The sequence below is a fragment of the Sphingomonas sp. genome, from assembly GCF_019746665.1.
Classification (GTDB): Bacteria; Pseudomonadota; Alphaproteobacteria; order Sphingomonadales; family Sphingomonadaceae; genus Sphingomonas.
Map to the genome: position 1 here is coordinate 1 of NZ_JAIERS010000001.1, position 57671 is coordinate 57671.

General features: G+C 67.8%; 48 protein-coding genes (1 of these 48 running past the window's edge). 20 read left to right on the top strand and 28 right to left on the bottom strand.

What is annotated here, in order from left to right; all coding sequences use genetic code 11:
- Positions 1–73: 73 nt before the first annotated feature.
- The 15 genes from K2X73_RS00005 to K2X73_RS00075 form a co-directional block, all read right to left on the bottom strand.
- Positions 74–1012 (bottom strand): bifunctional DNA primase/polymerase, encoded by a 939-nt coding sequence (locus tag K2X73_RS00005; protein WP_294107340.1) that lies wholly within the window; start codon positions 1010–1012, stop codon positions 74–76.
- A gap of 50 nt (positions 1013–1062) precedes the next feature.
- Positions 1063–1239 carry a hypothetical protein gene (locus tag K2X73_RS00010; protein ID WP_294107342.1) on the bottom strand — a complete coding sequence of 59 codons (177 nt, stop codon included), beginning with the start codon at positions 1237–1239 and terminating at the stop codon, positions 1063–1065.
- Complete coding sequence (locus K2X73_RS00015; RefSeq protein ID WP_294107343.1) at positions 1236–1445, bottom strand: AlpA family phage regulatory protein; 210 nt, start codon at positions 1443–1445, stop codon at positions 1236–1238. Before K2X73_RS00015 ends, K2X73_RS00010 begins: the two co-directional genes overlap by 4 nt.
- A 109-nt stretch (positions 1446–1554) precedes the next feature.
- On the bottom strand, positions 1555–2202 hold the full coding sequence (locus K2X73_RS00020) for a hypothetical protein (protein ID WP_294107345.1): 648 nt from the start codon (positions 2200–2202) through the stop codon (positions 1555–1557).
- A gap of 43 nt (positions 2203–2245) precedes the next feature.
- Complete coding sequence (locus K2X73_RS00025; protein WP_294107347.1) at positions 2246–3400, bottom strand: site-specific integrase; 1155 nt, start codon at positions 3398–3400, stop codon at positions 2246–2248.
- Positions 3401–3625: 225 nt separating this feature from the next.
- The gene (locus K2X73_RS00030; protein WP_294107349.1) at positions 3626–4900 is read right to left on the bottom strand and encodes a type II toxin-antitoxin system HipA family toxin; all 1275 of its coding nucleotides are present in this window, start codon (positions 4898–4900) and stop codon (positions 3626–3628) included.
- Positions 4897–5103: a helix-turn-helix transcriptional regulator gene (locus K2X73_RS00035; RefSeq protein WP_294107666.1), complete on the bottom strand. Its 207-nt coding sequence runs from the start codon at positions 5101–5103 to the stop codon at positions 4897–4899. Before K2X73_RS00035 ends, K2X73_RS00030 begins: the two co-directional genes overlap by 4 nt.
- Before the next feature lie 582 nt (positions 5104–5685).
- Complete coding sequence (locus K2X73_RS00040) at positions 5686–6555, bottom strand: BadF/BadG/BcrA/BcrD ATPase family protein (protein ID WP_294107351.1); 870 nt, start codon at positions 6553–6555, stop codon at positions 5686–5688.
- A gap of 57 nt (positions 6556–6612) precedes the next feature.
- Positions 6613–7671, bottom strand: a complete 1059-nt coding sequence (locus K2X73_RS00045) for a heparan-alpha-glucosaminide N-acetyltransferase domain-containing protein (RefSeq protein WP_294107353.1) — start codon at positions 7669–7671, stop codon at positions 6613–6615.
- Entirely contained in the window at positions 7668–8402 is a 735-nt protein-coding gene (locus K2X73_RS00050) for a GntR family transcriptional regulator (RefSeq protein WP_294107356.1), read from the bottom strand. The genes K2X73_RS00045 and K2X73_RS00050 overlap by 4 nt, the downstream gene beginning before the upstream one ends.
- The gene (locus K2X73_RS00055; RefSeq protein ID WP_294107358.1) at positions 8395–9297 is read right to left on the bottom strand and encodes an N-acetylmuramic acid 6-phosphate etherase; all 903 of its coding nucleotides are present in this window, start codon (positions 9295–9297) and stop codon (positions 8395–8397) included. The genes K2X73_RS00050 and K2X73_RS00055 overlap by 8 nt, the downstream gene beginning before the upstream one ends.
- 16 nt (positions 9298–9313) lie before the next feature.
- Positions 9314–10876 carry a sodium:solute symporter gene (locus K2X73_RS00060; RefSeq protein WP_294107360.1) on the bottom strand — a complete coding sequence of 521 codons (1563 nt, stop codon included), beginning with the start codon at positions 10874–10876 and terminating at the stop codon, positions 9314–9316.
- Entirely contained in the window at positions 10876–13629 is a 2754-nt protein-coding gene (locus K2X73_RS00065; RefSeq protein ID WP_294107361.1) for a TonB-dependent receptor, read from the bottom strand. Before K2X73_RS00065 ends, K2X73_RS00060 begins: the two co-directional genes overlap by 1 nt.
- 120 nt (positions 13630–13749) lie before the next feature.
- Positions 13750–15123 (bottom strand): FAD-linked oxidase C-terminal domain-containing protein, encoded by a 1374-nt coding sequence (locus K2X73_RS00070; protein ID WP_294107363.1) that lies wholly within the window; start codon positions 15121–15123, stop codon positions 13750–13752.
- Positions 15120–16253, bottom strand: a complete 1134-nt coding sequence (locus tag K2X73_RS00075; RefSeq protein ID WP_294107365.1) for an anhydro-N-acetylmuramic acid kinase — start codon at positions 16251–16253, stop codon at positions 15120–15122. Before K2X73_RS00075 ends, K2X73_RS00070 begins: the two co-directional genes overlap by 4 nt.
- Before the next feature lie 223 nt (positions 16254–16476).
- Here K2X73_RS00075 and K2X73_RS00080 point away from each other — a divergent pair, with 223 nt between their 5' ends.
- From K2X73_RS00080 to K2X73_RS00090, 3 genes are read left to right on the top strand one after another with little or no spacing between them, the layout of a single operon-like run.
- Complete coding sequence (locus tag K2X73_RS00080; protein ID WP_294107367.1) at positions 16477–17412, top strand: SIS domain-containing protein; 936 nt, start codon at positions 16477–16479, stop codon at positions 17410–17412.
- On the top strand, positions 17409–18566 hold the full coding sequence (gene nagA, locus K2X73_RS00085; protein WP_294107369.1) for an N-acetylglucosamine-6-phosphate deacetylase: 1158 nt from the start codon (positions 17409–17411) through the stop codon (positions 18564–18566). Before K2X73_RS00080 ends, nagA begins: the two co-directional genes overlap by 4 nt.
- The gene (locus K2X73_RS00090) at positions 18563–19558 is read left to right on the top strand and encodes a beta-N-acetylglucosaminidase domain-containing protein (protein ID WP_294107371.1); all 996 of its coding nucleotides are present in this window, start codon (positions 18563–18565) and stop codon (positions 19556–19558) included. Before nagA ends, K2X73_RS00090 begins: the two co-directional genes overlap by 4 nt.
- Positions 19559–19611: 53 nt before the next feature.
- Here the strand turns inward: K2X73_RS00090 and K2X73_RS00095 are convergent, their stop codons facing one another.
- From K2X73_RS00095 to K2X73_RS00115, 5 genes are all read right to left on the bottom strand, one after another.
- Positions 19612–20457, bottom strand: a complete 846-nt coding sequence (locus K2X73_RS00095) for a DMT family transporter (protein WP_294107373.1) — start codon at positions 20455–20457, stop codon at positions 19612–19614.
- Between the two features lie 32 nt (positions 20458–20489).
- On the bottom strand, positions 20490–22820 hold the full coding sequence (locus K2X73_RS00100; RefSeq protein ID WP_294107374.1) for a transketolase: 2331 nt from the start codon (positions 22818–22820) through the stop codon (positions 20490–20492).
- 300 nt (positions 22821–23120) lie between these two features.
- Complete coding sequence (locus K2X73_RS00105) at positions 23121–23876, bottom strand: GntR family transcriptional regulator (protein WP_294107376.1); 756 nt, start codon at positions 23874–23876, stop codon at positions 23121–23123.
- A 9-nt stretch (positions 23877–23885) separates the two neighbouring features.
- Positions 23886–24884 (bottom strand): 4-hydroxyproline epimerase, encoded by a 999-nt coding sequence (locus tag K2X73_RS00110; RefSeq protein ID WP_294107378.1) that lies wholly within the window; start codon positions 24882–24884, stop codon positions 23886–23888.
- Positions 24885–24895: 11 nt separating this feature from the next.
- Positions 24896–26185 (bottom strand): FAD-binding oxidoreductase, encoded by a 1290-nt coding sequence (locus tag K2X73_RS00115; RefSeq protein ID WP_294107382.1) that lies wholly within the window; start codon positions 26183–26185, stop codon positions 24896–24898.
- A 110-nt stretch (positions 26186–26295) separates the two neighbouring features.
- On the opposite strand from K2X73_RS00115, the gene K2X73_RS00120 reads away from it, so the two are divergent.
- The 6 genes from K2X73_RS00120 to K2X73_RS00145 all read left to right on the top strand — a co-directional run bounded on the left by K2X73_RS00120 (position 26296) and on the right by K2X73_RS00145 (position 32245).
- Positions 26296–27354, top strand: a complete 1059-nt coding sequence (locus K2X73_RS00120; protein ID WP_294107383.1) for a serine hydrolase domain-containing protein — start codon at positions 26296–26298, stop codon at positions 27352–27354.
- Positions 27351–28148: a TetR/AcrR family transcriptional regulator gene (locus K2X73_RS00125; RefSeq protein ID WP_294107385.1), complete on the top strand. Its 798-nt coding sequence runs from the start codon at positions 27351–27353 to the stop codon at positions 28146–28148. Before K2X73_RS00120 ends, K2X73_RS00125 begins: the two co-directional genes overlap by 4 nt.
- A complete protein-coding gene (locus K2X73_RS00130; protein ID WP_294107387.1) occupies positions 28133–29014 on the top strand; it encodes an NAD(P)-dependent oxidoreductase in 882 nt (293 codons plus the stop codon). The genes K2X73_RS00125 and K2X73_RS00130 overlap by 16 nt, the downstream gene beginning before the upstream one ends.
- Before the next feature lie 116 nt (positions 29015–29130).
- Positions 29131–30090, top strand: coding sequence for a 3-keto-5-aminohexanoate cleavage protein (locus K2X73_RS00135; protein WP_294107389.1), 960 nt, complete (start codon positions 29131–29133; stop codon positions 30088–30090).
- Positions 30090–31439 (top strand): aminotransferase class III-fold pyridoxal phosphate-dependent enzyme, encoded by a 1350-nt coding sequence (locus K2X73_RS00140; RefSeq protein ID WP_294107391.1) that lies wholly within the window; start codon positions 30090–30092, stop codon positions 31437–31439. The genes K2X73_RS00135 and K2X73_RS00140 overlap by 1 nt, the downstream gene beginning before the upstream one ends.
- Entirely contained in the window at positions 31436–32245 is an 810-nt protein-coding gene (locus K2X73_RS00145; RefSeq protein WP_294107393.1) for a TIM barrel protein, read from the top strand. The genes K2X73_RS00140 and K2X73_RS00145 overlap by 4 nt, the downstream gene beginning before the upstream one ends.
- Here K2X73_RS00145 and K2X73_RS00150 read toward each other — a convergent pair.
- From K2X73_RS00150 to K2X73_RS00165, 4 genes are read right to left on the bottom strand one after another with little or no spacing between them, the layout of a single operon-like run.
- A complete protein-coding gene (locus K2X73_RS00150; protein ID WP_294107395.1) occupies positions 32199–33113 on the bottom strand; it encodes an alpha/beta hydrolase-fold protein in 915 nt (304 codons plus the stop codon). The two genes, K2X73_RS00145 and K2X73_RS00150, sit on opposite strands and share 47 nt — an antisense overlap.
- Positions 33106–35034 (bottom strand): serine hydrolase domain-containing protein, encoded by a 1929-nt coding sequence (locus tag K2X73_RS00155; protein WP_294107397.1) that lies wholly within the window; start codon positions 35032–35034, stop codon positions 33106–33108. The genes K2X73_RS00150 and K2X73_RS00155 overlap by 8 nt, the downstream gene beginning before the upstream one ends.
- Entirely contained in the window at positions 35031–37349 is a 2319-nt protein-coding gene (locus K2X73_RS00160) for a prolyl oligopeptidase family serine peptidase (RefSeq protein ID WP_294107399.1), read from the bottom strand. Before K2X73_RS00160 ends, K2X73_RS00155 begins: the two co-directional genes overlap by 4 nt.
- Entirely contained in the window at positions 37346–38902 is a 1557-nt protein-coding gene (locus K2X73_RS00165) for a serine hydrolase domain-containing protein (protein WP_294107400.1), read from the bottom strand. Before K2X73_RS00165 ends, K2X73_RS00160 begins: the two co-directional genes overlap by 4 nt.
- 131 nt (positions 38903–39033) lie before the next feature.
- On the opposite strand from K2X73_RS00165, the gene K2X73_RS00170 reads away from it, so the two are divergent.
- The 3 genes from K2X73_RS00170 to K2X73_RS00180 are packed head-to-tail and all read left to right on the top strand — an operon-like array spanning position 39034 to position 43194.
- Positions 39034–39921, top strand: coding sequence for a dihydrodipicolinate synthase family protein (locus K2X73_RS00170; RefSeq protein WP_294107402.1), 888 nt, complete (start codon positions 39034–39036; stop codon positions 39919–39921).
- Positions 39918–41405: an aldehyde dehydrogenase gene (locus K2X73_RS00175; RefSeq protein ID WP_294107404.1), complete on the top strand. Its 1488-nt coding sequence runs from the start codon at positions 39918–39920 to the stop codon at positions 41403–41405. The genes K2X73_RS00170 and K2X73_RS00175 overlap by 4 nt, the downstream gene beginning before the upstream one ends.
- Before the next feature lie 4 nt (positions 41406–41409).
- Positions 41410–43194 (top strand): aminopeptidase P family protein, encoded by a 1785-nt coding sequence (locus K2X73_RS00180; RefSeq protein WP_294107406.1) that lies wholly within the window; start codon positions 41410–41412, stop codon positions 43192–43194.
- A 19-nt stretch (positions 43195–43213) separates the two neighbouring features.
- On the opposite strand, the gene K2X73_RS00185 is transcribed toward K2X73_RS00180, so the two are convergent.
- Positions 43214–44602 (bottom strand): aminopeptidase P family protein, encoded by a 1389-nt coding sequence (locus tag K2X73_RS00185; protein WP_294107408.1) that lies wholly within the window; start codon positions 44600–44602, stop codon positions 43214–43216.
- Positions 44603–44675: 73 nt separating this feature from the next.
- Between K2X73_RS00185 and K2X73_RS00190 the strand changes: the two genes are divergently transcribed.
- Complete coding sequence (locus K2X73_RS00190; protein WP_294107410.1) at positions 44676–46199, top strand: M81 family metallopeptidase; 1524 nt, start codon at positions 44676–44678, stop codon at positions 46197–46199.
- Here K2X73_RS00190 and K2X73_RS00195 read toward each other — a convergent pair.
- Complete coding sequence (locus tag K2X73_RS00195; RefSeq protein ID WP_294107412.1) at positions 46100–47539, bottom strand: MFS transporter; 1440 nt, start codon at positions 47537–47539, stop codon at positions 46100–46102. The two genes, K2X73_RS00190 and K2X73_RS00195, sit on opposite strands and share 100 nt — an antisense overlap.
- 106 nt (positions 47540–47645) lie before the next feature.
- On the opposite strand from K2X73_RS00195, the gene K2X73_RS00200 reads away from it, so the two are divergent.
- The 7 genes from K2X73_RS00200 to K2X73_RS00230 all read left to right on the top strand — a co-directional run bounded on the left by K2X73_RS00200 (position 47646) and on the right by K2X73_RS00230 (position 56449).
- The gene (locus tag K2X73_RS00200; RefSeq protein ID WP_294107414.1) at positions 47646–49433 is read left to right on the top strand and encodes a CocE/NonD family hydrolase; all 1788 of its coding nucleotides are present in this window, start codon (positions 47646–47648) and stop codon (positions 49431–49433) included.
- Positions 49430–50428, top strand: a complete 999-nt coding sequence (locus K2X73_RS00205; RefSeq protein ID WP_294107416.1) for a DUF1611 domain-containing protein — start codon at positions 49430–49432, stop codon at positions 50426–50428. Before K2X73_RS00200 ends, K2X73_RS00205 begins: the two co-directional genes overlap by 4 nt.
- Complete coding sequence (locus K2X73_RS00210; RefSeq protein WP_294107418.1) at positions 50425–51417, top strand: dipeptide epimerase; 993 nt, start codon at positions 50425–50427, stop codon at positions 51415–51417. The genes K2X73_RS00205 and K2X73_RS00210 overlap by 4 nt, the downstream gene beginning before the upstream one ends.
- Entirely contained in the window at positions 51408–52397 is a 990-nt protein-coding gene (locus tag K2X73_RS00215) for a pyridoxal-phosphate dependent enzyme (RefSeq protein ID WP_294107420.1), read from the top strand. Before K2X73_RS00210 ends, K2X73_RS00215 begins: the two co-directional genes overlap by 10 nt.
- 83 nt (positions 52398–52480) lie before the next feature.
- Positions 52481–54847 carry a TonB-dependent receptor plug domain-containing protein gene (locus K2X73_RS00220; RefSeq protein ID WP_294107422.1) on the top strand — a complete coding sequence of 789 codons (2367 nt, stop codon included), beginning with the start codon at positions 52481–52483 and terminating at the stop codon, positions 54845–54847.
- Between the two features lie 85 nt (positions 54848–54932).
- Entirely contained in the window at positions 54933–56207 is a 1275-nt protein-coding gene (locus tag K2X73_RS00225; RefSeq protein WP_294107424.1) for a hypothetical protein, read from the top strand.
- Complete coding sequence (locus K2X73_RS00230) at positions 56204–56449, top strand: hypothetical protein (RefSeq protein ID WP_294107426.1); 246 nt, start codon at positions 56204–56206, stop codon at positions 56447–56449. Before K2X73_RS00225 ends, K2X73_RS00230 begins: the two co-directional genes overlap by 4 nt.
- Positions 56450–56507: 58 nt before the next feature.
- Here K2X73_RS00230 and K2X73_RS00235 read toward each other — a convergent pair whose 3' ends face one another.
- Both K2X73_RS00235 and K2X73_RS00240 read right to left on the bottom strand, forming a co-directional pair.
- Positions 56508–57161, bottom strand: a complete 654-nt coding sequence (locus tag K2X73_RS00235; protein ID WP_294107427.1) for a cytochrome P460 family protein — start codon at positions 57159–57161, stop codon at positions 56508–56510.
- Positions 57161–57671, bottom strand: partial view of a cytochrome P460 family protein gene (locus tag K2X73_RS00240; RefSeq protein WP_294107429.1) — the 3' portion only. Its footprint extends 107 nt past the window's final position; the window shows 511 of its 618 coding nt (coding positions 108–618); its start codon lies off the right edge, out of view; its stop codon occupies positions 57161–57163. The genes K2X73_RS00235 and K2X73_RS00240 overlap by 1 nt, the downstream gene beginning before the upstream one ends.

The following is a 57671-nucleotide window of genomic DNA, read 5'->3' on the forward strand; positions in this document are numbered from 1 at the left end:
TAGTCGTATGCTCAGTCATATGGCTCACTCTTATCTAAGAGCGAGACCCTGTCAGGTCATTTCGGGGGCCAACTCAATTCGCGGGCTCCATGCGATCGCCGTTCGGCAGTAGATCGCCGCGACTGACGCGCGCGCATAGCCAGGTTGTGAACTGACTTTTGCCCTCTCCCGGGTTGCCATCGAGCAGCGCCAGCGTCCGAAAGCTCAGAAACGGGAACCACAGCCATTCAAGCTTCTCATCGGGGATATCCGCGAAGCTCAACATCTCGGGGATCGGCTTTGCAGGATAGCGCGACATGCTCCGCGCGATTTGGCGCACTTCGCGATCAGGCAGGGGCTTTTCGGACATGGTCCGGTTAAGCACCTTCAGCGTTTCAAGGAGCGCTTGGTGAGGCACGCCCTTGGCGTGGAGATACCCCGCGAACCGGGTCAGGGTATCGTTGCGCAGCCCTACGGGAATTGGCCCGTCTGCCGCCTCTTGGGGTAGCTGGTCACGCCGCTCGGTAATGTCGGCGATGCTCTCAGGCAGATCGGCGATCGGGACATCCTCCCAAACCGCATAGATCGCGCCTGAGGCGTGGCGTGAACCCGGCCCGACCACATACGCGTTGGCTCCACTTTTGATGTCCAGCTTGGCGCGCACGCCGTTCCGGGCGGGCATTTCGCCCCGATAATAGAAGTGGAAGCCACGCGCCGTTTTCACGGTGAACGTTGGCGGCGGGTTGAACCCACGGCGAAAAGCGCGAATGGCATCCTTACTGTCGCAATCGATCACCGCCAGTCCCTCGGTCGCAACTGCATAGTTCATGTCCGGCTGCTTTCGGTGCCATCGCCTGATCGTTTTGATCTGGGTGGTTGCACCCTTCACACCGTGGACAACCAGCTCGCTTATCGGGTGCTTACCGGGACTGCTGCATGGATTGTCCCCGCAAGTGCATCGGCCATCAACGACGCCGTGAATTGGCAGGACAGGAAAACCCTGCCCTGCGAACCACTCCATCATCGCCAGCATGGTAGCGCCCCGATCGAGGCGGACGCGAATAGGGCCAGTTGCTGCCCGCCTCATTGCTCGTCTCCTTCCCAATGCGGGCGCACCCGATCGGGCAGCGGCGCGGCCTCGATTTCCTGCTTGGTGGCCGCCCCGATGCGTTTGCCGCTCCCTGCGTCGAACAGAAAGACCCGAACCCAGCTCTCACCGGTAAACAGGTCGGTATATTCGCATCTGACGAGGCGCTTCATGAAGCATCTCGCTCAGCTGCGAGCTTCGCGATGTGCTCATGGATTTCTGAAGCTAGCCAAGCGACCGAATGCGCGCCGATACGGACCCGCTTGGGAAACTGGCCAGCCGCTTCGAGGCGAAGCAACGTCGATGGGGATAGATTGAGGCCGAGGCGCGGAAGGTCCTGGCGCGTCAGCAATATCTTGTTGGGTGGTGGTGCCGTCATCTCGAATGTCCTTTCGTTGTCGTGATCGACGGCAACGAAATATTCCCAGACGACGAAGAGACTCCACGACTGCCGTGAAGCACAACAACGGGAAATCCGGTGGAATGTTTTAGAGGTGCCAGTCCGGGTCCTTGACGCACATCTGGATCAGTCGGACCAACTGCTCGTCTATGCCGGTGATTTCCGCGTAGATGTGGCGAATAGCTTCGGGGAACGGATCGACCCGGCGCTTGGTGTTCTCGTCGTCGAGCTTGGCATAAACCCCTTGTTTGGGCGTCAGCCTGGGAAGGTGCTTTCGGACCGCGCCATAAATCTCCATGAAAATGTAGAAGCGGAGTTCCTGGTTGGTTGCAGCATCCCCCTTCTGCTCACCCTTAAGATTGCGAACGAGGCGCGATGAAAAGGCGATCACCGCGTCCAGATCGGCACGCATCCGCTCGCGATCGGGGAACATGTCGAATTCATGCTCATACGGCCATGTCGAGAACCATGCCTTTTGATCATCCGCCAGCGCCGCCAGTAGCTTCTGGGCCGGATTGACCACATTAACCTGCATCCACTCGGCGCGCTGCGTCAGCGTCTTGTTGAACGGGCTGCCCACCAAATCGGTCGGCGTCGTTTCGATGATGCGGCGATAGCGGGCGCCTATCTCCAGCAAGTCGGCGCGAAGCGCGGTTAGCGCCGCCTCGTCGGACACGCCCGATTTGTCGCGGAACGCCGCCATCCATGCGTCATCGAATTGCGCCAGCTTCTTCAAGGCCGCCTCCCGAGGCTAGTTGAAACCTGCGATGTTCTGGACGTCAGCCTTGTTCGGCAAGCTGTTTCAAGCGCTCGCCCCATTGCTCTAGCGCCTCAATTTTCTCATCATCATAGCCATAGCGATTATAGACCGCCGCGACCCCTGAGATGGTGCCGGAAATGTGATTGAGCACACGCTCGACCACGTGAGGCGGCACCCGAAGCCGCGCCATGCCCGATGCCGCCGTTCGCCTCAGGTCGTGCAATCGCCAGCCGGACGTCTGCGAGCCTTCCGACAAGCGCCGCAACATCTTCGAAAAGCCGCTGACGGGCGAATTGCGGGTGGTGGTGAAAACATAATCGCAGTCGAGGAAGCGCGGCACCTCGTCCAATACCTGAAGCGCAAAGTCGCTAAGCGGCACGACGTGCGGCTTGCCGTTCTTTGATCGCTCGGCGGGGATGACCCACTGTTTGGCCTCTAGATCGACCTCGCTCCAGCGCATTTCAGCCAATTCGCCCCTGCGTTGGGCAGTCGCGAGAAGGATCGGCACGAATTGGCGAAAGGGATAGACATCGTTGCGACAGGCACGCAGCAGCCGGACGATCTCGTCATCCGTCAATACGCGGTCGCGCGACTCTTCCTTGGTAGGTGCCTTCAGGCCAGTAATCGGACTAGAGTCGACGATGCCGCGCTCGACACACCAGTTGAACAGCTTGCGGATGTTCGCAAGGATGCGATTGGCCTGATAGGCTGATCCGCGCGCGACAGCGGCGTCCATGATTTCGAGCACGTCGAACCGCTTGATCTCACGGATATCGCGCTGCCCAAAGGTGCCGACGAACTCGCGTTCCAAGATACGTTCGGCTTCGCGCCAGCTCTTGTTGCGTGCCTGCGCATGAAGGCGGATGAATTCCCGGCACACGGGTTCAACCTTCATGTTGGGCGTGCGTCGGCGTTTGGTCGGGTCGATTCCTTCCTCAACCTGGCGCAGCCATTCATTGGTCTTCTCGCGCGCCGTAGCGAGTGACATGCGCGGATAGACACCAAGCTTCGGGTGCTTCTGCTTCAGGCCGTAGCGAAACTTTGCATAAAACGTCTTGCGACCGGAAGGCGATACGCGAAGCTGCAAGCCCGGGCAGCGAAGATCATTTACATCGTACCGCTTCGGGCCGGGCTTCAATGCCTCGATGGTCTTGTCGGTAAGGGCTTTTTGCATGGGTCATCCTTTCGAATGACACGTCAATAATCACGGAAATCGCCGAACCTCAAAGAAATTCCCATGATGTGAAGGACCTGCATCGGAAAGGTGCAGCACAATGCAATCTGGCATGATGCCGATGACCGGGGGGTGCTTTAGACCGACGTCCTACGTCGATCCCCGCACCAGATCGCGCGGTACTGAGTCTGGATTTTTCGGTCTCACGCGAAGGCGTGTCGGGTATTAGCCGCGAACGCTTGCCTTTAACGCAACCCGCCCGGCGCGGTCTTGGACGACGTTGATCAATGCCGCGACACGTTCGTAGTCATCCAATCCCGGAACGATTAGATCGCGCTCAACTGCATCGCGCACGGCTCCGGCCAATTGCGCCGCCCGCCTTTTGACGAACGGCGCTGCCACGCCGGCATCCGCCGCGAAACGTTCGAAATGCCTCGCCTCCAGTTCCTCTAATGTCCTCGCGCCGCCGAAGGTCATCGCAAAGCGGGGGGACAATTCAGGCCACATCACCGTGCCGACCAGATCATAGAGCGGCGCGAGGACGATGGGATTGCCGCGCCCTTCCTGCCGCAACAGGCTGAAATTCTTCGCATGGGCGTCGGCATTGCCGATGATGACGTTGAAGATCGCCGCGTCGACGAGCTTCAGAACGTCGAGAGCGGGGCGCGTTGCCGCTTCGCGCAGCAGGGCGAAGCAGTCGCGAAACACCGGCCCACCTTCTGCCGCATATTTCCGGTTCGATGGAACGCCCAGCGCTTGCGCGAAATCCTCCTGGTGCAAGCGCTCAACCCGATCACCTCCAGATGTGCGATCGTAGCGGGTGACAAGCAGATAGGGCCGCCCATCGATTTGCCGCCAGGCCGCCTCCACCGCATCAAGGCCAACCGCTCGCGCCAGCGCCAGGCAATAGGCTTCGTTCGCGGCCAGGCCCGCAAAGCGATCCGGCTCAGGCTTGATCAGATGGGTGGAAGGTTGGCCGGGCAAGGGAACAGCGATCTTGCCACCGACCAGCACGACAGGCAGCTTGGATTGCGCACCGGCAAGGCTGAGACGTGCGCCCCCTTCCCCAGCGAGCATAGGGACGCGCGGCAACCGGTCGAGGAGTTCGGCTAGCGCCGCGTCGCCCAGCGCCTCCGGGTCGCTTGTTGCGCGCTGTGGCGGATGCTCACCTTCAGGCAGGAATGCCAGGGCACCAGCAACATCGCCGCCGAGCGCCGCCAGCAAACGGAACGGGTTATCTGGCGAAACGCCCAAGGCGCGAGCGATCGCTGTCCGCTGCCCTTCCTCAGGAAGCAGACCGCCAAAGACCGCTTTGCAGATCGCATCATCATAGTCGGCTTCGCGCTTGGGCATTGCTCGGGACAATGCCGGCGCGTCCGAGTCGGCCAGCCACGCTACCGCATAGGCGAAATGCATTGCGCCGCCGCGATCGATCGAAAGTATGCCCGCGAGCCGCTCTCCCCACCAGACGCCTAGGCTATCGAGGACCGGCTCGCTCATTGCGGTCGGCTGATGTCGATTGAGCATCCGAGCGCCGACAGCACCGCGAGAACCCGGCCAATTTGAACCGTTGGCTTGCCACGCTCCAGTTCAACGATGAAGCGAACGCCGACCCCGCTTGCAGCGGCAAGCTCGGCCTGCCGCAGGCCCAGCGCCTTGCGCTCCTCGCGGACGATATTTCCGATGGCAGTCGCATCAAGCATCATGATATTCCCGAACGGGATATTACGCACAATTTTGCGGCGATACAACGATTATATTCCCGATCGGTAAATCCAACGCCATTGCCTATCAAAAAAGCAGAAGACGTTACCGATCGGGAATTTTCCTGACAGCTTCCGATCCGATCGTTATGCAGCTCGTGCTCGACCAGCGGGCACACCACGCCACTGCCGCCTCCCGGCTCTGATACCCAAAAAATCGACAATCTTCCCAGCGGGTATCGAGGGGGTCGCGGGCGCCTGAGATTGCACGACGGAGCGTGAGGCAGCCTGCGGGGCGCTGCACAATCAAAGAAACAATTATTCAAACGTCTATTGACAGTATGAAGCGACTTGGTTAGAAATAAAAAGACCTAATATCAAACTCTTAATCAGCGGGTCCTAGGTTCGAGCCCTAGTGCGTCCACCATTTTTTAAAGGTTAAACGCGGTTTGGCGCCGTCGGTTCTCGGCGGGGACGCGATAGGGATCCAGAGATCAGCCGCGTTAGGGACAAAAGCCCATGCGACGGTGGCAGGCATCTTGTCCCGTCAGGCCATCGCATCTCGGGGAGAACGACCGGTCGTCAACCGGGTGCCTCCCGGTAACCTGCCAGGTAGAGGGCGCCGTCCAGGGGATCGCCGAGGGGCGGGCAGAGCCGGTCGACCGTTCGCGCACGTAGCCAGGGCCGCATCCGCGGCGCGAGACCGCCCGCCAGCGCGCAGCGGGAGGCGCCGCGATCGAAAATCGTCTCGATGAAGCGCTCGATATGCTGCGCCGCGTCTTCGACGATCGAGCGCGCGATCTCATCATTGGCTTCGGCATAATCCATCACCAAGGGCGCGAAGCTCGCATAATCGCGTGGCGTCGCCTGATCCATCCAAGCGACGGCACGCGCGGTTTCATGCCCGAAGCGCGCGGTTACCGCGCTGCTGAGCGGCGTCGGCTTGGTTCGTCCGTCGAGCGCACGCAGCGCGTGGCGCATCGCGCTCAGCCCCAGCGCGGCGCCACTGCCCTCGTCGGAAATCGGAAAGCCATAGCCGCCGATCGCGAAATTGCGCCCTTCATGCTGAATCTGGGCGATGGACCCGGTGCCGATGATCAGGATCGCGCCATCCGCGCCGCGATGTGCGCCCAGATTGGCGATCACCGCATCGGTTTCGTAGCGGACACTGGCGAAGCCGAAATCGAGTTCGGCGAGTTGATCGATGATGCCGGGGCGGGATATACCCGCGATGCCCATTCCCGCGCGTATCCCGGCGAGGGCTGTCGCGTCGAGCCCTGCCGCGCGCACAGCTTGGTCGATCGCCTCGCCAAGCGTGGCGCGCAGGCTCGCCATGCCAACCCGCGCGTTGGCGGGGCCGGTAGTACCTGTTCCCACGATCTTGCCTTGCGCGTCGATCAGGCGGCTGCGGCAATGGCTGCCCCCGGCATCGATCCCCAGGAAATATGCCATGCGCGCCTCCCAATGGCTGGACTATAACTGGTAAGCTTGTGGTATGTCGAGCATCGGCTAGGCGCGGATCAGCCAGCCGCGACGCTGGAGCAGACGGGTGAGCATGGTGGCGATGCCGCCCAACGCCAGCGCCGCCAGCAAGGCGGCGAGCGCCGGCGGCACCGGCAAGCGCAGCGCGGCGGCGAGCGCGTGATGCCACAGCGTGTCCCCGCCAATCGTGCGCAGCAACAGCGCGATCAGCAGCATATGAACGACAAACAGCGTCAACGCGACGCGGCCGAGCCAGGCGAATGGCGCCAGCGCCCGAGGTGGCATCAGCTGCCCCGCGGCGAGCACCAGCAGGGTGATCCCTCCGGTCAGCAGCGCGAAACCGGGCGTCCAGAGCGGCTTGCCGAGCGGCGCGAGCGCGGCGGCGGGGATGTGCAGCGCGATCAACGCGAGGCCGGCCAGTGCCAGGCGCAAGGCACGGCTGCCCTGGCGGCTCCACCGATAGGCGGACAGGCCGATCAAGGCGCTGCCGGTCGCCGAAAGCGTCGAGAGCACCCCTTCCGGATCCCAGCCCGGGCGATGCAGCCGCCCGGGCAGCTGGCGGTCGAGCCAGCCGGCAAGGCCCTCCCCCGGCCCGATTCCGGTCACGCCCAGCGGATCCGGCGCGAACAGCAAGAACTGGTGACCGACGAGCAACACCGCCGCCGCCACCGCCGGCGCAAGCGCGCCCGAGCTTTGCCGGCAGATCAGGAAGGCGAGCAGATAGACGATCCCGATGCGTTGCAGCACGCCCGGCAAGCGCAGCGCGTGCGGATCAAGGCTTGGCCGCAACAGCCAGCCAAGCACCACCCCGATGGCAATCAACACTAATGCTCGCCGCAGCGCCGGTCCGATCGACGCGTTCCGCCGGCCCGTGATCGCTAGCGTGCAGCCGACGATTACCAGGAACATCGGAAACACCAGATCGGCGAAATGTACGCCCGTCCACCCGGCATGGACGAGCTGGCGATAGGCGATCTCCTCCTGTGGCTGGAGATTGACCAGGATCATGCCGGCCACCGCGAACCCGCGCACCGCATCGAGCGCGACGTCGCGCCCGCTACCCGCCGCCCGGTGCCGCGCGATCAATGCCCGTCCGGCCCGTTGAGCTCGGAGACGAAATCATAGCGGTCGCCACGATAGGCCGAGCGCGTGAATTCCACCGCGCGGCCATTGGCAAGGCGGGTAAGGCGTTCGATCCGCAGGATTTCGGCCTTTTCCTCGATGCACAATATCGCCGCCTCGGTTGGCGTCGCGAGCGAAGCGCGAATCTTCTGCCGGCCCGAAACCGGCCGCGCGCCATTTTCCTGGAGCGCGGCGTAAAGGGAGTCCCCCAGTCGATCGAGATCGGGCAGGAACTCCGCGGGCACGACGGCATGTTCGATCGCCAGCGGCTCCCCGCCCGACAGGCGGACGCGGCCCAGCCGCACGACCTGCGCGGAGGGCACGATGCCGAGCGCCCCCGCCTCCTCTTCGGTCGGGTTGGCATAGGCCTTGATCATCCAGATCACGCCCGGCTGCTCGCCGCGCCGGCGGGCATCGTCGCTGAACCCGCTCAGCGCCGAATTGGGCGCCTCGATCCGGCGCACGAAGGTGCCCGAGCCTTGCTTGCGGAACAGCAGGCCTTCCTCGATCAGCTGTTCGATGCCCTTGCGCACGGTGACGCGCGACATGCCGGTCATCTCGCTCAGATCCCGCTCCGATGGGAGCGCGCTGCCGGGATGAATTTCGCCCCGCGCGATGTGATCGCGCAGGTTTCGGGCGAATTGCAGGTAGAGCGGGGTCGCATCGTCCTTGCTGACGCTCAGCTTGTCACGCATCGCTCGCCTCCGATCGCCCCAGCATCGCGAGCGCGCGACCCAGATCGTCATCAGCCGCGCGCAGCAGCGCGGTGGCACGCTCGGGCGGGGCGCCAGCGGCGATGAGGATCGCGGGCGCGATCTGGCGCCCCGCCGCCTCCAGCGCTTGGGCGGCGCACGCCGCGTCCACGCCGGTCACGTCGCGCACGATCCGCCGCCCGCGATCGAGCAGCTTGTCGTTGGCGACGCGCATCCGCACCATCAGCCCGCGATAAACGAGCCCCGAGCGCAGCATGATCGCGGTCGACAGCAGGTTGAGCATCGCCTTTTGTGCGGTGCCCGCTTTCATCCGGGTCGATCCGGCGACGATTTCGCTACCGGTCGCCGCCAGCAGCGCGTGATCGGCGGCGGCGAGCAGCGGGGTGTCGGGGTTGTTGGCGATGGCGATGGTGAGCGCCCCGGCCGCGCGGGCCGCCTGAACCGCCGCCAGCGTATAGGGCGTGCGCCCGCTCGCCGCGACCGCCACCAGCACGTCGCGCGCGCCAAGCCCGGCCGCTGCCACCGCGCTTTCAGCCGCCGCCGCGTCGTCCTCCGCCCCTTCCGCGCTGTGCAACAGCGCGTCGTTGCCGCCCGCGAGCATCAGCACCAGCCGCTCGGCGGGCCAGCCATAGGTCGGTCCAAGCTCGATCCCGTCCTGCACCGCGAGCCGTCCCGAGGTGCCGGCGCCGGCATAGACCAGTCGGCCATCGGGCCGCAGCCGAAGCGCCGCGACATCGGCGGCGGCGGCGATCGCGGGCACCGCGGGCTGCACGGCGGCGATCGCGGCGAGCTGGCCTTCCAGCATCGCCTCGATCGCGGTTTCGGTCGGCCAGGCGTCGATCTCGACGAACCTTGGGTCAACGGCTTCGGTACGCATCACCAACCTTTCAGGGCTATGCCCGGGCCATCGCCGGCTGCGCGCGCGCCGCCTTGCCAGAGGGCACGGCGCACACGATCATCGCGACAAGGGTGCCGAGACAGAGCTGATAGGGAAAGGAAAGGGCCGCCAGCACGGGCGGCAAGCCGATCGCGCGCGCGATCACCGGCTGCAACAGCAGCACCGCGACAAACCCGGCGAGCAGCGCCGCGACCACCGATCCGCTCGTGCCACGATCGGTGAACAGCGCCGTAAAATAGACGCCCAACAGCCCAGCATAAGCGAACACCATCACCTGCAGCGCGAATTCGAGCAGCGGCATATCACTCGTCTGCTGCCAATAATAAGACAGCACGGCCATCGCGAACATGGCGACACCCACCCCGCCCATGCCGAGCCGCCCGGCGATCACATAATGGTGCTCGCCCGCCCCGTCCCGCGCCTCGCGCCAGGGGCGGTAAAAGTCCTGGACCAGTACCGACGACATGGCGTTCAGTGCCGAATTGGTCGTCGCGACCGCCGCCGCCGTCACCCCCACCGTCACCAGCCCGCGCAGGCCTGGTGGCACTTCGGTGAGGATGAAGTGCATGAAGATGTTGATCTTCTGCCCCGCGAATTGCTGCGCCACCTGCGGCACCTGCCCCCCCATCAGATCGGGCCGCTGGTAGAAGACATAGAGCAGCACCCCGATCGTCACGAAGATCGTCACCACCGGCACCGTCGCCAGCACCGACAGATACAGCCCCCGCGCCCCGGTCTTGGCGTCGCGGCAGGCGAGCAGTCGCTGGGTGGTATCCTGGTCGAGCCCGGCATTGCCGATGTAAAGCAGCGCCACCCCGGTCATGATCGCGAGCAAGGTGAACGGCTTGGCGGGCTCGAGCGACAGATCGATCAGCCGCAGCTTGTCGACGCCGCCGGGCGCGTGGGAAAGCCCGGCGATCAGTTGGGCATCGCTCGCCGGGATCGACAGGCGCAGAAACACCAGCACGCCGATCGCCGCGCCCAGGTAGATCACGAACTGCACCAGATCGTTCCACAGCACCGATTTCAGGCCGCCGACGAAAGTGAACAGGAAGCTGACCAGCAGCAGCGCCCCCGAGGCGAAGACGATGCCCGCGGTATCGACCCGCCCGCTCACCACCATCGCCAGCGCGATCGCCGCAAGATAGACCCGCGCCCCGCCCGCCAGCACACGCCCGAGCAGGAACATGCCCCCCGCCCAGCGCGTCGCCCGCGCGCTGAAGCGCAGGGTCAGCAACTCGTAAACGGTCGTCGCTTCCAGCGCGTAGAAGCGCGGGATCAGCACCCGGGCGACGAACACCGCGCCGACGAGCCCGCCCAGATTGCTCGCGACATAGGTATAGTCGCCGCGATAGCCGTAATCCGGCCCACCCAGGAACGTCGCCGCCGATTGCGTCGCCGACAGCACCGATACCGCCGCGAGCCAGGCCGGCACCGTGCCGCCGGCCAGGAAGTAATCGCGCGATGTCTCGGTATGGCGCGGCATGAACCACCAGCCGCCGGCGATCACGACCAGCAGATAGGCCGCGATCACCATCCAGTCGGCGGCGGTGAACATCAGAAGCGCGTCGTCAGCGACAAGCCATAGGTGCGTCCCAGCACCTCATAGGTATCGGGGAAGGTGTTGAACACACCGCCGGCGACGAACGGCGGGCTCTTGTCGAACAGATTGTAGATGCCGCCGCTCATCGTCAGCCAGTTGGTGAGCTTGTACGATCCGCTTAGGTCGAAAATGTCTTGGGCGGGCAGGATGCCGATCTGGTTCGGGGCGCTGTTGCGCACCTCGCCGATGCGCTGCCAGTTGAACTGCACCTGGCCCTTGGCGAAATCCCAGGTGACCGAGGCATCGTGACGATAATCAGGCTGCACCAGGGTCGTCGCGTCGCTCGAACAGGTCGCGCCATAGGTACCCTTGCACTGGATGGGCGCGACCGTGGGGTTCGACTGGATCACATAGCTGGTGACAATGTTGGCCTGGTAGGAGAAGCGCAACCCGCGGCCGGGCAGCCATGGCGCCTGGAGCGTATAGTTGGCGGCGATGTCGATGCCCTGCTGGTCGATCCGGCCGAGATTCTGGTTGTTGACGAACGCATCCTGGAAGCGCCCGTTGGCCGCGCGCGTCACCAGCCCGCACAAGGGGTTATCGGGGCGCGGATCGGTGATGTAGCAGCTGGTGATCGAATTGATCGGCTGGATCACCCCGATCGCGCCGCGCAGGTCGAGCTCGTAAAAGTCGACCGTGATCGACAGTCGCGGCAGGAAGCGCGGCGTGAACACCACGCCCCCGGTATAGGTCATGCCATATTCGGGCTGAATATTGGGGTTGCCGCCGAAGAAATAGCCGCCTTGCAGGTAAGCGGGATCGAACGAATTGGCCGATCCCACTGCCGGGGCATTGAAGCGGCGGCACTGATCGGCATTGCCGGTGCCGAGCACGCACGGATCGCCGCCATAGCGCGGCGTCAACCGCGGCACGGTGATCAGGCTGCTGAACGGCAGCGACGAGGTAGCGGCGGCGAACTCGCCGAAATTGGGGGTGCGGATCACCCGCTGGATGGTCCCGCGCATCCGAAGATCGGAATTGACCGCCCAGTTCGCCTCCGCCTTCCACGTGTCGCGCGTGCCGAAGCGGTCATAGCTGGAGGTGCGATAGGCGCCGCCAATGTCGAGCTGCTTGATCAGGAAGGTGTCGTGGATCACCGGAATCAGCAATTCGCCATAGAATTCGCGCACGTCGAAGCTGCTGTCGAACCCGGCCTGCGTCCCTTGGCGGAAGGTGTTGCCGGTGAGCAGCGCGGTATCCTGGATGATCCGCCCGGTCTCACGCCGATATTCGACACCGGCGGCGAAGCCGATCGGGCCGGCGGGCAGGCTGAAGAAGTCGGCGGTGGTACCGCTCACCGTGCCGAGCACCACCAGCTGGTCGCGCTGGCGGTTGAAGCCGTTGATGGTCGTGCCGAGCGCGGCCGCGAGCCCTGGCTGGTTCGGCCCGAAGATGTTCACCCGGTTGACGACCGAGGCGAAGTTATTCAGCCCCGCCGGGCTCGTGACCAAGCCGTCGCCGGTGATCGGCGACAATTCGGTCGAGCGGCCATATTGGCCATAGACGTTCCATTTGATGTTATCGGTCACGCCGCCGCGCAGGCCGAGCTGGAACTGGGCGGTGTTGCGTTCGGTGTTGTAGGTGATCAGCCCAAGCTCGGCGAGCGAGCGCACCACCCCCACCTGCGCGGCACCGTTGACGAAGGTCAGCTGGCCGCGAATTTGGTCGGTCAGGAACGCATTGTTCTGGGCGATCGACACCGTCTGGTTGATCGCCGGCGGGTTCGGACCCGGCGTGCCCGATTCCTGGCTGCGGACATTGGTATACATCGCCCGGCCGTAGATCTCGATCGCGGGGGTGATCTCGTAACGCGCGATCGCCGCGAAGTTATAGCGCTCGAGCGGCACGATGATGGGATAGGTGCCGCTGATGTTCGAGGTCGCGGCCGGCGTGGTGGTGAACTGGCCGGCATCGGTGAAACCGAAGCGGCGGCCGCTCGCGATATCGGTGAACACGCCCCCGATGCTGGGGATGGTGAGGTTGGGCGTCGTCGCCCAGTCGCGATCGGCGACGCGCACCTGCTCGCGCTTGGTATAGTCGGCGGCGATCACCAGATGGCCGCGCTTGTCGGCGAAATCGGTGCCGAACATCACCGATCCGCCATATTGCTGCCCGCCCCGCTCCGAGAAACGGCCGGTGACCGAGGCGGTTAGACCCTTGAAGTCATCGTTGAGGATGAAATTGACGACGCCCGCCACCGCATCGGCGCCGTAGACCGCCGCCGCGCCACCCGTGAGCACATCCACCCGCTTCAAGAGCGAGGCGGGGATGGCGTTGATGTCGACCGAATTGCGGAAGCTGAACGGCACCGCACGGCTGCCGTCGATCAGGACCAGCGAGCGGCTCTGGCCGAAGTTGCGCAGATCGAGCACCTGCGCGCCGAACGCGTCGCTTCCCTGCGACGCCTGGCGCACGCCGCCCGCGAGCTGCGGCAAGCGGATCGAGAAATCCTCGACCGTCAGTGCCGATTGCAGCTTGATGTCTTCCTGCGTGGTGGAGGCGATCGCGCTGGTCGAGGTGAGGCCGGTGCGGGGGATGCGCGAGCCGGTGACGACGACATCGGGGGCCGCCGCGTCGCCCGCGGCGCTGCCAGCCGCCTGATCGGACGCGTTGCCCGGCGCCTGTGCCCAGGCCGGCGCCGCCGCGCAGCCCAGGATCATCGCCAACGCCTTGCCGGCCACTCCGGCGCGAAGCCCGCCCAGTTTCATCGTTCCCCTCCTTCACCGCGCAGCTTTTGCGCTACCTTTATAATACCAACATGCCATTTGAGCATACCGGTTGTAAAGCCGGTTTTGTTTCGGTGGGGGCAGGCCAACCGCTTCGCTGGTTCAGATGAAGATCTTCCCCGGGTTCATCAGCGCATGCGGGTCGATCGCTTGCTTCAGGCGTCGCATCAGCGCGACCGCTTCGGGGCCATGCTCGCACAGCAACGCCGCGCGCTTGCCGAGTCCAATGCCGTGCTCCCCGGTGCAGGTGCCGCCAACCGAGAGCGCGAAATCGATCATCGCCTCGTTCACCGCCCGCGCCCGCGCCCAACCCTCGGCATCATCGGGCCGCAAAACGAAGAACACATGATAGTTGCCGTCCCCCACATGCCCCAGGATCGGCGCGAGCAGCCCCGCCGCGTCGATCGCCGCGCGCGCGTTCGCGATCGCCGGCGCGAGCTGCGAGATCGGCACGCAGATGTCGGTCGACCAGACCACCGCCCCCGGCACCATCGCCCGCGCCGCCGGCAGCGCTGCGTGGCGGGCGCGCCACAGCCGGCGCTGAGCGTCGGCGTTGGCGGCCATGTCCAGCGCCCCACCGCCAAACCCTTCGCCAAGCGCCGCCAGCATCGCGCGCTGCTCGGCGACCCTGGCGGGCGAGCCGTGCAGTTCGACGAACAGCGTCGGCTGTTCGGGCAGCGCGAGCCCGGCATAAGCGTTGCACGCCCGGATCGCGACGGGATCGAGCAGTTCGATCCGCGCCACCGGAATGCCCGATTGGATCGCGGCGATCACCGTCTCGACCGCGCCATCGAGCGTCGCGAACGGCCAGGCGCCGGCGAGCACGGCTTCGGGAATGCCGTGCAGCCGCAGCGTCGCCTCCACCACCAGCCCCAGCGTTCCTTCGGAGCCCGTGAACAGGTGCGTCAGATCATAGCCCGCGGCCGATTTGCGCGCGCGGCTGCCGGTGCGCACCAGCGTGCCATCGGGCAATATCACTTTCAGCGCGAGCACATTCTCACGCATCGTGCCATAGCGCACCGCGTTGGTGCCCGAGGCGCGGGTCGCGATCATCCCGCCAAGGGTCGCGTTCGCGCCCGGATCGATCGGGAAGAACAATCCGCTCGCTCGCAGCTCCACATTCAGCTGCTCGCGCGTCACGCCTGGCTCGACCACGCAGAGCAGATCGGCGGACGCGATCTCGATCACGCGGTTCATCGCCGACAGATCGACGAGCACCGCCCCGGCGACCGCAGCCGCATTGCCTTCCAGCGAGGTGCCGACACCATGGGGCACGACCGGCACCCGCGCCGCGTTGGCCGCCGTCATCAGCGCCTGCACCTCGGCGGCGCTTTCAGGGCGGACCACCAGATCGGGGAGCACCGGCGCGTGATGCCCTTCCGCGGTCATGAACTGCGCGCGCTGCGCCTCCTTGGCGATCCAGCGAGGGCCGAAACGCTCGGCGAGCGCGTTGCTGAGGGTCTCGATCCCGGTCATGCCGCGTTCTCCAGCCGGGGAACCCAGCAGCGGCCGCCGCTCAGCGGCCCTGCCACGCCGGTCGTGCCCGGAAACGTGATTGGTAGCCCCTTTCGGGCACGCCGCGCCAGGAAAGCGAAGGCTTCCGCTTCGATGAAGTCGCCGCGCAGGCCAAGCGCGTCGCAGGCGACCACCCCGGGCAGGCGCGCGGCCAGCGCGGCCATCAGCACCGGATTATGTCGCCCGCCGCCGCACACGATCCAGCGCTGGGGCGGCGCCGGCAACAGCCGCGCAGCCTCGGCGACCGCATCGGCCGTGAAGGCGACGAGCGTCGCCGCCGCATCCTCGGTGGTGAGCGGCAGCACCGGATCGAGCGAAAAATCGTAACGATCGAGCGATTTTGGCAGTGGCTTCGCGAAATAGGGCGCCGCCATCAGCGCGGCGAGCGCGGCCGGGTCCACCCGCCCCGCCGCCGCGATCCGGCCATCGGCGTCATAACGGCCAGCCCCGCGCGCCTGCACGAGCAGATCGATCAGCCCGTTGGCGGGGCCGGTATCGAACGCGATCAACGCTCCGTCGGGGCCGATCCAGGTGAGATTCGCGACACCGCCCAGGTTTAGAAAGACAAGCGGCGGCGCCAGCGCGAGGTGATCGGCGAGCGCCGCGTGATAGACGGGCACCAGCGGCGCCCCCTGCCCGCCCGCGCCAAGATCGGCCTGGCGCAGATCGGCGACCACCGGCACGCCAAGCGCATCGGCGAGGGCACCGGCATCCCCCAACTGAACCGACAGGCCCCGCTCGGGGCGATGAAGCACCGTTTGGCCATGCAGCCCGATCAGCTCGATCCGGCCGGCATCGGGCCGGGCGAGCAGGGCGCGTGCCGCGTCGAGATGCGCGGTGGTGACGACCCGCGCCGCCTCGGCGAGGTTTGGGAGCGGCGCGCCGGCGCGGCCTGCGGCCACCGCCGCCTCGGTCGCGGCGATCAGGCAGGCGCGCTCTTGATCGGCGAACGGGCGCAGCAGCGCGGGGCCGAAGCCCTGGATGGTTTCGCCGTCGGTCTCGATGATCGCGGCGTCCACCCCGTCGAGCGAGGTGCCGCTCATCAGCCCCATCACCCGCTGCGCGCCACTGTCCCCGGGTGCTTGTACCATCGCCCGATCCTCCCGCCGTGATTGTGCCGCGGCCGCTCATTCTTGGCAACCAATATAATACCATTGGCAAAGCGTGGGATATTGGTATGCATGGTCAAAACGGTGGGAGAAGCTCGGCGTGCCCGGCGAAACCATGATGGCGGGGGAGGCCGCGGCCGCTGCCGCGCGCTCCGGTGCGCAGATAAGCTGCAACGGGGCGCTCATGCGCCAGCTCGGGGCAGTCTTGCGCGCTCTAAATGCGCCTTTTGCGGCCACGATCGCGCGCGGCAGCTCCGATCAGGCGGCGGCGTTCGCGAAGATGCTGTTCGAAACCCGCGTCGCCACCCCCACGCTCAGCCACGCGCCGTCGATCGGCGCGCTCTACCATGCAAGCTCCCCGCGCCTGCGTGGGGTGCCGCTGTTCGCCATCTCGCAATCGGGCCGCAGCCCCGATCTGCTGCGCGCGGCGGAGGATGCCCAGCGCCAGGGCGCGATCCTGATCGCGCTGGTGAACGATACCGATTCGCCGCTCGCCGCGCGCGCCGACATCGTCGTGCCGCTCCATGCTGGCGTCGAGGCCAGCGTCGCCGCGACCAAGAGCTTCATCGCGACGCTCGTCGCCCTCACCCATCTGTGCGCGGCTTGGGCGGAGGATACGGCGCTGCTCGCGGCGCTCGACCGGATCGAGCCGCTGCTTGCCGCGGCCGCGAGCCATGAATGGCACGCGGCCTTGCCGATCCTCGCCCCCGCGACGCGGTTGCTGGTGCTGGGGCGCGGCTTCACCTTGCCGATCGCGGGAGAGGCGGCGCTCAAGTTCAAGGAAGTGGCGGGCATCCATGCCGAGGCGTTCAGCCTCGCCGAAGTCGCGCATGGGCCGATGACGCTGATCACGGCGGGCGACCCGGTGCTGATCTTCGCCCCCGGCGACGCCGCGCGCGCCGGGCTCGAGGCGCGGCTGGCGGACTTCGGTGCCCGGGGGGCGCAAACGATCCTGGTCGATAGCGCCCCTTCGCCAACGGCGGCGACGGTGACGCTCCCTGCCCTTGGCGCACCCGATCCGGCGCTCGCCGCGATCGCGATGATCCAGCGTTTTTACCCGCTCGCCAATGCGCTCGCCCTTGCGCGCGGGCGCGATCCCGATCACCCTCCCTATCTCGCCAAGGTGACCAAGACGCTATGACCGCGACCGCGCTGATCGGGGCCACGCTGTTGCTGCCATCGGGCCCGGCCCAGGGCCAGGCGGTGGTGATGGAGCATGGGCGGATCGCCGCCGTCATCGCCGCCGACGCGCTGCCCGCCAGCGCGATCGTGCAGGAGCTGGAAGGCGGCTGGCTCGTTCCCGGCTTCATCGACACGCAAGTGAATGGCGGCGGCGACCGGCTGTTCAACGATGCGCCGAGTGTCGAGACGATCCGCGCGATCGCCGCCGCTCATCGGCGCTTCGGCACCACCGGGCTGCTGCCGACGCTCATCAGCGACGATGTGGGGGTGATCGAGGCGGCGATCGCGGCGGTGGAGGCGGCGATCGCGGCGGGCGTGCCGGGCGTGCTCGGCATCCATATCGAAGGGCCGCACCTCAATCCCGCCAAGCGCGGCATCCACGACGCGACCAAGTTCACCCCGCTCGATCCGGCGATGATCGCGCGTCTGTGCGCGCCCTCGCGCGGGGTGCGACTGGTGACGCTGGCACCCGAACTCGCGCCGCCGGGGGCGATCCGGACGCTCAGCGATCACGGCGTGATCGTCGCCGCCGGGCACAGCATGGCGAGCTATGCCGAGACCCGGGCCGCGCTCGACCAGGGGCTGGCGGGCTTCACCCATTTGTTCAACGCGATGACCCAGCTCGGCAGTCGCGAGCCCGGGATGGTGGGCGCCGCGCTGGAGGATCGGCGCAGCCGCTTCGGGCTGATCGTCGATGGCTGGCACGTCCATCCCGCGAGCCTGCGGGTGGCGCTCGCCGCGCGGGGGCTGGGCGGCGCGATGCTCGTGACCGATGCGATGCCCGTGGTCGGCGGCGTGCGGCCGTCCTTCTCGCTGGGCGGGCGCGAGATCACCGTGGTCGATGGCGCCTGCCGCGACGCGCAGGGCACGCTCGCGGGGTCGGCGCTGAGCATGGCGCAGGCGGTGCGCAACGCGGTCGGCCTGCTCGGCTGCACGCTCGCCGAGGCGAGCCGGATGGCGAGCGCCAATCCCGCCGCGTTCCTTCGCCTCGACCGCCGCACGGGCGCGATCGAGGTCGGCTACCAGGCCGATCTCGTGCATCTCGATCAGGACTTGCGCGTCACCCGCAGCTGGATCGCGGGCGATGCGCGTGACGAGGACGAGGGCGCATGACCCCCGATCTCGGGATGATCGAGGGCCGCTTCGGACCGGTCTGGCGCTGGCCGGCGCGCACCCAGGTGATGACGACGCTCGCCGGCGCCGGCTATCGTTTCTACCATTATGGCCCCAAGGCCGATCGGCACTTGCGGCGAAGCTGGCGCGAGGCGCACCCGCCGGAGCAAGGCGCCGCGCTCGCCCGCTTCGGCGCCGCCGCGCGCGCCGACCTCGCCCGGCGCCTGGCCGATTTCGACGCGATCGGGATCGATGATCTCGCCATCCTGTTCGACGATCTGCGCGGCGATCTGCCCGAACTCGCGGAACAGCAAGCCGCGCTCGTCGATTTCTGCACCCAGCACAGCCGCGCCACGCGCTTCTATTTCTGCCCGACCTATTATTCGACCGATCCGGTACTCGACCGGGTGTTCGGCGCGCGCCCGCCGGCCTATCTCGAAACGCTGGGGCGGCGGCTCGATCCCGCGATCCGCGTTTACTGGACCGGCGAGGAAGTCTGCGCGCGCGAGATCACGCCCGGGCATTTGCGCCGCGTCGCCGAACAACTCGGCCGCCCGCCCTGCCTGTGGGACAATTATCCGGTGAACGACGGCGCGCGCATGTCGCGCTTCCTGCATCTGCGCGCGTTCACCGGACGCCCGGCGAGCCTCGCGCCGCTGCTGAGCGGCCACGCGATCAATCCCGCGCTGCAGCCGCTGCTCGGCTGCCTGCCCGCGCTCACCTTGCCGATGAGTTACGCGCAGGGCGACGATTATCGTTATGGCGACGCGCTCGCCGCCGCCGCGCGCGCGCTGTTCGGCGCGCCGCTGGCCGAGATGATCATCGACGATCTGTTGCTGCTCAACGATACCGGCCACGATCGGTTGGGGGCACATGCCGCCCGGCTTCGCGCGCGCTATGCCGCGCTCGACCATCCCGCCGCTGCCGAGATCGTGCGCTGGCTCGACGGCGCGGACATCATGGCAGAGGGCGCGGTGGAGACCGAGGCATAGCCACGCGCCGCGCGGGCGGAGCGACGCCTCGTCCGCGCGCCCTGCATGGCGGATCATCGGCGCGTGGGCGCGAGCGTCGCCATCAGCACCGCGACGGCCACCAGCACCGCGCCAGCCGCGTCCGCCAACGCCGGCCGATACCCATTGGCCGCCACGTCGATCACCGCCCCCACCACCGGCTGGATCAACAGGCCGGCCCCAACCGCGACCGGTGAAAGCCGCCCCACCGTCAGCACGAGCAGACCCTGCCCAATCACCTGCGCCACGGCGGCGGACGCGATCAGGGGACCCCAGTCGCGGGCGATCAGCGGTTCGCCCGAAAGCACCGTGAAGACGAGCAGCGGCGGCGCGCTCGCCACCGTCATCCAGACGAACGCCGCCAGCGGCGCGACGCGTCCCGCGAGCCGTGCGGTGACGACGAAGAACGCGGTATAGACAATGCCCGCCACCAGGCAGAGCAGATCACCCAGCGAACGGGCCGCGTCCAGCTGCACCGAACGGCCGAGCAGCAGGGCCGCGCCCAGGCACGCCAGGACCAGCGCGGCGATCTGTGCCCGGCCCGGCCGCACCCGCTCGGCCAGCATGGCGTAAAGCGGAAAGAACAGCACCGCGCAGTTGCCGAGCAGGACGGCGTTGGTCACCGTCGTTCGCACGATTCCGGCGCAATAGATGGCAAGCGACGCGGCAAACACCTGCCCCGCGATCAGCAGCGGCCCGATCGCGCCGCGCGGCAGCCGTTGCTCGCGCGGTAACAGCAGCAGCGCCGGCAGCAGCAACGGGCTCGCGATCGCGACCCGCCAGAAGGCGCTCGCCAACGGCCCCGTTTCGGCGAGCTGGATGAACCAGGGGCCAAGCGCGAGCGCGACATTGGCGCCGACCACGGCGACGATCCACGGCACGCCGTGGCGACGATGTGCCCCGGCCGCGTCGTTCAGAGGAACAGCTCGGCCATGGCGTCGCAGATCGCCGCCGTGTCGATCCGGTGCAGCGCATATTGGTCGGGCAGGTCGCCGGTCTGGCCGAAGCGTTCGACGCCGAGTGGGCTGACGCGCTGCCCCCGCACCCCGCCGAGCCATGACAGCGTCGCCGGATGCCCGTCGAGCACCGTCACCAGTCCGGCGGTTGGGCTGAGCGCACCGAGCAGTTGGCCGATATGCGCCGCCGCGCCACGTTCGCCCCGCCAGCGCGCCGCGCGCTGCGCGGTCCAGCCGGCATGAAGCAGATCGGGCGAGGTGACGGCGAGCAGGCCGAGACCGGGCAGATCGTCGCGCAGTGCCTCCCAGGCGGCGATCGCCTCGGGAGCGACCGCGCCGGTGAACACGATCGCGGCCTCGGCGCCCGGCGCGGGTTGCCGGAGCCAATAGCCGCCTTTCAACACGCCGTCTTGCCAGCGATCATCGCCGCGCGACGGCTGCGCGATGACGCGGGTGGTCAGCCGCAAATAGGTCGAGCCACCGTCGGGCGCCTGCATCCGGCGGAAGGCCTGCTCCAGCAGCAGCGCCAGTTCATCCGCGAAGGCGGGTTCGTAATAGGTGACGCCGGGCTGGCCGATCCCGATCAGCGGCGTCGAAATTGACTGGTGCGCCCCGCCTTCCGGCCCCAGCGTGACGCCCGAGGGAGTCGCGACCAGCAGGAACCGCGCGTCCATATACGCGGCATAGTTCAGCGCATCGAGGCCGCGGGCGATGAACGGGTCGTACACCGTCCCCACCGGCAGCAGGCGGGTGCCGAACAGCGGTGCGGCGAGGCCCGCCGCGGCCAGCATCAGGAACAGGTTATGCTCGGCGATGCCCAGCTCGATATGCTGGCCCGCCCCGCCCGCCTGCCATTTCTGGGCGGAAGGGATGCGCGCCGCCGCGAACACGTCCGCCACTTCCTTGCGCCGGAACAGCCCGCGCCGGTTGACCCACGCGCCCAAATTGGTCGACACGGTGACGTCGGGCGAGGTCGTCAAGATCCGGTCCGCCAGGGGATGATCGGATCGGGCCAGCTCGAACAGCATCTTGCCGAACGCCGCCTGGGTCGATTGCTCGCGGTCCGTTGGCGGTTCGATCCGGGGGACGGGAACGCCTTCGTCCACCAAATCGCCACGCGGGTGCGCGATGGGGGCGGCTTGCACCAGCGCCTCGGCCGCGCGGCGGGCATTGTCGCCAAGCCCCGCCCACGGCGCCCACTCCTCACCCTGCCCGATGCCCAGCCGCTCGCGGAGACCGTCGATCTGCGCGGGGCTCATCAGCCCGGCATGGTTGTCCTTATGCCCGGCAAGCGGCAGGCCATAGCCCTTGATCGTGTAGGCGATGAACAGCGTCGGGCGCTCGTCGCGGGCGCCGTCGAACGCGTCCGCCAGCGTCTCGGGGCAATGTCCGCCCAAATTGGTCATCAGCTCGGCCAGCGCGTCATCGCTGTAAGCGCCGAGCAGCGTCGCCACGCCGGGCCGGGCGCCGATATCGGCCTCTAGCCGCGCCCGCCACGCCGCCCCGCCCTGATAGGTGAGCGCCGCGTAATCGGCGTTGGGGCAGGTATCGATCCACTCGCGCAGCGAACCGCCGCCGGGCTGGGCGAAGGCGGCGCGCTGGCGGGCGCCATGCTTCAGCGTGACGACACGCCAGCCGCAGGTCTCGAAGATATCGTCGAAGCGCCGGAACATCCGGTCGGCGGTGGTCGCGTCCAGGCTCTGCCGGTTGTAATCGACGATCCACCAACAGTTGCGAACTTCGTGCTTATAGGCCTCGATCAGGCACTCATAGATATTGCCCTCGTCGAGTTCGGCGTCGCCCATCAGCGCGATCATCCGCCCCGCATCGGCTTCAGCCAACTGGCCATGCGCGATCAGATAATCCTGGACGAGGCTGGCAAAGGCGGTGACCGCCACCCCCAGGCCGACCGAGCCGGTCGAGAAGTCGATCGGGATCGCGTCCTTGGTGCGGCTGGGATAGCTTTGCGCCCCGCCCAACGCGCGAAACCGTTCGAGCTGATCGCGCGACTGGTTGCCCGCGAGATAATGCGCGGCGTGGAGCAGCGGCCCGGCATGGGGTTTCACCGCGACCCGATCTTGCGGGCGCAGCGCGTGGAAATAGAGCACCGCCATGATCGTCGACATCGACGCGCACGACGCCTGGTGCCCGCCGACCTTCAGCCCGTCACGGCTCTCGCGCCGATGATTGGCGTTATGGATCGTCCAGGCGCTCAGCCAGCGCAGGCGCTCATCCAGCAGCGCCAGGGTATCGGCATGGGACAAGCTTTGAGTCGTGGTATCAGGCACGCGCCTACTCCTGGTGGCGACACGCGGTCGCGTCGTGTAGCGGCGAGGCACCGGCAACGGCCCCCGCGCCGATTGCCGTCCCGGGTAAAGCATGAAGGCCTAGCGCCGCCATGCGGTTGCCCAAGCCCATCCGACCGAAAACCGCAACCACCGCGCCGGTCGCCGCCGGCATAAGTGGTGCGCCGCCGCGCCCGATCGTCGGCTCGCCAGTCCTCATCAGCGCCTGCCCTTCCTCAACATGACTGACCGGTCATATTATGCCCGACATGATTGGTCCATCGCGATCGCGCGTGCGCCGCGTTAGGCCGGCAACAGCGGAGCGATGCGCGCGGCGCTCCCGCGAATGTCCGCTTCCAGAGCGGCGGCGGCCTGGTCCCCGTTGCCCGTGGCCAGGCCGTCGATGATGCGGGCGTGACGCGCAAAGTCTTCCTGCTGATCGAGCTCGGCTTCGATCAACGAGAAGAGCGGACCGATCCGCAGCCACGCGGCGAGGATGATTTCGCACACGTCGAGCATCCCCGATGCGCCGTAGATGGCGAAATGAAAATCGAAATTGGTCTTGAGCAGCGTGCCACGGGCCAAGTCGGCGGCGGAAGCCGCGCGATAATCGTCATTCAAGTCGCGCAGCCGCTCCACCAGCGCATCGTCGCGCCGCGCCGCCGCACGTGCCGCCACCAGGGTTTCCAGCCGCACGCGCGCCTCGATGATGTCGAGGAAGCGAGTCGCGCCGAGCGTGGCGATCACGAAGCCGCTCTGCGGTTGCGCCAGCACCACCCCTTCGGCGGCCAGCCGGCGAAGCGCGTCCTTCACCGGCATCGTGCTCGTTCCCAGACTCTCGGCGAGCGCGCGCGTGGAGAGCGCCTCGCCCGGCCGAAAGGCGCCGATCATCAACGCATCGCGGAGCTGATCGTAAACCGCGTCCTGCATGGTCCTGCCGGGGCGCGCGCTGAGCGGCCGCAGCAGAAGATGGTCGACGACCGGACGGCGGCGCCCCCGGCGCGGTGGGGGTGGCGCGGCCGCGTCACCTGGGCTGGCGGCGAGAATCTTGCTGTCCATTCGGCCATGCTAGCGAACTTGGAAGCCCCGCGCGAATGGTGCGTCGTCATCGATCCAAAGCTGGTTATACCCCGTCGCGTGCGCCGTACCCTGGATCGAAGGCAGGATCGCGTCGTAATCGCCGACCCGCGTCGTGCCCTCGATCCGGCCGACGAAGCACGAGCCGATATAGCTGCGATGCTCGAACGCGATGCCCGGCGTCAGGCGCCCTGTGGCGGCGAGTTGCGCGAGCCGGGCCGACGTGCCGGTTCCGCACGGGCTGCGGTCGATCGCCCGCTCGCCATAAAAAACGGCGCTGCGCCCGCTGGTCCCGTCGTCGGCAAGCGCATCGGCCCAGAGAACATGGCTGACGCCGCGGATCGAAGGGTCGAGAGGGTGGACGGCGTCGATCGCGGCATCCACCGCCGCCCGCACCGGAGGACTGAGCGCCAGAATACCGCCCGCCCCGACCGCCTCGACGCCGGCGAAACCCGGCTGCGGCTCGACGATCGCGTAGAAATTGCCGCCATAGGCGATGTCGACGCGTAGCGGCCCGAGCCCCGGCACCTCGACGGTAACGTCGCGGCTGTGGAGGAAGCTCGGCACGTTGACCAGCCGCACCCATTCCACGCGATCGGCGCGCCGCGCAAAGCTCACGTCCAGAATCCCCGCCGGCACCTCGATCCGCAGCCGGCCCTCCTCGCGCGGCCGGATCAGCCCATGTTCTAGCGCGAAGGTTATCATCCCGATCGATCCATGTCCGCACATCGGCAGCACGCCGCTTGTCTCGATGAACAGGATCGAGGCGTCGCAGTCCTGCCGCAGCGGCGGATAGACGAACCCACCAGACATCACGTCGTGCCCGCGCGGCTCGAACATCAGGCCGTCCCTGATCCAGTCGAAGCGCCGGATGAAGTCCTGGCGGCGTTCGCTCATCGTCGCGCCTTCCAGAAACGGCGCGCCACCGACCACGAGTCGCACCGGGTTCCCGGCGGTATGGCCATCTATGCAGAAGAAGTGAGAACGCATCGTCGCGGTCCTTATTGTTGAGAGTCGCCGGCCGGCAGCGGGTGTTCGGCGGCGGTATTGGATCGCCTGATCGCGCCGAACCTTGCGAGCGCGAACATGGGCGGCGGCGGGGCTTGCCCGGCGATCATATCGCGGACGATCTCCCCCGTCCGCGCGGCGAGCGTCAAACCAAGATGTGCATGGCCTACCGCATAATAGAGCCCCGCCACCTCGTTGCCGCCGATGCCGGGGAGATAATCCGGCAGCGTCGGCCGGCACCCCATCCAGCGCGTGACGCAACCGCCGTCGAGCAGGCCAACCTCGCGCAGATGGTGCTCCAGCCGATCCCATTTGCGCGGATCGGGCGGGGTTTGCGGACGGCCGAACTCGACGAAGCTGGTGGCCCGCATCCGGTCGCCAAAGCGCGTCACGACCACGGCGCGATCGTCGAGGACGAGCGGTGGCAGGTCCATCGGCCAGCCCGGTCTGTCGAAACCGACATGATAACCGCGCTCGGCGATCAGCGGCGCGGGGATGCCGGCGGCGCGCAGCAACGGCGCGGACCAGACCCCCGCCGCCACCAGGACGGCGTCCGCCGCGATCCGCGTGCCGTCGTCCAGCACGACGCCAGGGCGCGCGCCGCCCTGGACGGATCGGGCATGGCGGGCGATCCGCTCGACCCCGGCTTCATCGGCGAACCGCCGCACGCGCCGCAGCAACAGGCCGGGGTCCGTAACCTGGCCGGTGCCGGTAAATCGCGCCGCGCCGAACGCGGTCAGCCGTAGTTGCGTGGCGAGTGCCGCCCGGTCGCGGGCACCGGCGGGCGCATAAGTGGTCGCGCCGGTGGCGCTGCGCGCGAGCGCCGCCATCCCGCGCTGCTGCGCGTCGCGCCCCTCCCAGACCACCAGATGCCCCTGCTCGCGGATCAGCGCGTCGGCATCCGGGCCGAGCAGCCGTCGCCACGCCGGGATCGCGTCGGCGGTCAGTGTCGCGAGCGCGGCGGTGCCGGCGCGAAAGCGGCCCGGGGCCGAGGCGGTGAGCAGGCGCAGGGACCAGGGCAGCCATGCCGCCACATCGCGTGGCACGAACGCGACCGGCCCGCCTCGGCTGAACAGGCGTCGCGGCAGCGCGCGGACCAGCTTGAGCGAGGCAAGCGGCTCGACATGCTCGGTCGCGAGGTGGCCAGCATTGCCCCACGACGCCGGCTCGGGATCGTCAGGGGCCACATGCCGCACCCCCAGCCCGGCCCGCGCGATCGCCAGCGCCGCGCAAGAGCCGACAATCCCGCCCCCAACGACGATGACGGAACGTGGCTTGCTCAACGCCGCTTCCTTATGGAGGTTGGCGCCTCGACTTTGGACGCATATCTGGTATCTCAGAAATGGCGTGCGAACGGCATCGCTGTCAAGACCTTCCGCGGCGGGAGAAGAGGTTGACCATCGCGCTACGCCTGCAAGCGGCCCTGGAGGCGGCCACCTCGCCTTTGGCGCGCGCCGCGCTCGCGGTCGATGCGCCGGCGCTGGGCCTCGCGTGGCGCGGAGGCACCGCCGATCGCCCGTTTCGGATCGCCAGCATCACCAAGCCATTCGTGGCGGCGACGATCCATCGTCTCCGCGAGGAAGGCGTGTTGACCCTCGACGATACGATCGCGCGCCACGCCACGGCGGAGACGCTGCTTGCGCTCACGCGGGGGGGCTATGATTGCGGCGCGATCACCTTGGCCCAGCTGCTGTCGCACACGTCCGGCCTGACCGACCATAGCGTGGCGCCGGGCTTCGTGCGCGCCGTGGCCGCGGACCCGCGGCGGCGATGGACTCGTGCCGAGCAGATCGCGCTGGCGATGCGCGCCGGGCCGCCGATCGGCCCGCCCGGGGCGTGTTACGCCTATGCCGACACCGGCTATATCGTGCTTGGCGAGATCATCGAGCGCGTGACCGGCCTATCGCTGGCGCAGGCCGTCCGCCGCCTGGTCCGGCTCGATGCGCTCGGCATGGCGCAGACCTGGTGGGAGACGCTGGAGGAGCCGCCCGCTGGCGCGCCGGAACTTCAGCCGCAATGGCACGATGGCGCCTCGGCCAGCGACTGGCATCCATCGTTCGATCTATTCGGCGGCGGCGGGTTAATCTCGACCGTTGGCGATTTGAATCGCTTTCTGGCCGCCTTGCTGGCCGGCGAGATCCTGCGCCCGGCGACCGTTGCCGAAGCGCTAGCGACCCCCGCGGTGGCACCGGCGCAAGCCACGACGCCTGGCCGCAACCACTCGCTGCTCCTCGCGACGATGCGGATCGGCAAGCGTTGGTGCCTTGGCCATACCGGCTTTTGGGGAAGCGCGACGGTGCGATTGCCTGGAACGGGCGCGACTGTGTCGCTGTCGATCAACGCGTCGGGCGATCGCGCCTGGCGAGCGATGCTCGACCTGCTGGAGTTGATCGACACGATGCTGGTGGCGGAGTGGTGCTCGCGGTCGGCTGGGGCTAAGCTGTCGCCATGACCAAACCCATCGCCCGGCAAGGCGCTCCCCGCGCCGCCCGGCCCGCGCCCGCCCCCCGCGCGCGCGCCGCCATCCGCCCCGATCCCGTCCCGGCCCATGTCGCCGATCGCATGGATTTCGCGGGCCATCTGGCCGGGTGTGTCGACGGCGCCGGCCGTGGGGAAAAGACGCGACTGAAGCTGCTGGGCTGCGGCTTGCGCCTGCTCGCCGACACGGGCTTTCGCAGCCTCAACGTCGATGACGTCGTCGGGCTGGCCGAAATCGCCAAGGGCACCTTCTATATCCATTTCACCAGCAAGGATGCCTTTCTGCTGGAGCTGGCGGACCGCTATGTCGCGTTCGAGGCCGCCGCCGCCCCGGAGCGCGATCCGGATGCCACGACTTTCGCGCAGGTGCGCGACTGGCTCGCCTGGTATGAAGAGATGTTCGCGCGCAATATCGGGGTGGTGCGCTGCCTCGTTCAGGCGGCGGAGACGAGCGAGGCGATGCGGGCGCTTTGGCATCGCCGCAACGCGGTGCTGATCGATCGCCTGCTCGGCAGCTACTTCCCTCCCAGCGGCGCCATCGATCCGGCGCTCGCGCGAACGGTGTTGCGGGTCGCCGGCGGGATGATCGACCAGAGCCTGTTCGAACGTCACCGCGTGCAGGTTGGGCCGGGCCGGCGCGAGCCCGACGATCGCGCGCTGCGGCTCGAGCTGCACGCCCTGCTCTGCTACCGCGCGATCTATGGCACCAATCCCCCGGCGGACGAGCTGAACGGAACCCGCGAGCTGCTGGCATGGCCGGGTCGGTGAGCGGCGGCGTCGCGATCCTCGGCACCGGCCTGATGGGGCTGCCGATGGCGGCCAACCTGGCACGCGCCGGGCTGCGCGTTTCGGCCTGGAACCGAACCATCGCCAAGGCCGAGCCGCTCGCGCGCCTGGGGGTGCGGCTTTGCGCGACCGCGGCAGAGGCGGTGACAGGCGCCGAGGTCGTGCTGATCATGCTGTCCAACGGTGCCGTGGTGGACGCGGCCCTGGCCGACATCGCCGATGCGCTTTCCCCCGGCACGACCGTGGTCGTGATGAGTTCGATCCCGGTCGAGGCGGCGCGCGCGCAAGCGGCGGCGCTCGCCGCGCGCGGCATTGGTTATGTCGACGCGCCGGTGTCTGGCGGCACCCGCGGCGCCGAGGCGGGCACGCTCGTCATCTTGGCCGGCGGCGGCGCGGCGGAGATTGACCGTCTCGCGCCGATATTCGCGCCGCTGGGGCGGGTGACCCGGGTGGGCCCGGTGGGATCGGGCCAGCTCGCCAAGCTTGCCAATCAGCTGATCGTCGGGGTCACGATCGGGGCAGTCGCCGAGGCGCTTATCCTCGCCGAGGCGGGGGGTGCCGATCCGGCGGCGGTGCGCGCCGCGCTGCTCGGCGGCTTCGCGGACTCGACGATCCTGCGCCAGCACGGCGCGCGGATGGTGGAGCGCGACTTCGCGCCGGGCGCGCATGCGACCACGCAGCTCAAGGATTTAACGACCGTCGCGTCGCTGGCGCGGAGCTTGAAGCTCGACCTTCCGTTCGCCACCCTCGCGCAACACGAATTCGCGGCGATGTGCGAGACGGCGCGCGGCGCGTTGGACCATAGCGCCCTCTACCTCGCGATCGGCGAGCGGCGCCGCGCGGACTGACGCTGGCCGATCGACCTTGCCAGCGCTTCGGCCCGGTCCCCCGGGCGCGCCATCGCTTGCATAGCCACCCAACATGACTTAGCAGTCATATATGCGGGCGGAAGGACTGGCGTGACATGAAACAGCTCGACAAGGTCATCATCACCAGTGCGACGACGGGTGCCGGGCATATGCCGTGGATGTCGCCGCACCTGCCCTTGACCATCGAGCAGATTGTCGAAGACTCGGTCGCCGCGGCCGAGGCCGGTGCCTCGATCATCCACCTGCACGCGCGCGACCCGGAAACTGGCGAACCGTCGTGCGATCCAAGGCTCTACGAGCAGTATCTGCGGCGCATCAAGCAGCGCACCAACGCCATCCTCAACCTGACGACCGGGCAGCCGCAGCGCAACGTTACCCCCGAACAGGCGATCGAGAACCGGCTTGCCGCCCCCCTCGCCTTCTCGCCCGAGATCACCTCGTTCAACATGGGACCGATGAGCTTCGCGACCTTTACCCTTGCCGAGCGCGCCCGGACCTCCGGCCAGCCGCTGCGCGAGTGGGAGGAGGCCTATCTCGAACTGTCGCGCCATCTGACGATGGCCAACCCCTGGTCGCTGATGGAGCGGATCGCGCGCGAGCTGGGTGAAGATCGCGGGGTCCGGTTCGAATTCGAATGTTTCGACACCGGCCACCTCTACGCGCTGAAGGTGATCGCCGATGAAGGCTGGGTGAAACCGCCCTTCTTCATCCAATCGGTGTTCGGGCCGCTGGGGGGGATCGGCACCGATCCCAAGCATGTCCTGCACTTCAAGGAAACGGCGGACATGCTGTTCGGCGAGGACTATATCTGGTCGCTGCTGGCGGCCGGCAAGGCGCAGATGAAGCTTACCACGATGGCGGCGTGCATGGGCGGCAATGTGCGCGTCGGCATGGAAGACAGCCTATGGGCCGGCCCCGGTGAACTCGCCACGTCGAGCGCCGACCAGGTGCGCCGCATACGCACGATCTTGGAGGCACTCGGCCTTGAGGTGGCGACGCCGGACGAAGCCCGCGCCTATCTTGGCACCAAGGGCGCCGACCGGGTGGGATTCTGATGGCGTCGCTGTCCGACGCGCCGGCCGCCGCGCGCGGCTTCGCGACCGAGCGATCGGCAGAGCTGTTCGCCCGGGCCGAACGGGTGATGCCATCCGGCTATACCCGCGACCTCGTCGCCCAGCTCCCTCACCCGCAATATGCCAGTCACGCCCAGGGCTGCTGGCTGACCGACATTGACGGCAACCGGCGGATCGATTGGGTGAACAACTTCACCTCGATGATCCACGGTCATGCCCCGCCCGCCGTGGTGCGCGTGATCGCCGAACAGGCCGGGCGGCTGATGAACGCGGTGCTGCCGACCGAATGGGAAGTCGGCCTGGCAGAACATCTGGTCGATCGGGTGCCGGGGATCGACCGCATCCGGTTCACCAATTCGGGCACCGAGGCCAATGCGATCGCCGTTAAGGCCGCGCGCGCCTTCACCGGCCGTTCCAAGGTCGCGAAGATCGAGGGGGGCTATCACGGCCAGTTCGACCTGCTGGAGGCGAGCCACCAGCCAACGGCGCCGCTCTGGGGGCCGGCGGAGCGGCCCGTCCCCGTGCCGCACAATCCCGCCACGCCCCAGAGCCTGCTCGACGAACTGGTGATCCTGCCGCTCAACGATATCGCCAACAGCCGCGCCATCCTGGCCGAACGGGCAGCCGAGCTGGCCGCCGTGATCATCGACCCATGGCGCCTCCAGGCGGGCATGGTCAGCCCCCGGCGGGACTATCTGGAGATGCTGCGCGAGGAGACCGCGCGGCTGGACATCGTGCTGATCTTCGACGAGGTCGTTTCGCTGCGTGCGAGCCATGGCGGCGCGCAGGGGCTGCACGGCATCCTTCCCGATCTCACCACGCTCGGCAAGATCATCGGCGGCGGCCTCCCGATCGGCGGTGTTGGCGGCAGCGCGGCGGTGATGTCGGTGTTCGAGATGGGTCGTCCCGACGGCAAGGTGAAGCATTCGGGCACCTTCACCGCCAATCCGTTGTCGATGGCGACCGGGCTCACCTCGATGCGCCTGCTGACCCGCGCGGCGCTGGAGGACCTGAGCGCGAAGAGCGAGCGGCTGCGCGAGGGGCTCCGCCGCGCCATCCGCGATACCGGCCTGCCGGGCGACGTGACCGGCGACGGTTCGGTGAGCGCGTTGATGCTGACCGATCAACCCACCGAGAATTTCCGCCAGTTCGCGCACGCGCTGCAAAACGGCCTGATGGCCCGATTGCTGGCGCTGCAGGCGCTGCTGACCGAGGAGGGCATCTTCACGCTGCGCGGCAACTTCATCGGCTCGACCCCGATGACGGACGATGACGTGGATTTCACGATCGCTGGCGCGACACGGGCGATGCGCCGCTTGGCCGAGGCGTGACGGCGGCAGCGCGGATCAGCGCGAGCGTTTCGATGATGTTTGGCGAATTGCCGTTCGCGGCGCGCTTCGCCGCGGCGGCCGCCGCCGGGTTCGACGGCGTGGAAATCCAGCGTATCGATGAAGCGACGCCACACGCGATCGCCGCCGCCGCCACTCAGGCCGGCGTTCAGGTGGCGCTGATCAATGTGCCGATGGGCGATCTGCTGTCGGGCGGCCCCGGGCTATCGGGCGTTCCGGGGCGCGAACAGGCCTATGTTCGCGCGCTGCACCAGGCGTTCGAGACCGCCACGTTGATCGGCGCGCATCGCGTCCATCTCGGCCCGTCGCGGGTGCCGCCGGGCCTATCGCGCGACGATTGCCTGCCAACTTATCTCGCCAATATCGCCACCGCCGCCGAGCTGAGCGCGGCCGCGGGCATTCCGGCGGTGGTGGAGGGCATGAACCGTGTCGACGCACCGGACGCATTGATCGCATCGGTCGATCTCGCGGCGGAAATGGTGCACCGGGTCCCCGGCATCGGGCTGTTGTTCGACGCCTATCATGTCGCCAAGGGGGGGCATGACCCCGCCGCCGCCTTTGCCCGGCACCGCGCGATCGCGCGCCATGTGCAGATCGCCGACGCGCCCGCGCGCACCGCGCCCGGCACCGGCACCATCGCCTGGGATCGCTTCTTCGCGGCATTGGCGGACGCCGAATATGCAGGCTGGATAGGCGCGGAGTACCCGTGCGCTGGCGATACCCCCGCCACGCTTGGCTGGCTCAAACCGGCGCGGCGAAGCGCGCGCGCGGCCCCACCGCGAAGCTGAGTGCCTTGGAAAGGGCCGCCGGCACGACGCCGATATGACCTTCATCGGCAATAACGCGTAGCGCCACATTCGCGGGCGGCAACACCGTGGCGAGCGCCGCCGCCATCTCGCGGGCATTCTCCACCATCCGCCCCCGCGCGAACATCGCGTCCATCTGCTGGGCGACGTCCTCGGGAATCCCCTCGGGCAGTTCGGCGTGGGTTTCGCGCGCGCCGACGGTGATCAGCACGCGCGGCGGCGCGCCGATGCCACCCATCTGCGCACGAAACCCCGGAAGCGCGTCGAACATCATCCGATCACCCCACCAGAGCGACGGGCTGCTCGCGACATAGGTGGAAAAGACGTCGGGTTGCTGGAACAGGCTATGCAGCGCGAACAATCCGCCCAACGAGTGGCCGAACAACGTTCGGCGGGCCGGGTCGACGGGGTGGATCGCGGCGATCGCCGGCAACACCGCGTCCGTCACGAAGCGGCGAAAGACATCGGCGCCGCCGAGCGCCAGGCCCGGCTCCGGCACGATGAATTGGGGCAGCTTGTCGCGGTCTGTCGGCGGCGTCAGATCAGTGTTGCGCAGCGAAAGGGTTCGCTCGATCCCGGCGTCCGGATAGCCGATCGCCACCACCAGCGCGGCCGCGCAATCGCCGAGCGCCCGGACGGCGGCATGCGCGGCGAGCGTCGCGAAATTGGCCGGGCCGTCGGTCGCGAGGAACAGCGGCCATCCCGCGGGCGGGGGCGCTTGCGCGGGCCGGGCGATCCAGAGGCGATAGGTTCTGCCGTTCGCGTAGCAAGGCAGGTCGAAGGTCTCGCTGTGATCGATCACGGCCGGCCCCAGCGGGATCAGGCCGTTCGTGGTAGCGGCCTCAGTCATGCGGCGCCTCTCCATCGCGGACGAAGCGATACTCTTGCTGCGCTTCGCGCAACACCAGGGCGACGACGCTGCCCTGGGCGTCGGTTTCGGCGGCGAAGGTCAAGCCCCGGAGCAGCGGGTCGATCGTGACGAAGGCGAGCATGTCCCCCACCCGCTGCACGCCGACCGCCAGATCAAGCCCGTTGACGCGGAAGGCGACGCCGTCGCTCCCCCGCGACACGCTGAGCGTTCCAATCTCGGCGGACCGATAGCGCACGGCGAGCCGCGCGGCGTCCGACGGGGGTGGCGGCAACCGCACCACCCGCGCCCAATGGCGGCGCTCGGCGGCGACGCGCGCCACCATGCCCTCTATCTGCGCCTCGGCTTTCGGTTCCGCGCCATAGATCAGCTCGATCAGCCGGCGCCGAAACGCGGGCAGCAGGAACTGGCCATTATCGGCATTGGTCAGCACGACCGCGGCGATGCCGGCTTCGGGCAGGATCGCGAAATCGCTCATCGCACCGGGCAGGCTGCCGCCATGCGCGATGACGGTGACATCGCCACTGCGATCGATGTTCAGCCCCATGCCGTAAGCGCCGCATTCGCCGATGGTGACGAAGGGTTCGCGCCGTTCGAGCAGCGCGTCGCGCCCGATCAGTCGCTTGCCGTCCAGCATCCCTTCGCCAAGCTCGAGCCGGACATAGCGCAGCATGTCGGAGACGCTCGACCAGGCCGCGCCCGAAGGCCGCAGCGCGTGGACCGCGCCATCCAGGTCGCGATCGCTGGCGACCGGGCGACCGGCCAAATCGGTGCCATGCGCCGCCGCGAACGCCCCGCCACGCACGCGGCGTGGGTCGAAGCAGGTATCGGCCATGCCCAGCGGGTCCAGAACGCGCTCCTGTATCGCCCGATCATAGCCGACGCCCGGATCGAGCTCGGGATGGGCGATGCGGCCGGCCACGAAACCGGCCGCGGCCGCGAGCAGGTTGCTGTACTGATACACCTCGCCGAAACCGCTGGTCGGCACGGTGCGCGCGAGCAGATCGAAGGTGCGCGACGCCGGCGTCGCCCGATCGAAGACAAGGCTCCACGCCAGGTCCGCGCGCGGCAACCCGGTCGATGCGCTGACGAGATGGCGGATTTGCGCCAGCTCGGTCGCATCGGGCGAGCCGAGGCGGAAAGCGGGGTAAACGTCGCGGACGCGGTCCGTCCATCGCACCCGCCCCTCGTCCACCAGCATCGCGAGCAGCAACGTCGTCAGCGGCTTGGTGTTGGAGGCGATGCGGAAACGCGTATCGGCGGTCACCGGGTCGGCGCGCCGTACGTCCCGCACGCCGATGCCGCCGGCGAAGAGCACGCGGTCTCGGGTCGCGACGCCAAGGCCGATGCCGGGCACTGCCAGCCGCCGCGCGGCGTGCGCGAGGAAGCCGCGGAGCGCCTCAACCTCGGCCGCGCCAAATTCACGCGGCGGCGTGCCGGCAAAGCTTTCGCGCGCGAAGCCGGGCGCGCGGAGCGATTGCATGACCAGCACCGCCGCCGCCATGCGTCGTTCGAAGGTCGCGCTCGCGCCGTCGAGCAGGGCGAGCGTCCAACCGGCCGCGCCGCGATAGCCCACCGCCGAAGCCCAGCCCCGCGCGGCCGGCGGCGGATCGAAAGCGATGACGCGAATCGCGCCCCAGCCGTCGCGCGTCGGTTCGTCTCCCGCCACGCGTATTGGCGGCGGCGGGCCGATCAAGCGCTCCCAGGCCGCGGTCGCCGCCGCCTCGGCGGTGTCGCCGGCTTCGTTCTCGATCAGGCGGATCGCGAAATCGCCCTCGGGCGCCGTCACCGTGATGCCACCGAGGCCCGGCTCGATCCGCCAGCCGCGCGGCAGCGTCACGCTGGCGCCGGTCGCGAGCCTGACGGCTGTATCGCCGGTGAGGACGCGGGCAGCCTCGGTCATTGCCAGGCGGCCTCGTGCGCGGCGGCACGAGCCATCGCCGCGACATCCTCGGCTCGATAGCGCGGGGCGTGATCGTCCCCCGGCGGCTCCTCGCCGCGCAGATGGCGCAGGAAAAAGTCCCACATGCGGCGTTGAACATCGGCGCTCGTGGCCTGGAGCAGATGCCCTTCATTGGGGACGATCACCAGATCGAAGCTTTTGCCGGCATCGGTCAGCCGCCGCGCGAGGCTGATGGCGTGCGCCGGGTGTACATTTTCGTCCATGTCGCCATGGACGATCATCAACGCGCCGCGCAGCCCGGCGGCCTCGCGACCCGTCACCTGGCGCGCCCAGCGGTCGTCGCCGTCGGGGCCGACATATTTCTCCAGCCAGCCCGCGAAGTAATGCGCGGGATCGTCGGTGCCGCAGATCGCCACGCCCGCGGTGAAGATATCCGGATAACGGAACAGCGCGGTCGCGCTCGCATAACCTCCGGCCGAGGAACCGACGATACCGGCGCGAGCGCGGTCGATGAAGGCGAACCGCGCGCGCAACTGCGCGACGATCGCGACATGATCAGCAAGTTGCGGCTCCAGCAGATCGCCATAGCCCGCCTGATGAAGGGCGCGCGGCCGCATCGGCAGGCCGCGTGTGTCGGCCACGACCACGGCGAAGCCAAGCGCGGCGAGCGCCTGCGCCTGGCACTGCATCCGACCCCAGAAACTGCGGGCGAGAACAACCGATTGTGGGCCGGGATAGATGCAGTCGATCAGCGGCAGCGTCGCTTCGCCGTCATGGTCGGCGGGCAAGTACAAGGCGGCGCGCAGTGGCGTGGCGCCATCGGCGGCCACCAGATCGAGCCAGACCGGCTCGGACATCGTGATCGCGGCGCGATCGAGCGTGGCGAGCGTTGTTTCCCGCCCGGTGGCAAGATCGGCGACTATGGTCGTCACACCGTTCGCCGGCGACGCGCGACGCACCACCGCCCAGTGGCCGCCGGGTGAGACCGAACCAGGCCCCCGCGGCAAAGCATAGGGTCGATCAGCCGCGAATGGCCCGTCGAGCGCCGCCCGCACGCCAAGGTCCGCGCCACATGGCCGCACCAATATATCTAGTCCGTCGCGATCGAGATGCGCGCGAACGATCGTCCGCAGCAGATAGTCGGTCGGGTCAAGCCCCGTTACGGCGAGCAGCAACGTCCGGGCCGCCTCTTCCACATGCAGAATATCGCGCACCTGAAAATCGCCGCGCGTGATTTGGCGCCGAGTGCCGCCCGTCGCCGCATCCAGCAAATAGAGATGGCCCCGCCCATCGCGTTCCGACCACCAGATCAGTTCGCCCGTCGCGGGCAGGACGCGGACGTTCGGCGGCGCGCCGACAAGCGGATGCGCCTCCAGATAGCCGCCTTCAACCCGTTCTTCGGCGACGATGCGTTCGCGACCGTCGCACAGGCGAACTTCGGCAAGTTCCAGGTGCCGGTGCCACCGATCGGTGCGCAGCGCGTAGAAGGCGTCGCCCGCGAACCAGGCATGGCGCGTCGCGACCGGCGGGAACATATGCACCGGGCGCGGCGCCGCCTCGATCCGTCGGCCGGTGGCCAGTTCGATCGCCGCGGTGGTCGCGATCGGCAACGCGACATCGGCGGCGGTCGCGAAACGGTGGACGTGAAAGCGCGGCGGCCCGCCGTCCGCGGGCGCGTTTTCGACCAAGGTGCGCAACGGCAGGTGGCGTTCATCGATCCGGTCGGCGAGCAGCCAGCGCCCGTCCGCGGAGAATTGCACCACCGGAAATGGCTGGCGACGATAGCTGATTGTCGCGGCGTAAGTCTGCGGTGCCTGCCCCCAGGGGCAGTCCGCGATACCATCCGCGGTCAACCGTCGCTCAACCCCATCGACCAGGTCGATCAGCGCGAGATCGTGCCCGGCGACGCGCACGGCATGGCGTCCACCCGGGGCATAAGCGAGCGGTGCATCGTCATGGCGATCCGCGACGACCGTGTCGCGCGCGAGGTCGATCAAATGCGACCGCCCGGCCAACCGCACCGCCAAACGGCCAGGCTCTGGCAGGTCGAAATCGGCTGCCGCGACCGTCGCCGCCGGCGCATCGGGAAACCAGCGCCGTAGATCGTCGTCCGATGCTAGCGCGCGCGTTTCGCCGGCTTGCGCATCGTGCATCATCGGTACGCGCCGGACCGCGCCGGCGACCATCGCCTCAGACAGGAAGAAATAGCGCCTATCGTCGATCCAATAGCCATGCACGGCATTGTTAACGAGCGCCGCGGCCATGTTCGCCGGCAGCAAGCGGGCGGCACGCGTGTAGCGATCGGCGGCGTTCACGCCACCTCCCGTTCAAAGCGGAGCCGGCGTGTCGATATCGAGGACAAGAGCAGCGCGTCGCCGCGGTGTTCGATCCGACCCGCCGGCCCCTTGGGACCGAGCAACGACCAGAGTCCTCGCGCCTTCGGCACCAGCCGGTAGGCGAAGCGGCCATGTTCACCAACGATCGTCATGGTCTCGCCATCGGCGGTGTCCACGCGCGCCATCGCGCCCAGCTCCTCGGCGCGCCAGCGACCCGCGATCGCCAGGGTCGCGTCGGGGGCGGCGGCCGGCACCCGCTCCAGCCGGTCGGTCCGTTCATATTCGTGCCATAGCAGCACGTCGGCACCGGCCGGAGCCATCACCGCGCCGGCATCGAAATTAGCTTGTAGCCACAGCGATCCATCCGCACGCCGGACCAGCGGCACTATCGTCCCGTCGATATCGGCGGCGGGCTTGCCCTCCTGCTCGATCAGCCGGGCGTGGCGGCCGGTCAGCGGCGACACGAAATCGCCGACGGGAAAAGGCCCCGGCACCGTTTCGGGCAACGGATGGAGGTCGGCGACGCAGGCGTCGAGGATCTGGTTGGCGATCGGCGCCGCATAAGCGTCCCAACTATTGGTGATCACGATGATGTCGAGCCCTTGGTCGGGCGCCTTCAGCATTTGGCAGGTGCCACCGATCACGCCGCCGGTATGGAAGACGACCGGCAGGCCGCGATAGCGGGTCGATACCAGCCCCAGGCCATAACCGGTCGACCCACCGGGCGTTACCGACGCGGGCAAGTACATCCGCGCCCAGGTCTCGGCGCGCCCGACGATTGGCCTGTCCATGTGCCGCAGCCAGCGCAGCATGTCGTCGATGGTCGAGACGACATTGCCTTCGCCACCGATCGCCGGCCCGAAAACACCACGATCCCAGCCGCCTGCCGCGTTGCGGACATGCAGCGCCGCGCTGTTGGGCAAGAAATCCAAATCGAGCGGGCGCGCCAGCGTGTCGTGCATCCCAAGCGGCGCGAAAATCCGGTCGCGCAGAAAGTCGCCGAACGCCATACCCGACACGCGCTGGACGACCTCGGTCAGCAGCACATAGCCGCCATTGCAATACATCCAATCGGTTCCCGCGGCGAAGTTGACGCTGCCGAACCCCGCCTGGATGGCGAGCTGATCCGCCGCCGCGAGCGGGCGACCGATGATGTCGTTGGTGAGCGTCAGAACGTCCAAACTGTCCCGAATGCCGGAAACATGGCTCATCAGCTGCGCCAGTGTCGCACGGTCGCCCCACGCCCCCACCTCGGCGATATGGCGCCGTACCGGGTCGTCGATCGACAACCTGCCCGCTTCCTGCAGCAGCATCACCGCAAGGCAGGTCATGTGCTTGGTGGTGGACCCGATCCGCATTCGGGTGGCCGGCGACAGCGCCAACGGCTGATCGACGCTCGCGAGACCGAGCCACCGCCGATAAACGGGAACGCCATGCCGCGCGATGCCCACCGCCACGCCCGGCCGGTCACAGCGATTATGCGGCGCCAGCAGCGCGTCGAGCGTGGCCGGGTCTATCGTGGTGCGGTCCATCGCCTTCCCCTCGCCAAGGCAGGTTAGGCAAGGCGAATATGACCCGCAAGTCACATTTCGGGGTTGCCTCGAAAGGAGGACGGTATAGAGATATTAACTGGGATACCAGTCATCAGCTTGGAGCGCCGGCTATGTTCGAAGGCATTTTCACGGCGGTGGTTTCGCCGATGGAGCAAGACGGCGCGCTGCGATGGGATTTGTGGGAAGCACAGCTCGACCGGCAGGTCGCGGCCGGTATCCACGGGATCATCGTGGGTGGCACCACTGGCGAATTCTACGCGCTGACGATCGAGGAACGGCTGGAGCAATTCCGCCGCGCCGGCACCCGCTTGGCCGGCACCCCCTGGCTCGCCGGCGTCAACGCGATCACGACCCGCGATGTTCTGATCCTGGCACGCGAGGTAAAGGCGGCGGGCGCGCACGGCATCTTGCTCGGCGCGCCGCCCTATGTCTCCCCGACCGAGGACGAACTCGCCGACCATTGCATCGCCGTGGCCGAAGCGGCAGCGGTGCCGGTCGTGCTCTACAACTATCCCGCGCGTACCAACGCCGACATGGGCGCCCGATTCTTCGATCGCATCGCCGGCAACGGCGCGTTCGTCGCGTTGAAGGAGTCGACCGGCAATATGAAGCGCGCTCAAGAGTTGCTGCGCGACCGGCCGGACATCGCGCTGTGCTGCGGTTCGGAAGACCTCGCGCTCGATTTTTTCGCGCTTGGCGCGCGGATGTGGATCTGCGCCACGTCGAACTTCGCGCCCGGCCTGATCCTCGATCTGTTCCGCGCCTGTGTCGAGCAGGGCGACTTTGCGCGCGGTCGCGCGCTTTCCGCCGAGCTGGCCCAGCTGACCCACGCGCTTGAGGAGGGCGGCAAGTTCATCGGCGCGGTGAAACATGCCTGCGCGCGCCATGGCTATTGCCCGCCGTGGCTGCGCGGCCCGCTCCAGCCGCTGACCGCGGCGGAGGGCGCCGCGCTCGATGCCCTTCTCGATCGGCTGTTGGCCGGCGGAGCCGCCGCATGACGCTCGAGCAGGTGGCGGCGCTTGCCGCGACGGTGGCGCGGCCCGCGCGCGCCTTCATCGGTGGCCGCGCCGTCGCGGCTTTATCCGGCAAGACCTTCGCGACGCTCAACCCGGCGACAGGCGAAACGCTGGCCGAGATCGCCGCCTGCGACGCGCCCGACATCGACGCCGCCGTCACCAGCGCCCGCGCCGCTTACGACAGCGGCACGTGGAGCGGGCTCGGCGCGGGCGACCGCAAGGCGATCCTGAAGCGCCTCGCCAACCTGATCGACCAGCACCGCGAGGAACTGGCGGTGCTCGAAAGTCTGGAGAGCGGCAAGCCGATCCGCGACTGCCTGGGAATCGACGTGCCCGATACCGCGCGCACGATCGAATGGTTCGCGGAAGGCGCTGACAAGCTTTACGACCATCTCTCCCCACCCAGCGCCAGCGGCCAGGGATTCATTGTGCGCGAGCCGATCGGCGTCGTCGCGGCGGTGCTGCCCTGGAACTTCCCGCTGATGATGCTGGCGTGGAAGCTCGGCCCCGCGCTCGCCACCGGTAACAGCCTGATCGTCAAGCCCGCCGAACAGACGAGCATGACCGCGCTGAGAGTGGCAGAGCTGGCGATCGCGGCGGGGCTGCCGCCGGGCGTGCTCAACGTGGTGCCGGGCATGGGCGAGACGGCGGGCGCCGCGATCGGCCGGCATCCCGCCATCGGCGCGGTGTCGTTCACCGGCTCGACCGAGGTTGGACGACTGTTCTTGCGTTACGCGGCGGAAACGAACCTGAAGCGGATCTCGCTGGAGTGCGGGGGCAAGAACCCCGCCGTCATCCTGTCCGACGCCGATGCCGAACAGGCCGCGCGTGCGAGCGTCAGTGCCGCTTTTTGGAACATGGGCCAGAACTGCACCGCCAATTCGCGCATCATCGTCCACCGCGCGCTGAAGGACCGGGTGATCGAGGCGATGATCGACGAAACGCGGGCGTGGACCACGGGCGATCCCCTCGATCCGGCCAACCTTCTCGGCAGCCTGGTCTCCACCGAACAGCGCGACCGGGTGCGGCGCTATATCGAGGTCGGCCGCGCCGAAGGCGGGCGGATCGCGTTCGAGGGAGCGATCGGCAGCAATGCCGGCGGCGCCTTCGTGGCGCCGACCATCTTCGACGATGTCACCAATGACCGCACGATCGCGCGCGACGAGATTTTCGGCCCGGTAACCGCGGTGATCGCCGCCGATGATGACGAACACGCGCTCACGCTCGCCAACGATACCGATTATGGCCTGCAAGCGTCGCTCTACACGCGCGACATCGGCCGTGCGCAGCGCTGGGCACGGCGCCTGCGCGCGGGCACGGTATCGATCAATGGCTATAGCGAAGGCGATATCACCACACCCTTTGGCGGTTTCGGGCTGTCCGGATTTTCCGGGCGTGATAAGTCGGTCTGGGCCTATGATCAGTATCTCGAGAAAAAGACCGTCTGGCTGACATTCGACGGATGACCGCGTGACCGACCATGGCCGACGATTGGACTTGCTGCGCACTGCCATCGCGGCGGCGGGGGGCCAGGCCTATGTCGTGCCGCTCACCGATGAACATGGCAGTGAATATGTGATCGGCTATGCCCGGCGGCTGGAGTGGCTGACGGGCTTTACGGGCTCCCAGGGTTGGGCCGCGGTTACTGGCGAACGGGCCGCGATATTCGTCGACGGGCGCTACATCGTTCAGGCGGAGCGCGAGGTCGATCGCGGCCGGATCGAAGTGATACCAGGCGGCGGCGACGCGGTCGCGCCGTGGCTGGCGGCGAATGCCGTAGGACAGCAGCCGGTGCTGTTCGATCCCTGGCTCCACGACTGCGGGTGGGTGGACCGCGCGACGAACGCCCTGGCGGCGGCCGGGATCGCGCTGGTGCCCGCGCCCAACTTGATCGACACGATCTGGACCGACCGCCCCGCCCCGCCCGCGGCACCCGCGGTCCCCCATCCGCTTCGCTTCGCCGGACGCGAAGCCTCGGCCAAGCGCGCGCAAATGGCGGCGGAGGTCGCCAGCGCGGGCGCCGACGCGCTGGTCCTCACCGCGCTCGATTCGATCGCCTGGTTGCTGAACATTCGCGGCACCGATCTTGGCGAAACGCCGGTCGTGCGATCGTTCCTGCTGCTGCGGTCCAATGCCAGCGCCATGCTGTTCGTCGATCCGGGCAAGATCAATGATGCGATGCGCGATCATCTTGGCTCCGATGTCGAATGTGCTCCCTATGGCACGTTGGCCACGCGCCTCGGCGAGATGGGCACGACGCGCGTGATGATCGATCCCGATCGCTGCCCCGCCGCCGTGCGCGCCGCGCTGGGGACGGCGAGGATCATTGCCGCTGTCGATCCGTGCCTGACGCCCCGCGCGATCAAGAACCCGGTCGAGATCGCGGGTATGCGCCGCGCGCACCAAGCGGATGGAATCGCGGTTGTGCGTTTCCTTATCTGGCTCGAAAGCGCGGCGCGAAGCGGCGACCTCGACGAGATCGCCGCCGCCGACCGCCTGGATGCCTTGCGCCGGAAGGATGGCTTGTGCCGCGGCCTCAGCGCCGCGACCATCTCGGCTGCCGGCGCGAACGCGGCCTTGCCGCATTATCTGGCGAAGCCAGGGGCGGCGGCGTTGCTCCGCCCGGGTTCGGTCTATTTGTTCGATGGCGGCGGCCAATATTTGGACGGCACGACCGACATCACGCGCACCGTGGCGATCGGCGACCCGGGACCCGCCCTGCGACGCGACTTCACGCTGGCGTTGAAAGCGCACCTCGCCATCGCGACGCTGCGCTTCCCGGCGGGAACGACGGGAGGCCAGCTCGATCCCCTCGCGCGGCAACCTTTGTGGCGCGCGGGCCTCGATTATCCCACCGGGACCGGGCACGGCCTGGGCAGCTACCTCGCCATTCACGAGGGGCCCGCCTTTTTCGGCAAGCCTGGCGGAACCCGCGCGGTCGACGCCCCGCTCAGGACCGACATGGTGATGACGATCGAGCCGGGCATCTACCGCGTCGGCCAGCATGGCGTCAGGACCGAGAACGCTTATCGGGTGGTGCCAGCGACCGGCGAGGGTGGCGCGGCGGGCTGGCATGCGTTCGAGCCGCTGACCATGGCGCCAATCGATCGGCGGCTGATCGATACCGCCTTGCTCGATGCCGAGGAGCGGGCCTGGATCGACCGATACCATGCCGCCGTGGTCGCGGCGCTCGCGGACGCGTTGAACCCACCCGAGCGGGCATGGCTCGAAAAGACCTGCGCGCCGCTCGATTAAGGATCCGGTGCGGTGCCGATCACGCCTCCATCACTTCGGCGATTTCGGCGCAGGTCTTGGGGATGGGCGGTCCGAGGACGCGTCCACCCGCCGCCGTCACCAGTACTTCATCCTCGATGCGCAGCCCGCCTGCGCCGATCAGCGCGCGCAAGCGCGGATAATCGATCAGCCCGGCATGGCGCCGATCGGCCGCCCATTGTTCGATAAGTGGCTCGATGAAGTATAGCCCAGGTTCGATCGTCACCACCATATCGGCGGCGAGCGGCTTGGCGAGCCGCAGCCGGTTCAGGCCGAACAAGGTGGAACGTGTAAAACCCTCGCCATAACCAACATGATCCTCACCAAGGCTCTCCATGTCGTGGACGTCGAGGCCGATTTGGTGCCCCAGCCCGCCTGGACAGACCACCGCATAGGCCCCTGTCTCGACCGCTTCCGCTGGATCGCCCCGAAACACCCCGAAATCCGCCATCCCCTCGACCAGCACGCGCATCGCGGCTTTGTGGATGTCGACAAAGGGAACGCCTGGCCGCACCGCCGCGATGCCCGCAGCCTCGGCGGCGAACACGGTCTCGTAAAGCGCGTGAGCGCGCCCCCGGAAACGACCGCCGACCGGGATGGTTCGGGTGATGTCGCTGGCATAGCCCATCACGCTCGACGCGCCCGAATCGTTGATCACCACGTCCCCCGTTGCCAGGCGCTGGCTATGGTCGTGATTGTGGAGAATCTCGCCGCGCCGGGAAAGAATCGCGGGATAGGCCAGTTGCAGGCCATCGCGGTGCGCTTCCGCGGTCAAGGCGGCGACGACGGCGAATTCTGCCACGCCCGGGCGCGCCGCGCGCATCGCGGCGCGGTGCATCCGGTCGGTCGTCGCCAGCGCCCGTTCCATCTCGGCGATCTCGCCCGTGTCCTTGATCTCGCGCAGCGCGATCAGCGCGCGAACGAGGTCAATCGACGCGCCCGCCTCGACCGCTGCCGGCGCCATGCCGGTCAAGGCGGCAAGTCGCAGCACCGTACGGCCGCGATAAGGCGGTGGGAAATGCAGCCGCCGCCCCTGCGCGGTTGCTCGCGCTATCCATGTCTCGACCTCGGCGCGCGGCGCCGTGCGCGCTACCCCGGCCCATTGGCCGCGCTCGGCAAGCGACGGCAGATCGCCCATCCACACCCGGGTTTCCAGATCAGGATCGGCTCCGAACAGCACCTCCTCGCCGCTGTCGAGATCGATCAGGCCGATCAGATCGGGCTGCTGCAAGCCGAACAGATAAGCGAAACTGCCATCTTGGACGAAGGGATAGGGATTATCGCGATAATTGATCGCCGCCTCGCTAGCGCCGACAAGGATCACGAGGCCCGCGCCCATGCGGCGGCGCAAGGCGTCCCGGCGATGGCAATAAATCGCGGCTTCGAACATGGCGCCCCTCAAATATGACTGGTGCGTCACCTAACAGGTCGCCTCGCCGCGCGCGAGGGTGTAAGCTACCGCCATGAGCCAGCCGCGAACCTTCATCGCCGCGCTCGCGGCCGAGACGAACAGCTTCGCTCCCTTCCCGACCGGGCGCTCGGCGTTCGAGGAGGAGGGCATCCGCCGCGACGCCTCTCGCCAAGCCAATGGCATGTGCGCGGAGGCGCTCGGCGTGTTCCGCCGCCGCGCCGAAGCCGCCGGTCATGCGGTGATCGAAAGCATCAGCGCCTATGCCCAGCCGGGCGGCCCGGTCGTTCGGCAGGTGTTCGAGGCGCTGCGCGACACGATCCTCGCCGATTTGCGCGCCGCGATGCCGGTCGATGCGGTGCTGCTCCTGCTCCACGGCGCGATGATCGCCGATGGCTATGACGATTGCGAGGGCGATCTGCTGGCGGCGGTGCGCAGCATCGCACCGCAGGCTGTGATCGGCGCGAGCCTCGACCCGCACTGTCACCTGACGACCCCGATGGTCGCCGCCGCCGACATGATCACGATCTTCAAGGAGTATCCGCATGACGATGTTGCGCCGACCGCATCGGCGCTGTTCGACGGGTGCGAGGCGAAGCGGACCGGGCGCGCGCACCCGGTCCCGGCGCTGATCGACACCGCGATGATCGGCTTTTACCCAACCTATGCCCAGCCGATGCGCGGCATTGTCGACGGGGTACGCGCGCGCGAAGCCACGGGCGCGATTCTCTCGGGCAGCATCGCTCATGGTTTCCCCTGGGGCGATGTCTCCGACACCGGAACGCGCGTGCTCGTCTATGCCGATGGCGACGCCGAGACGGCCGAGCGCGAGGCGCGCGCCATCGGCCAGGCGCTGTATGACGCGCGTGAAGCGCTGCTGCCGCGCTATCCGGGCATCGAGGAGTCGCTCGATTGGGCGGCAGCGCTGGGCGGTAGGGTCGTAATTGGCGATCATAGCGACAATCCCGGTGGCGGGGCGCCCTCGGACAGCAGCTTCTTCCTCGCCGCGATTCGCGCCCGCGGGCTGCGCGACGTCGCGATTGGCGGCTTTTGGGACCCGGTGCTCGCGCGGCTATGCGCCGATGCGGGCGTCGGCGCGCGGCTGCCGGTGCGCCTGGGCGGCAAGATGGGGCCCAGCTCGGGGATGCCGGTCGATTTGCTGGTGGAGGTGGCTGGGATCGCCGAGGATCACGGCCAGGATGCGTTTGGGGTGCGCGACCTGCTAGGGCTCAGCGTTTGGCTGCGCAGCGCGGGCATCGACATGGTCGTCACCAGCGTGCGCTCGCAGGTCTATGGGCTCGATTTCTTCACCGGACTGGGCATCGTGCTGTCAGACAAGCGGCTCGTGGTGGTGAAATCGAGCCGGCATTTCGAACATAGCTTCGCCCCCTTCGCCGATCACCTGTGGACGGCGAGTTCGCCGGGCGCGCTCAGCCTCGACTTCGCGGCGATGCCATATGCCAAACGCGCGCGTGATTATCACCCTGCGATGGCGGACCCCTGGGCGCCGTTCGGCTCGGCCAGGCTGCTGCCGCTGCCCAGCTCGGCTTCACGCACTTCCTCGACCAGCGCGACATAACCGCGCGACGTGCGCCAGAAGATGATGCCGCTCAGTACCAGGAAGACGATCGCGACCGAGACCGCGGCATAGAGCAGCCCGCGTTCCACCCCTCGCAGCGCATCGGACAACGCGCCAACGACGACATAGCCGAGCGCCGCCGAAATCTGCGAAAAGATGTAGAGCGCGAATACCCTTGCCCGCATTGGAACGGGGGTCATGTTCTGAAGCATCGTCGGCAGGATCATGGTGCCGACGGTCAGCACGATCGCCTGCAGTCCCCACAGGATATAGAGTTGGGCGACACTTTGCGCGAAGGCGATAAAGGCGGAAGTGAGCGCCGCGAGGAACATCACCCAGGCGAGCGCCAAAACGTCGCTCCAGCGTTGGCTGCGCGCCCGGAACCAGGGCAGCAGCGCCGTGCCGATGGCGAAGCCCAGCCCGGCCGTCACCAACGCCATCGACGCCAGCCACTCGCCGCTTTGCTGTGGCGTCTGGCCAAAATAGCGCTGGGCGATGATCGGAATCCAGCCGGCGGTCGCGATCAGGCCGAACTGGTTGCACAGCGTCGCGCCCACCACGCCGGCGAACGGGCCGCGATGGGCCGCGACGTAGCGCCAGAATTGGGGGGCGGGCGCCGCGGCGCCGAGGCTCCCCGGCCTTTTGGCGGCGAGCCTGAGCCCGGCGGTGCGACGGGGCAACATGAGAATGAGCGCCACGGCGACCGGCGAAAATGCGATCGCCGCGAAGAAACACAGTCGCCATTCGGGCATCCGCGCGATGGCGAGCGGGAGCGACGGGCGCATCCATTCGACGAGAACGATCAGCATTCCCGCAAGCCACACTCCGATCGACTGCGACAGCCGCGATGCGATGACGAAGATCGAGTTGGCGAGTTGCCGCGCGGATGCCGGAAAAAGATCGGGCAGCATCGCAAGCGCCGCCGGGCCGGTTCCCGCCTCTCCCACGCCGACCAGCGCCGCGAAGGTCAGCAAGGGGACGAAGCTCGGCGCCAAGCCGCAACCCGCCACGGCAACGCTCCACAGCAACACACAGATGGCGATCACCCAGCGGCGATCATAGCGATCGGCGAGCGCCGAGATCGGATAGACCGTCAGCAAGCCGATCAGCGACAGCCCCAGCCCTTGTAGCATCCCGAGCTGGGTGTCGCTCAGCCCCATGTCCCGCCGGATCGCCTCCGCGAACAAAATGAAGATCTGGCGATCGACGATCGCGTAGATCGACACGATGATCATGACCGCGAGCCCGAACCACGCCGATGCCGGAATTCGTTCGTTGGCTGTCCGTTGAACCCCAACGGGCTCGGCGGTGCGATCTGCGGCGGCATTGGAAACGATCATCACACGCCCCTCCCGTCTGTATGACTTGTTGGTCATATTGGCCGAGTTACTTGACATCGGCAAGCGCCCCGCCGCATGAACATGACTGATAAGTCAGGTGAGGGTAATGGCGGAAGCAACGTCGAGCACGAGCCGGGCCACGAGTTCGATCGACCTGATCGAGCGCGCAGCCGCCGGCCGGCCACCGCCGATCGACCGGATGCCGCGACCAAGCTTCAAGCGCATGGTGGAGATGCGGGACAATGCCCGGCTGGCGACCTGGGGTTGGCTGCCGGTCGATCGGCGTGGGCCCTACCCGGCCATCCTGTTCCGCACGCCGTATCGCGAGGATCTGCTCGGGTGGATGCGGATGGACCCGCTGCGCTACCGCGATGCCGGCTATGCGGTCGTCTTCCAGCTAATCCGCGGCATCGGCGAATCTGAAGGCGCGTTCGAGTTCGCCAACCCGCTCGATCGGTCCGACGGGTTCGACACGATCGAATGGGTCGCCGCCCAGCCCTGGTGCACGGGCGCCGTGGGCATGGACGGATCGTCATATGTCGGCATGACGCAGATCGCCGCCGCGATCGAGCAACCGCCGTCGCTACGCTGCATCGTGCCTGCGGTGGTGTCGTCGGACTTTTTCAATGATGTTCCCCGCTACGGGGGTATCGTATCGCGCCAGCACACGCTCGGCTGGACGCAGTTCACCTATAAGGACAGCCTCGCCGATCTCACGCCCGGGCTATGGGGTGCGCAGGCCTTCCTCGCCAACCCCGCCGCCTGGCCGTTGCTGCTGAGCCGCCCGGCCCTCGCCGCCGCCGACGGCGTGCTGGAGCATGACGCGCTCGCCCATTATCGCGAAGTGTTGACGCGCGAGACGTTCGACGATTGGTGGGCGGCGCGCACGTTCTCCCCCAGCGACTATGCGCGCGTCGCGGTGCCGACGATGGTCGTCACCGGTCTGTTCGATGGATCAATGGGCAGCCAGATCCTGTGGCGAATGCTGGAGGAACACGCGCCTGCCGAGGTCGAGCGCCGGCTCGTAATCGGCCCCTGGGACCATGGCCAGGCCTATGTCGGCGGCGCAGCCTATGGCCCCTATCGCTTCGAGGGCCTCGACGGTTTCGACCTACAGTCAGCCCGCCTCGCCTTCTTCGATCGCCACCTACGCGGCGAGGGAGCCGGGCCAAGGCTGGCGGGCCGTGTCTCGAGCTATTTGTTGGGGGCTGATCGTTGGCTGGGAATGGCGGCCTATCCCGATCCGGCCGTCTCGCTCTGTCCGCTGTATCTGGCGTCCGATGGGCCGGCGAACCTGAGGGGCAATGGCCGGCTGGTCGAGCTGCCGCGCGCCAGCGACGCGGCGGACGCGTTCGAAGTCGATCCCGAACTACCGTTCGTCCCCGTTGGCCGCAGCCTTGATCCAAAGCTCGCGCTCGATCTGCGCGAGACCGAGCGCCAGGAGGATGTGCTGGTCTACACCGGCGAGCCGCTTGCCGCGCCGCTGACGCTGCACGGCGAGTTCGCGGTCGAGCTTCACCTGTCGGCCGATGTGCCGGACTGCGACATCGTCTGCTGGCTGGCGCGGGTACCACCGGACGGCCGCACCACGCAGCTTTCGGTAGGGATGCTGCGTGCCCGCTACCGCCATGGCTTTGATCGCACGGTGCTCTTGACGCCGGGCGAGCCGGTGGCGGTTCGCGTCGCGATGGCGCATGTCGGCATCACCCTCGCGCCGGGCGATCGCCTGCGACTGCTTATCGGCGGCACGCTGTTTCCCCTGCTTGATCCCAATCCGCATGACGGCGGCCCGACCGCGACGGCCGCCGCGGTCCGGCGGGCACGACAAGTCATCCACCACGGTGTCGCGCACCCTTCGCGCGTGCTGCTGCCTGCGCGGGAGGAGGAGTCGTGATCCCGAAGCCCTATCTTGTCTTTGTCGGCGATGCGCCGCCATCGGTCACCACCAAGACCGCGCAAGGCGTGCGCCAATGGGCGCCCCGGAATTGCGCCGGACAATGGCGACTGGCGCCGGATGCGATCGATCTGGACCTGCCGGATCTCGACCCCGCCGCCGCCGTCGCGGCGGGCGCGCGTTCGCTGCTGATCGGCATCGCGCCCGCGGGCGGCGTGCTTCCGGCCGCCTGGGTGCCGGCGCTAGTCCAGGCGCTCGACGCGGGGCTCGATATTGTGAGCGGCCTGCACCAGCGCCTTGCCGACGTCCCTGAACTCGCGGCCGCCGCGCGGCGGGCGGGCCGCGCGCTGCATGACGTGCGGCACAACGACACCCGCTTCCCGGTCGCGAGCGGGCGCCGCCGCACCGGGCGCCGGCTGTTGACGGTCGGCACCGATTGCGCGCTGGGCAAGAAGTACACCGCGCTGGCGATAACCCAGGCGCTGCGCGCGCGCGGCATCGACGCCGATTTCCGCGCGACCGGTCAGACCGGAATCATGATCGCGGGCGACGGCATTCCGCTCGATGCCGTGGTCGCCGATTTCGTGGCCGGCGCCGCTGAAACCTTGTCGCCCGATGCCGCGCCAGACCATTGGGACGTGATCGAGGGCCAGGGCGCCATCCTCCATCCCGCTTATGGCGCGGTAACGCTGGGCCTGCTTTATGGATCGCAGCCCGATGTGCTGGTGCTGTGCCACGATCCGCAGCGCACCGCGTTCGCCGGCTGGCCCGATAGCGCCCTGCGGCCACTTCGCGAGACGATGGACCTTTATCTCACGCTCGCGCGCGCGACCAACCCGGCGCCCCGCTTCGCGGCGATCGCCCTCAACACGTCGAGCCTTGCCGAGGCGGAAGCAAGCAACCTGTCCGCAACGCTCGCGGACGAGCACGGTCTGCCCGTCTTCGACCCGCTGCGGTTCGGCATCGACCGCGCCATCGAGGAGATACTGACGTGACCCTGCGGCTGGAACATTGGGAGCGCAGCTGGCCACTCGCCGAACCGTTCACCATCTCGCGCGGGACCGACTATGAGGTCGCGACGCTGCAGGTGCGTCTGACCGACGCGCGCGGCAATGTCGGTCGCGCGGAAGCGATCGGCATTCCTTATCATGGCGATACCCCGGCCACGATCGCCGCCGAGATCGAGGCGGTGCGCGCCGAGATCGAACGCGGGATCGATCGCGAGGCGTTGCTTGACCTGCTGCCCGCAGGCGGCGCGCGCCACGGCATCGATGCGGCGCTGTGGGACCTTGAGGCGAAGCGCGACGGCATCTCGCCCTTCGTCCGCGCCGGTGTGTCGCCCGCGCCGCTCGATTGCGACCGCACCATCGGTATGCGCTCGCTCGACGGCTATGAGACGATGGCGCGCCAATTGGCGCGCCACCGCGTGATCAAGGTGAAGGTCGGCTTGGGGGATGAGCGCGACCTGGCGGCGATCGACGCGGTGCGTCGCGGCGCGCCGACGTCCGAACTCATCATCGATCCGAACCAGGCATGGTCGCCCGAGCAGGTGCGCGAATGGTCGCAGCGCCTCGCCGCGATCGGAGTCGTGCTGCTCGAACAACCCATCGCGGTCGGAGCCGAGGCAGCGCTTGATGGCTGGCAAGGGCCGGTGCCGATCGCGGCGGACGAGCTGATCGATGACATCGCCGATCTCGACAAGGCCGAAAATCGTTTCCAGTTCATCAACATCAAACTCGACAAATCGGGCGGGCTGACCGCCGGACTCAAGCTCGCGGACGAAGCCCAGCGGCGAGGGTTCGGTTTGATGATTGGCTGTATGAACGGCTCAAGCCTGTCGATGGCGCCCGGCATGGTGCTGGCGCAACGCTGCCGCTTCGTCGATCTCGACGGCCCGCCCGCCCAAACCGAGGACTGGCAGCACGGCTTCGTCTATATCGATGGGCGGGTCGAGCGACCACATGTTCCGGCATTGTGGGGCTGACGGTGGCGCCGGCGCTCGTCTCGCTTGGCGCCGTCGAAGCCGCGGCAGACCGCATCGCTGGCCAGGTGGTACGAACACCGATGATTGCCGCGCCCGCGCTCTCCGAACGCGCCGGCTGCGAGTTGCTCCTCAAGGCGGAGAACCTGCAAGTAACCGGCAGCTTCAAGCCGCGGGGGGCGATCAACACGCTCGCTCAGCTGACGCCCGAAGAGCGTGCGCGCGGCGTCGTGGCGGTATCGGCGGGCAACCACGCGCAAGGCGTCGCCTATGCCGCGCGGCGCCTAGGCGTGCCGGCGCTGGTGCTGATGCCCGAAAGCGCACCGGCGGTGAAAGTCGACCGGACGCGCGCCCTGGGCGCCGACGTCATGATCGTCGGCGCGACTTTCGACGACGCCGCCGCCGCGCTGCCCGCAGTGCTCGCCAAAAGCGGCGCGACGCTGATCCACCCGTTCGATGACGACCGCGTGATCGCCGGACAGGGCACGGTCGCCTTGGAAATGATCGCCGATGTCGGCGGGCTCGACGTGGTTGTCGTCGCGATCGGCGGGGGCGGATTGCTGTCGGGCATGGCGGTCGTGCTGCGCGCGCTATCGCCGCGAACCGAAGTCATCGGCGTCCAGGGCGACCATTATCCTGCGATGGCCAAGGCCGTTGGGCGTTGGCCGGGGCACGTACCGGGCGGCGCGACGATCGCGGAGGGGATGGCGTCACGCACGGTCAGCGCCCGAACCGCCGCGCACGTCGCGGCGCTTGTCGATGATATCCTCATCGTTTCCGAGTCGCAGATCGCCGCAGCGCTGGCGTGCCTGGTGCGGGAGACGCGCTTGGTGGTGGAAGGCGCGGCCGCGGCGACGCTGGCCGCCATGTTCGCGCACTCGGCAAGATTTGCCGGCCGTCGCGTCGGTCTCGTCTTGTGCGGCGGCAATATCGACGATGCCCGGCTGTGCGCGCTGCTCGCCGCGCCGGGAGGTACGTATTGACAATCGGCGATGGTCGTGGATCACTGGTATCCCAGAAATAAGATGCCTCGATGGTTGGTGGGGCAAAGCGAGAGGAAACAGGGATGATTGCTTGCAAAGCGCGGCAAGTCCGCAATTCGTCGGCCGACAGGCTGACGCGCGCCCGTCGCGGAGCGAGCGCGGCCGGTGTGCTGGCTCTCCTGATCGCGTCGCCCGCTTGGGCGCAGGATGCCCGGCCAGCGCCAACCCCGACCAAGAACGCGACATCGACCGCCGAGGATGGCCAAATCGACGACGTCGTGGTCACCGCGAACAAGCGAGAGGAACGGATCCAGGATGTCGCCGCGGCGGTCTCTGCGGTCAGCGGCGCGGAACTGGCGCGGACGCAAACGCTCGATTTGCAAGACCTTCAAGTTCGCGTCCCGGGCCTGCGACTTTTCTCCAGCGGCGGCCCGCAGGCGCGCATCATCATTCGCGGCCAGAATTCGGGCGGCGACGGCGCAACGGTCGTTTCCATCCTCGATGATGTGCCACTCGGTTTCTCTTCCGCCAACAATGGCGGCGGCTTCGTCGTGACGGATTTCGACACCTACGACCTGCAGCGCGTTGAGGTGCTGCGCGGGCCGCAAGGCACGCTATACGGCGCGACGGCCGAGGCGGGCCTTATCAAATATGTGACGAACGCGCCCAAACTAGGCCAAATCCAAAGCGGCTTCGACGTCAGCATCTTCGGCGTGGAGCGCGCGGGCGATGTGGGGGGCACGGCGCGGGCTTTCGTCAACGTGCCGCTGAGTTCGACGCTCGCTTTCCGGGCGAACGGGTTCCTCGAGCAGCAGCCCGGCTTCATCGACAACTCCTTCACCCGTGAAAATGGGGTCAACAGCGTCCGGCGCTATGGCGGGCGGGCGCAACTGCTGTGGAAGCCGACCGACAACTTCACAGCTCGCGCCACCGCCTATATCCAGCAGCGCGACGGCCGGGGCGTGGACCAGATCGCGGTTCAAGGCGGCGCCGGTGCCAATGCGCTGCAACCCGTAAACGGTTATGACGCACCGGCCTATTTCAACCCAGCTTACAACAGTCGCTACGAGCTTTATTATCTGAACCTTGATTACGATGCGGGCGGCCTGCGGCTGCAATCCATCACCAGCTACGGCACGGCGGCAACGACGTTGACGGCGGACCGGCCGAGCCTGACGCCGATCATCTCATTGATCGCGGGCCAACAGGCGACCGCACGCTTCACCAATACGATCCCGGTCGACAAGTTCAGCCAGGAGTTGCGGATCGCCTCGCCCATGGCGCGCAACGGCGAGAGTAAGACCTTCGAATGGCAGCTGGGCGTGTTCTACACGAGCGAGAAAATCCGCTACGCCATCGCGACCGACGCGGTCACCATTCCCGGCTTGGTCCGGATCAGTGGTGCGGCGCCCCAAGGCCCGTTCGGACTGCCCGGCGATCTGATCGGAACGGTGATCGACGCGCGCATCGCCGCCCGGTATGAAAGCTTAGCTGGCTATGCCGATGCGATTGTCCGCCTGACGCGCTGGTTCGATATCGAGCTGGGCGGCCGTGTCGAGGCCAACTGGCAGCGGTCGCAAACCACGGCGAACGGCCTGCAGTTCGTGCTGGGCGGCCAGCCGGCGACGAACATCGCGCCCACGCTGCGGACGAGCGAAACCGTCTTCACTTATTCGGTGGCGCCGCGCATCCATTTCAGCGCCGACATCATTGCTTATGGGCGCATCGCCAAGGGCTATCGACCGGGCGGCCCGCAGGTGCCGCTTCCGGGCGAGCCCGCTTCGCTGCCGACCTCATTCCGTTCGGACTCGACCGTGAATTATGAGATCGGATTGAAAGGCTCTGCATTCGGGCGCCTGTTATCGTTCGATCTCGCGGCATTCCGCATCGACTGGACCGATATCCAGCTCTCGCAGATCGTGGTCGTCGCGGGGCAGCCTTACAGCCGCACGGGCAATGGCGGCCGCGCGCGCAGCGAGGGCATTGAATGGAGTTTCGAGCTACGGCCGATGCGCGGGCTCTCATTGACCTGGCTCGGCGCCTACACCAACGCGCGCTTGACCCAGGACGCGCCGGGTGTGGGCGGGCTCGCGGGCGACAAGCTGAATTTCGTTCCCGATTACACCTCGACGCTTGGCGGCCTCTATGAAACCCCGATCGGGCGCGATTTCACGATGTTCGTGGGTGGCGACTGGGCGCGCGTGAGCCAGCGGCGGGTGGGAGTCAGCGGCACCAGCGTGCTCGATCTCCCCTCTTTCGACCAGTTCAACGCCCAGATCGGGATGCGCAAGGGACCGTTCACCGCCCAGATCTTCGCCAAGAACCTGAGTAATGAGCGCGGCTTTTCCAGCTACACCCCGACATCGTTCGGCGCGCCTGTGGGAGCGCTCGGCGCGGCGGCGATCATTCGCCCGCGCACCGTGGGCCTGCGTGTGGCGGCGGCCTTCTAATGGGTGCGAGCGGGGCGGTTGCGGAGACCGGCGACCGCCCCGCCACCAGCAAGGCTGATGCTGGCGCGGCGCGGCGATCGTACCGTTGCCAACCCCGCTGACCTGGCTGCTGGAGGCGGCCGCGATCCTGTGTGTCTCCGCGCTGATCGTCGGCGCGCCCCGCGCGCTTGTCGCGGGCCGAGCCCTGCGCTGGCTGCCGACCATAACGGCCGCCCTGCTTGCCTTGACCCTAGTGTTCGATCCGTGGCGGTGGCAATTGGTCCCGCTGTTCGCGCTCGCGATCGTGGCGTTCGGCTTGGGCTATCGGCGGCTGCGGCGAGGCGGACCGTCGCGGCGCTGGTGGCGGCGCGGGGTAGCGATCGCCCTGGGGTCGCTCGGCCTATTGGTCGTCGCGCTGCCGCTCGCCTTGTTTCCGCTGTTCGATCTGCCATCACCGCGCGGCCCCGGCCGGATCGGCGTCGCCGACCTCCACCTGATCGATCGCGCGCGCGCCGATCCGCTGTTCGGCAGCGCGCGCAAGATCATGGTTCGCGCCTGGTATCCGGCTACGCCACACGGCGACGGCGCACCGGCGCGCTACGTATCGCGCCGCTTCGCGGCGGCGTTGCTCGATCCCGACGCGCCATTGGTGGTGCTGCACCATCTGCCACGGATCGGGACAGCGGGCCGTACCGGGCTGGCGATCACGCCCGGCGTGCATCCGGTGGTCATCTTTTTACCCGGCTATCAGGCATTTGTCGCCCAGAGCACGACGCTCGCACGGGATCTGGCGAGCGCGGGCTATGTCGTCCTGTCGGTAGCGTCGCCGGGTGATGCGAGCGTGGTGGATTCCCCGGACGGGCGCGTCCGCACCTTCCGCCGCCATCGCCTGCTCGATCATTTAGCGGGGATCACTCGCTTCGCCGACGCCTTCGAGTGCGATCTTCCCTCGGAGCAGGGCTTACGCTTCGCGCGCGAGGTGAACCGATTGACGCCAGATCCAGGCCGCGAGCTCGATCTGATCGCCGGCGACGCGGCATCGGTACCCGATCGCGTCGCCGGCGGCGGTTTGGGTGCCCTCGACGGTCACGTCGATCCCAACCGCGTCGCGATCGTCGGCATGTCGTTCGGCGGGGCGGCGGCTGCACGGCTCTGCAGCCGCGACCGGCGATGTCGCGCGGGCGTGAACCTCGACGGTTTCATGTTCGGCGACCTTCAGGGGCGCGAGATCGGTCGCCCGTTCATGGTTGTCGCGAACGGTGCATCGGGACGTACCTATTACGACGATACCATCGGACGCGGATCCGCCGACCGGCCGACGCGCCCTTACGGCTGGACCTGCAAGTGCGCGGCTGCCGCCATGCGGACTTCACCGATATGACTTTGCTCTCCCCGCTGTTGAAGCGGTTTGTGCCCAACAAGGTGCTGGGGCCGATCGACGGACACCGGATGACGGGCCTGACATCCGACATCGTCCGCGGCTTTCTCGACACGGAGATGCTGGGACGCAGCGGCGCGCTCGCCGCCGCTATCCGGGCATGGCCCGAAATCGTGGTTCGGCGGCCGTCACTGCCGGCACGGTGGGGCGATCAACTTCACCCCGGGCACGATGCCCTCCCTTGAAGCCCGCCACTGATTGAACAACCATGCGGCTGCTCCATAATCGGCGGGTTGGGCGCCGCTAGACGCCTGGCCCCTTCAGCGGCTGATACCCTTCGGAATAAATCCAATCGGTCTTGCGCGCGGGCTGGTGGCACCCCTGGCAGTCCGCCTTGTAATCGGTGGAGGCCGTCTTGGTCGGGCTCGCCGTGTCGAACCACGCCCAGCCCCAGCCGTCGCCCCATAATTTGTTGCCGGCGGCGTGGCGGTTCGTACTGTCCTTCACCATCACGAACCAGCCCTTCAACTTGGCGGGGCGGCTGACGATACCCGTCGTCATCGGCGCGGTGCCGGCTTCATAGACTTCCTTCACCAGCGTGGTGCCATCGGCGAACCTGCCGGCGCGGCGATACGCCGCGATCGCGCCCGGCGAGGCATAGACGATATGCATTTCCTTGGCGCCGACGCCGGGATCATTGGCGGGAGCCCAGGTGCCCAGATATTGATAAGCGTCGCGATACGCCTTGGGCACGTGGAGCGTGCCGTTCGTATCGGCGCCAAGGTCCGCGCCGGAGGCCGCGACGGGAGTGCCGACGGCCGCGGGATTTTCCGCCCCACCCAGGCCGCGATCGACTTTGCCGCATCCGGCCAGGGCGATCACGACGCCCAGACCGACCCCTCGCCACGCCGCCTTGGGCCAGCGCCGCGCGGCGCGCGTGGCTCGTTCCCCCGCCATCAGCGATCGAGCCGGGGGTAGAATTGGGTCCACACCATGTCCTTCTTGGCCCCGGCGGTATGGCAGGCGGCGCATTCCTCGTTCGACCGCAACTTCGCGGTCGGCGCCTTGGGTTCGCCGTGCTTGAAGTTGTAATAGCCCCAGCCGCCGGTCGCGGCATAACGCTTGGTATCCTTCACCGCGACGTCCGCGCCATTCAGCTTGCCGGGAAAATAACCGCGACCCGAGGCTTGCGTCGTCGATCCATCCGCCGCCGCGCCGTCGGTCTGCGTCAGTTGCAGCTCCTTGAACAGGATCGTGCCTTCAGGAAAAGTGCCGGTACGCCGGTAGATGTCGTACGAGCCGGGTTCGATATAAACGTTGTGAAATTCGGGGAACCCTGCCTTGCCGTCGTTCAGTGCATTGGGTGTGAGCGGCGAGCCCACATAGACCCAGCGCTCGAAATTCTTGGGCAGGATCAGCTCGCCCGTCGCGGTGTATTCAGGAAGATAGCGCCCGGAGCCGGGCGCG

Coding starts and splice junctions, on each gene's coding strand:
- K2X73_RS00185 (WP_294107408.1), bottom strand. CDS start 44,602: ATGTTCGAAGCCGCGATTTATTGCCATCGCCGGGACGCCTTGCGCCGC.
- K2X73_RS00090 (WP_294107371.1), top strand. CDS start 18,563: ATGACCCCCGATCTCGGGATGATCGAGGGCCGCTTCGGACCGGTCTGG.
- nagA (WP_294107369.1), top strand. CDS start 17,409: ATGACCGCGACCGCGCTGATCGGGGCCACGCTGTTGCTGCCATCGGGC.
- K2X73_RS00200 (WP_294107414.1), top strand. CDS start 47,646: ATGGCGGAAGCAACGTCGAGCACGAGCCGGGCCACGAGTTCGATCGAC.
- K2X73_RS00035 (WP_294107666.1), bottom strand. CDS start 5,103: ATGCTTGATGCGACTGCCATCGGAAATATCGTCCGCGAGGAGCGCAAG.
- K2X73_RS00165 (WP_294107400.1), bottom strand. CDS start 38,902: ATGGACCGCACCACGATAGACCCGGCCACGCTCGACGCGCTGCTGGCG.
- K2X73_RS00110 (WP_294107378.1), bottom strand. CDS start 24,884: ATGCGTTCTCACTTCTTCTGCATAGATGGCCATACCGCCGGGAACCCG.
- K2X73_RS00030 (WP_294107349.1), bottom strand. CDS start 4,900: ATGAGCGAGCCGGTCCTCGATAGCCTAGGCGTCTGGTGGGGAGAGCGG.
- K2X73_RS00060 (WP_294107360.1), bottom strand. CDS start 10,876: ATGTTCACCGCCGCCGACTGGATGGTGATCGCGGCCTATCTGCTGGTC.
- K2X73_RS00150 (WP_294107395.1), bottom strand. CDS start 33,113: ATGACTGAGGCCGCTACCACGAACGGCCTGATCCCGCTGGGGCCGGCC.
- K2X73_RS00140 (WP_294107391.1), top strand. CDS start 30,090: ATGGCGTCGCTGTCCGACGCGCCGGCCGCCGCGCGCGGCTTCGCGACC.
- K2X73_RS00005 (WP_294107340.1), bottom strand. CDS start 1,012: ATGCTGGCGATGATGGAGTGGTTCGCAGGGCAGGGTTTTCCTGTCCTG.
- K2X73_RS00175 (WP_294107404.1), top strand. CDS start 39,918: ATGACGCTCGAGCAGGTGGCGGCGCTTGCCGCGACGGTGGCGCGGCCC.
- K2X73_RS00130 (WP_294107387.1), top strand. CDS start 28,133: ATGGCCGGGTCGGTGAGCGGCGGCGTCGCGATCCTCGGCACCGGCCTG.
- K2X73_RS00135 (WP_294107389.1), top strand. CDS start 29,131: ATGAAACAGCTCGACAAGGTCATCATCACCAGTGCGACGACGGGTGCC.
- K2X73_RS00220 (WP_294107422.1), top strand. CDS start 52,481: ATGATTGCTTGCAAAGCGCGGCAAGTCCGCAATTCGTCGGCCGACAGG.
- K2X73_RS00070 (WP_294107363.1), bottom strand. CDS start 15,123: ATGACCGGGATCGAGACCCTCAGCAACGCGCTCGCCGAGCGTTTCGGC.
- K2X73_RS00075 (WP_294107365.1), bottom strand. CDS start 16,253: ATGGTACAAGCACCCGGGGACAGTGGCGCGCAGCGGGTGATGGGGCTG.
- K2X73_RS00235 (WP_294107427.1), bottom strand. CDS start 57,161: ATGGCGGGGGAACGAGCCACGCGCGCCGCGCGGCGCTGGCCCAAGGCG.
- K2X73_RS00125 (WP_294107385.1), top strand. CDS start 27,351: ATGACCAAACCCATCGCCCGGCAAGGCGCTCCCCGCGCCGCCCGGCCC.
- K2X73_RS00230 (WP_294107426.1), top strand. CDS start 56,204: ATGACTTTGCTCTCCCCGCTGTTGAAGCGGTTTGTGCCCAACAAGGTG.
- K2X73_RS00190 (WP_294107410.1), top strand. CDS start 44,676: ATGAGCCAGCCGCGAACCTTCATCGCCGCGCTCGCGGCCGAGACGAAC.
- K2X73_RS00010 (WP_294107342.1), bottom strand. CDS start 1,239: ATGAAGCGCCTCGTCAGATGCGAATATACCGACCTGTTTACCGGTGAG.
- K2X73_RS00040 (WP_294107351.1), bottom strand. CDS start 6,555: ATGGCATATTTCCTGGGGATCGATGCCGGGGGCAGCCATTGCCGCAGC.
- K2X73_RS00170 (WP_294107402.1), top strand. CDS start 39,034: ATGTTCGAAGGCATTTTCACGGCGGTGGTTTCGCCGATGGAGCAAGAC.
- K2X73_RS00195 (WP_294107412.1), bottom strand. CDS start 47,539: ATGATCGTTTCCAATGCCGCCGCAGATCGCACCGCCGAGCCCGTTGGG.
- K2X73_RS00065 (WP_294107361.1), bottom strand. CDS start 13,629: ATGAAACTGGGCGGGCTTCGCGCCGGAGTGGCCGGCAAGGCGTTGGCG.
- K2X73_RS00105 (WP_294107376.1), bottom strand. CDS start 23,876: ATGGACAGCAAGATTCTCGCCGCCAGCCCAGGTGACGCGGCCGCGCCA.
- K2X73_RS00050 (WP_294107356.1), bottom strand. CDS start 8,402: ATGCGTGACAAGCTGAGCGTCAGCAAGGACGATGCGACCCCGCTCTAC.
- K2X73_RS00055 (WP_294107358.1), bottom strand. CDS start 9,297: ATGCGTACCGAAGCCGTTGACCCAAGGTTCGTCGAGATCGACGCCTGG.
- K2X73_RS00155 (WP_294107397.1), bottom strand. CDS start 35,034: ATGACCGAGGCTGCCCGCGTCCTCACCGGCGATACAGCCGTCAGGCTC.
- K2X73_RS00025 (WP_294107347.1), bottom strand. CDS start 3,400: ATGCAAAAAGCCCTTACCGACAAGACCATCGAGGCATTGAAGCCCGGC.
- K2X73_RS00015 (WP_294107343.1), bottom strand. CDS start 1,445: ATGACGGCACCACCACCCAACAAGATATTGCTGACGCGCCAGGACCTT.